We start from the raw sequence: 56,280 nt of genomic DNA, 5'->3' as shown, positions 1-56,280 counted from the left end.
CGGCCAGCGCGGCGCGCGCCAGGGCGGGGTCGGGCAGGTCGTCGGGGTCCACCCCGCCGACGAGGAGCGCCCCGAGGCGTCCCTCGGCCGCGGCGCGGAGGACCTCCGTGGCGTCGGCCCCGGGCGCGGTCGGCAGCGCGGGCACGTCCCACACCGCCGCCAGGCCCGCGCGCGCCGCCGCGTCGGCGACGGGACGGCCACCGGGCAGCAGGGACGGCAGCGCCCCGGCCTCGACGGCCCCGCGCTCCCCGGCGCGCCGCGGCACCCAGGCCAGCCGGGCACCGGTGCGCCCCGCCAGCCGCAGGGCCGCGGACAGCGCCCCGGGCGAGGTCGCCAGGCGCTCCCCGACGAGCACGACCGCACCGGGCTGCGCGAGCAGGTCCGCGGCCTCCGCCAGCACCGGGACGCCCGCCCCCGCGGCCACGCCGTCGAGCACCTCGGCCTCCGTGCCGGGCGCGGCGGGCAGCAGCGTCCCGGCCAGTCGCTGGAGGCCGCGCGAGGCGAACGCCGCGACGGACAGGACGCGCGTGCGCCGGGCGGTGACCGCCGACCGCAGGCGCAGGAACAGCACGCCGGCCTCGTCCTCGGCCTCGAGCCCGGCGAGCAGCACGGCCGGGGCCGCGACGACGTCGGCGAAGGTGACGGACACCGTCCGCCCGGCCACGGCGTGGCCGAGGAAGGCCTCCTCCTCCGCCGAGTGCGGCCGGGCCCGGCCGTCCACGCTGTTCGTGCGCAGGGCCGTGCGGGCGATCTTCGCCCAGGCGTAGGCGTCCTCGAGGGTGAGGCGGCCGCCGGGCAGCACGCCGACGTTCCCCTCGCCGGCGGAGGCCGCCGCGCCGAGCCCCGCGGCCGCGGCGTCGAACGCCTCGGCCCAGCTCACGGGCTCGAGGTCCCCCCGGGTGCCGTCCGCGCCGCGGGTGCGCACGAGCGGCGTCGCGAGGCGGTCCGCCGCGGCCTGCCAGCGGAACGCGAAGCGGTCCTTGTCGGTGATCCACTCCTGGTTGACGGCCGGGTCCTCCGCGGCCAGCCGCCGCAGCACCACGCCGCGACGGTGGTCGACGCGGATGGCGGAGCCCTGCGCGTCGTGCTCGGACACCCCCGGCGTCGAGACGAGGTCGAAGGGCCGCGAGCGGAACCGGTACGCGGCGCTCGTCAGCGCGCCGACGGGGCAGATCTGGATGGTGTTGCCCGAGAAGTAGGACGAGAACGGCCGGCCGCTGGTGTCCGGCAGCGCGACGCCGACGGGCCCCTCCGGCGAGACGAGCGCCGAGTCCACCCCGGGGGCCGTGCCGTCGGCGCCGCCGTCGGTCGTGCCCGGGTCGTCGGCGAAGTCCAGGACGCGGGTGTCGAAGGTGCCGATCTGCTGCGCGGCGCCGCGCTTCTGCAGGTCGATGAAGACGTCGCCGGCGATCTCCTCGGAGAACCGCGTGCAGCGCTGGCACAGCACGCAGCGCTCGCGGTCGAGCAGGATCTGGGTCGAGATCGCGATGGGCTTGGGGAAGGTGCGCTTGACGTCGACGAAGCGGCTCGTCGCCCGGCCGTTGCTCATCGCCTGGTTCTGCAGCGGGCACTCGCCGCCCTTGTCGCAGACGGGGCAGTCGAGCGGGTGGTTGATGAGCAGCAGCTCCATGACGCCGTGCTGCGCGCCGTCGGCCTCGGCCGAGGTGTGCTGGGTGCGCACCTTCATGCCCTCGGTCGCCTCGAGCGTGCAGGACGCCTGGGGCTTGGGCATCTTCGCGAGCGCTCCGTCGCGCCCCGGGGCCCACACCTCGACGAGGCACTGGCGGCAGGCGCCGGCCGGGGCGAGCAGCGGGTGGTCGCAGAACCGCGGGATCTGGATCCCGAGGCGCTCCGCGGCGCGGATGACGAGCGTGCCCTTCGGCACGGTCGTGCTCACGCCGTCGATGTCGAGGGTGACGGTGGCGGCCGGCGCGGGCTCGACGGGCGCGGGGACGGACGGCACGAGCGGCCGGCCGGGCTGCCCGACCGAGCGGCCCACCGCGCCCTCGGGGTGGGTGAGGGTCATCGGTGCGCTCCGACCAGCTCGGGGGCCCGCCGGGGCGTGTACGCGAAGCGCGACGAGCGCTCCGGCGGGAAGAGGACGTCGGCCGGCGTGTGCGTCCCGGCCTCGAACTCCTCGCGGAAGTACTGGATCGCGGAGGTGATCGGGCTCGTGGCGCCGTCGCCGAGGGCGCAGAACGCCCGGCCGAGGATGTTGCCGCACAGGTCGAGCAGGAGCTGGATGTCGTCGTCGGTGCCGCGCCCGGCCTCGAACCGCCGCAGCACCTGCACGAGCCAGTACGTGCCCTCGCGGCAGGGCGTGCACTTGCCGCAGGACTCGTGCTTGTAGAACTCCGTCCAGCGCGTCACGGCGCGCACGACGGACACGGTCTCGTCGAAGACCTGCAGCGCCCGCGTGCCCAGCATGGAGCCGGCCTTGCCCACCGACTCGTAGTCCAGGGGCACGTCGAGGTGCTCCGCGGTGAAGATCGGCGTCGAGGAGCCCCCCGGCGTCCAGAACTTCAGGGTGTGGCCCTCTCGCACGCCGCCGGCCATGTCGAGCAGCTCGCGCAGGGTGATGCCCAGGGGCGCCTCGTACTGCCCAGGCCGCGTCACGTGCCCGGACAGGGAGAACAGCCCGTGCCCGGCCGAGCGCTCCGTCCCCATGGAGGTGAACCACGAGGCCCCGCCGCGCAGGATGCCGGGCACGGACGCGATCGACTCGACGTTGTTGACGACCGTGGGCCGCGCGTACAGGCCCGCGACCGCGGGGAAGGGCGGCTTCAGGCGGGGCTGGCCGCGCAGGCCCTCGAGGGAGTCGAGCAGGGCCGTCTCCTCGCCGCAGATGTAGGCGCCGGCGCCGGCGTGCACCGTCACGTCGAGGGAGTACCCCGAGCCCATCACGTCCTCGCCGAGCAGCCCGGCGGCGTAGGCCTCCTCCACCGCGCGCAGGAGCCGGCGGTAGACGTGGAGCACCTCGCCCCGCACGTAGATGAAGGCGTGCCGGCACCCGATGGCGTAGGACGTGATGGCCACGCCCTCGACGAGCAGCTGCGGGCTCGCGAGCATCGTCGGGATGTCCTTGCAGGTGCCGGGCTCGGACTCGTCCGCGTTCACGACGAGGTACCGGGGGCCGCCGTCCGGCGCGGGCAGGAAGCCCCACTTCATGCCCGTGGGGAAGCCCGCGCCGCCGCGGCCGCGCAGGCCCGCGTCCTTCACGGCCGTCACGACGTCGGCGGGGTCCATCGCCAGGGCGCGGCGCATGCCCTCCCAGCCGCCGTGGCGGCGGTAGGACTCCAGCGTCCAGGCGCGCTCCTCGTCCCAGTGCGCGCTGATCACGGGCGTGAGGGTGGTGGGCATCAGGCGTCCCTCCCGGCGTCGCTGCCGTCGGTGGTGGTGCGGCTCGTGCGCTCGGACGTCTCGGCGCGCCGCTGCGGTGCCGACGACGCGTCCGTCGGCGTGGTGACGGGGCGCTCCGCGTCGTTGCGCGGCGCCCCCGTGGGGATCTGGGGCCCCGCGGCGGCGGCCGCGTCGCCGTCGGCCCCGCCCCGGTCCTGGCCCGCGGCGTCGCTCGCGTCCTCGTCCGGGAACGGGGGCGCGACCCAGCCGCGCTCGCGGGCCAGGCGCGTGCCCCGCAGGGTGGCCTCGCCCGCGGCCGGGCCCTCGTCGGCGCGGCCGTCGGGGAAGCCGGCGAGCACGCGGGACATGGCCCGGAAGTCGACGACGTCGTCGGCGCCGCGCGTGGGCCGCACGGGCCGGCCGGAGCGGAGGGTGTCGACCAGCGCGGTCACGGAGCCCGGCGTCTGCTCGTCGAAGAACTCCCAGTTCACCATCACGACGGGCGCGTAGTCGCAGGCCGCGTTGCACTCGACGCGCTCGAGCGTGACGGCGCCGTCGGGCGTCGTCTCGTCGTGCCCGATGCCCAGGTGGTCCGTGAGCGTCTCCCACAGCGCGTCGCCGCCCATGACGGCGCACAGCGTGTTCGTGCACACGCCGACCGTGTACCGGCCGTTGGGGTGCCGCTTGTACTGGCTGTAGAAGGTCGCCACGGCCGAGACCTCGGCCGTCGTCAGCGAGAGCGTCTGCGCGCAGAACGCGATGCCGCGGGGGCTGACGTAGCCGTCGACGGACTGCACGAGGTGCAGCAGCGGCAGCAGCGCCGAGCGCGGCTCGGGGTAGCGGGCGACCACCGCCGCCGCGTCCGCCGCGAGCGCGGTCAGCGTCGGCTCGTCGTAGCCCGTGCGGTGCGTCCTGCCCGACGCGCGCCGCGTGGCGGCGTCCGGCGACTGCAGGCCGGCGTCGTCGACGGTCATCGGTCCACCCCTCCCAGGACGGGGTCGAGCGAGGCCACCGCGACGACGACGTCGGCGATCTGCCCGCCCTCGCACATCACGGACACGGCCTGCAGGTTGTTGAAGGACGGGTCCCGGAAGTGCGCGCGGTACGGCCGGGTGCCGCCGTCGGAGACGAGGTGCACGCCGAGCTCGCCGCGGGGGTGCTCCACGGTCTGGAACACCTGCCCCACGGGGACGCGGAACCCCTCCGTCACCAGCTTGAAGTGGTGGATGAGGGCCTCCATCGAGGTGCCCATGATCTCGCGGATGTGGTCGAGGGAGTTGCCCATGCCGTCCGTGCCGAGGGCCAGCTGCGCCGGCCAGGCGATCTTCTTGTCGCCCACCATCACCGGCCCCGGCCCCTGCGCCTCGAGGCGCTCGCACGCCTGCTCGACGATCCGCATGGACTGGTAGCACTCCTCCAGGCGCAGCACGATCCGCGACCAGGCGTCGGCGTCCGTGGCGACGGGCACGTCGAAGTCGTAGGTCTCGTACCCGCAGTACGGCGCGGCCTTGCGCACGTCGTAGGGCAGGCCCGCCGAGCGCAGCACCGGGCCCGTGATCGCCAGCGCCATGCAGCCGGTGAGGTCGAGGACGCCGACGTCCTGCGTCCGGAGCTTGAGGATGGGGTTGGCGAGCATGAGGTCCTCGAGCTGGCGCAGGTAGACCCGCACCTGGGTGAGCGCCGAGCGCACCTCGTCGACCGCGCCCGGGGGCAGGTCCTGGACGACCCCGCCGGGCCGGATGAAGGCGTGGTTCATGCGCAGGCCCGTGACGAGCTCGAAGATCCGCAGGATCTCCTCGCGGGCGGTGAACCCCGCCGTCATGATCGTCGTCGCGCCGAGCTCGTTGCCGCCCGTGGCCAGGCACACGAGGTGCGAGGTGATGCGGTTGAGCTCCATGAGCAGCACGCGGATCGTCGTGGCGCGCTCGGGCACGTCGTCCGTGATCCCGAGCAGCTTCTCCACCGCCAGGCAGTAGGCCGCCTCCTGGAACAGGGGCGCCACGTAGTCCATGCGCGTGCAGAAGGTCACGCCCTGGGTCCACGTGCGGAACTCCATGTTCTTCTCGATGCCCGTGTGGAGGTAGCCGATGCCGGCCCGCGCCTCCGTGACGGTCTCGCCGTCGATCTCGAGCATGAGCCGGAGCACGCCGTGGGTCGACGGGTGCTGCGGCCCCATGTTGACGACGATGCGCTCCTCGCCCAGGCGTGCGGCCTCCTCGGCGATGTCGGACCAGTCGCCGCCGGACGCCTCGAAGGAGGGCACGCCGGTGGCGTCGTCGTCGACGACGTGGCCGGTCGCGGTCGTGGTGCTCATCAGGTGTAGGACCTCCGCTGGTCCGGGGGCGGCACGGTGGCGCCCTTGTACTCCACGGGGATGCCGCCCAGCGGGTAGTCCTTGCGCTGGGGGTGCCCCGGCCAGTCGTCGGGCATCTCGATGCGCGCGAGCGCCGGGTGCCCGTCGAAGACGATGCCGAAGAAGTCCCACGTCTCGCGCTCGTGCCAGTCCGCGCCGGGGTAGACCGTCGTCACCGAGGGGACGTGCGGGTCCTCCTCCGGGCAGGTGGTCTCCACGCGCAGCCGGCGGGAGTGCGTGACCGAGCAGAGGTGGTGGACCGCGTGCAGCTCGCGGCCGCGCTCGTGGGGGTAGTGCACCCCCGAGACGCCCAGGGACAGCTCGAACCGCAGGTCCGGGTCGTCGCGCAGGTGCCGGGAGACCTCGACGAGGTGCTCGCGCCGCACCTGGAGCGTGAGCTCCTCGCGGTCGACGACGACGGCCTCCACCGCGGCGTCGAAGCCCGTGCCGCTCTCCTCGAGCAGCTCGGCCAGCACGTCGACGGCCTCGTCGAACCAGCCGCCGTAGGGGCGCGCGGACGGGCCGGGCAGGACCACGGGCACGACGAGCCCGCCGTAGCCGGAGGTGTCCCCGCTGCCGTGGGCGCCGAACATCCCGCGGCGCACGTCCACGACGTCGAGCGGCGTGCGGGGGCCGGGATCGGGGGCCGCGCCGGCGGCCGCGGGCGTCCGCTCGACGTCCCCGCCGGGGGTCACGGTCATCGCAGCAGGCCCGTCATGCGGGAGGTGGGGGTGGCCTCGAGCGCGGCGGCCTCCGCGGCCGCGACGGCCTCGCGGCGGTTCGCCCCGAGGGGCTCGTTCTGGATCTGGTCGTGCAGCGCGAGGATCGCGTTGATGAGCATCTCCGGCCGCGGGGGGCAGCCGGGCAGGTAGATGTCGACGGGGACGACGTGGTCGACGCCCTGCACGATCGCGTAGTTGTTGAACATCCCGCCCGAGGACGCGCACACGCCCATGGACAGGACCCACTTGGGCTCGGACATCTGGTCGTAGACCTGGCGGACGATCGGCGCCATCTTCTGGCTGACCCTGCCGGCGACGATCATGAGGTCCGCCTGGCGCGGCGAGGCGCGGAAGACCTCCATGCCGAAGCGGGACAGGTCGTAGCGCGGCGCGCCCGAAGCCATCATCTCGATCGCGCAGCAGGCCAGCCCGAACGTCACCGGCCAGAGCGAGCCCTTGCGGAAGTACCCGACGAGGTCCTCGACCGTCGTCAGCAGGAAGCCCGAGGGCGCCTCCTCCAGCCCCATCAGCGTGCCCCCTCCGTGCGTGCGCGACCCTGCGCTGCGTCTGCTGCGTGTGCTGCCTGCCGTGGCGGCCCTGCCTGCTGCCGCCGCCCCCTCAGTCCCACTCGAAGCCCCCGCGGCGCCACTCGTAGACGAACGGCACGGTGATGAGGACGAGGAACGCGAGCATCGCGACGAGCCCGAACGTCGCCAGCTCGGCGAAGCTCACGGCCCACGGGTAGAGGAAGACGACCTCGATGTCGAAGACGATGAAGGTCATCGCGACGAGGTAGTACTTCACCGGGAACCGCCCGCCGCCGACCGCGTGCGGGGTGGGGTCGATGCCGCACTCGTACGCCTCGAGCTTCGCGCGGTTGTACCGCTTCGGCCCCAGGACGACGCTGGCCGCGAGCCCGCCGACGGCGAGCACGGCCGCGATGCCCATGAGCACCAGGAGCGGCACGAAGGGGTTCGTCACGGCTGTCCTCCGGCGGTGGCGGTCAGGTCGCGGGGTCGGGTCCGGCTGCGGGTGGTGGCGCGGGCGGTCATGCGGCCGGCGCCATCCGCGAGAGCGCGGCGATGGTGCGGTCCGCCCAGTCGCCGCCGCGCGGCTCCCAGCAGTCGGCGAGGAGCTTGAGCACGAACTTCATGAGCAGCGGCCGCGGCAGCCCGTAGCGCGTGCACACCCGCATGACCTCGGGCCGCTCGATGAGGGAGACGAAGACGCGCCCGAGCGTCCAGTAGCCGCCGAGGTCGTCCTTGAGACGGCTCTCGTAGGCGGCGAAGGCCCGCTCGCGCCCGGCCGCGGTGCCGCGCGCGAGCCCCTGCACGGCGGCGTCGGCGGCCTCCCGGCCCGCCTGGAGCGCGTAGGCGATGCCCTCCCCGTTGAAGGGGCTGACCATGCCGCCCGCGTCCCCGGCGAGCATGAGGCCGTCCGCGTAGAGCGGCCCGCGGTTGAAGGCCATGGGCAGCGCCGCGCCGCGCACGGGGCCCAGCTGGTTCTCCGGCGTGAAGCCCCACTCGGCCGGCACGTGCTCCATCCACCGCGCGAACAGGGCGCGGTAGTCCACGTCCGTGGCGGCGGCCGTCGAGCTCACGGACCCCAGGCCCACGTTCGCCGTGCCGTCGCCCAGCGCGAACACCCAGCCGTAGCCCGGCATGAGGTCCGACCGGCCCGGCTCGCCGTCCCAGAGCTCGAGGTGGCTCTCCATCCACGGGTCCTCGTGCCGCGGGGTGCGGAAGTAGGTCCGCACGGCCACGCCCATGGGGCGGTCGTCGCGCTTGGCCCGGCCGACGCCGGTCGCGACGCGGGCCGAGACCCCGTCCGCCGCCACGACGAGCGGCGCGCGCAGCTCCGTCTCCTCGTCGTCCAGCCGGCGGCCGCGCTCGTCCAGCGGCCGGGTGCGGACGCCGACGACGCGACCCGTGCGCTCGTCGGTGACGACGCGGGTCACCTGCGTGCGCTCGGCCACCTTCGCCCCCGCGGCGCGGGCGTGGTCGACGAGGAGGTGGTCCAGGCTCATCCGGGTGCGGGCCAGCCCGTAGGACGGGTAGGAGGACAGCTCCGGCCAGGGCAGCTCCACGACGTGCCCGCCGCCGAGGACGCGCAGGCCCACGTTGCGGATCCAGCCGTCCGACTCCCGCAGGCTCACACCCATCCGCACGAGCTCGGCGACGGCGCGGGGCGTGAGGCCGTCGCCGCAGATCTTGTCGCGCGGGAAGGAGGCCTTGTCGAGCAGCAGCACGGACAGGCCCGCGGCGGCGCAGTGGTACGCGGCGCTCGCGCCCGCGGGCCCGGCACCCACCACGATCACGTCAGCGGCTTCGCCCCTGAGGTCCTGCACGGCAGACCCACCTCGTCACGTCGTCGTCACGTCGTCGTCCGGGCGTCACTGTACGAGGCGAATCGCGGGATGTCTGCCAAGTCACACCTCACCACGCTCAGGAGATGTGCACGTCATGGGGCTGTGGGCGTGCCGACGGCCCGGCCGGCCGGGACGGAGGTCCCGACGCGCCGGCGGTCGACGGGGCGAGGGCGGGGCGACGGCAGGGCGACGACGGGGTGACGGCGGCGTGGCGGCGGGGTGGCGCCGGGGCCAGGACCGGGGCCAGGACGGGGCACCGGCGCTCAGGCCGGGCGCGTCCCCCGGTGCAGCGCGACGGCGCCGCCCGACAGGTTCCGGTACGCGACGGCGCCCCAGCCCGCGTCCTTGAGCATGCGCCCCAGGCCGTGCTGGTCCGGCCACCCGAGGATGGACTCGGACAGGTACGCGTAGGCCTCGGACTCCCCCGCGACCGCCCGGGCGATCCGCGGCAGGGCGAGGGTGAGGTACCGGTCGTACACGGCCCGGAACGGCGCCCAGGTGGGCCGGGAGAACTCGCACACGACGAGCCGCCCGCCCGGGCGCGTCACGCGGAGCATCTCGGCCAGGCCCGCGGCCGGGTCGACGACGTTGCGCAGGCCGAAGGAGATCGTCACGGCGTCGAACGAGGCGTCCGCGAAGGGCAGGGAGGTGGCGTCCCCGGCGACGAACGGCAGGTCGGGCCGGCGCCGGTGCCCGACGGCCAGCATCCCCGTCGACAGGTCGCAGGGGACGACGCGCACGCCGCGGTCCGCGAGGGGCTCGCTCGAGGTGCCCGTGCCCGCCGCGAGGTCGAGCACCGTCTCCCCGGGCCGGGCGTCGAGCGCCGCCAGCGTGGCGCGGCGCCAGAGGCGGTCCTGCCCGAGCGAGAGCACGTCGTTCGTGCGGTCGTACCGCCGGGCGACCGCGTCGAACATCGCGGCGACGTCGTGCGGGTCCTTGTCGAGGGAGGCGCGGGCCATGGCGCCATCGTGTCAGGTCGCCGGCGTCCGGCCGGCGCCGGGACCCCGCCCGCGGTGGACGGACGACCTGGGCGCGGGCACCGCGCGCTCCGGGAGGCGTGCCGGCCGGGCCGCCCGCTCAGCGCGCTGCCAGCCCGCCGCACGACCTCCACAGCGCCCGGGACCTAGGCTGGCGGGACGATGAGCGGCTCGACCTCCCCGATCCCGGCCCCCGACGGCGGCACCCCGGACCGCGGCACCCCCGAGGGGCCCGTCCGACGCGGCCGCCGCGAGCCCCTCCTCGTCCGCACCGTGGCGCTGGACCCCGACGCGCTCGGCGACCTCGTCGACCTCGTGCCGCGGGAGGCGCCCCTCGTGTGGGTCCGCCGCGGCGACGGGCTCGTCGCGTGGGGCGAGGCGCTGCGCGTGGAGGTGTCGGGCCCGGACCGGTTCGCCGACGCCGACGCGGCCTGGCGCGAGGCCCTGCGCCACGCCATCGTCCGTGACGAGGTGGGGCTGCCCGGCACGGGGCCCGTCGCGTTCGGCTCCTTCGCCTTCGACGACGCCTCGCCCCGCGGCGGCGTCGTCGTCGTCCCGCGGGTCGTCGTGGGGCGGCGTGGGCGGCACGCCTGGCTCACCACGGTGACCACGGGCGCCCGGATCGGCACGGCCCCCACGCTCGCGGACGTCACCGGGCACCGGCCGCCCGTCGAGGCGCCGGGGGCCGTCCTCGACGAGGGGCCCCCCGCCGACGCGTGGCGCGCGGTCGTCGGGCGCGGCATCGCCGCGGTGCGCGAGGGCGAGGTCGAGAAGGTGGTCCTCGCGCGGGACGTGCCGGTGCGCACGGAGCGGCCGCTGGACCCGCGCTGGCCGCTCGGGCGGCTGGCCGAGCGCTACCCCTCCTGCTGGACCTTCAGCGTCGACGGGCTGCTGGGCGCGACGCCGGAGCTGCTCGTGCGCTCGGAGAAGGGGCTGGTGACCTCGCGCGTGCTGGCCGGCACCATCCGGCGCACGGGCGACGAGGCCGCCGACCTCGCCCGCGCCGCGATCCTGGCGCACTCCTCGAAGGACCTCGAGGAGCACGAGTACGCGGTGCAGTCCCTCGTCGAGGCGATCACGCCGTTCCTCTCGTCGACGAACGTGCCCGACGCGCCCTTCGTCCTGCACCTGCCGAACGTGCTGCACCTGGCGTCCGACGTCACCGGCGTGCTCACGGACCAGCACGCGCACCCGTCCTCGCTCGCGCTGGCCGCGGCCCTGCACCCCACGGCGGCGGTCTGCGGCACGCCCACCGCCGCGGCGCGGGCCGTGATCCGCCGCGTCGAGGGGATGGACCGCGGGCGCTACGCCGGTCCCGTGGGCTGGTTCGGCGCCGACGGCGACGGCGAGTGGGCGCTGGCCCTGCGCTCGGCCGAGGTCGACCCGGACGACCCGCACCGGCTGCGGCTGTTCGCGGGCTGCGGCATCGTCGGCGCGTCGGACCCCGCGGCCGAGGTCGCCGAGTCCGAGGCGAAGCTCGAGCCCATGCGGACCGCGCTCGGCGCCTGACGCGCACCGGGCGGGGGCGCGTCGGACCCCCTCACGCCGCGAAGAGGTCGCCGGCCAGGTACTTCAGGCCCGTGTCGCAGGCGACGGTGACCACGGTGGACCCGGGCCCGAGCTCGGCCGCCACCGCGAGCGCGCCGAGGACGTTCACGGCCGTCGAGGTGCCCGCGAACAGGCCCTCCTCCCGCGCCAGGCGTCGCGCCAGCGCGCGGGCCTCGCCCTCGTCGACCGTCCGCGCCCCGTCGAGGTCGCCGGGCGCGAGCAGCGGCGGCACCGACCCCGTCGCGATGCCCTCGACGCGGTGCGCGCCCGTGCGGCCCCGCGTGAGCAGCGGCGCCGACGCGGGCTCGAGCGCCACGACGCGCAGGGGGCCCCGCGCGCGCAGGGCCCGGGCCGCCCCGACGAGCATCCCCGCGGTCCCCACCCCGGCGCAGAGGACGTCGACCCGCCCCCCGTCGGCCGCCACCTGCGCCGCGACCTCCTCGCCGAGCCCGGCGTAGCCGACGAGGGCGTCCGTGTTGTGGAACTGGTCCACCCACCACGCGCCCGTGGCGTCCCGCAGGCGCAGGGCCTCCTCGCGCATCCGCGCGAAGAGGTCCGGCGTGAGGCGGCCGCCGTCGCTGGGCACGACCCGGACGTCGGCCCCGAGGGCCGCCATCGTGCGCAGCTTCTCCGCGGCGAAGGCGTCCGACGAGACGAGCGTGAGCGGGTGGCCGGTCACGGCGCAGACGAGCGCCAACGAGGACCCCGTGCTGCCGCCCGTGTACTCGACGACGGGCTGCCCCGGGGCCAGCCGCCCGTCCGCCTCCGCGGCGAGGACCACCGCCCGCGCGAGGCGGTCCTTGTAGCTGCCCGTGGGGTTGCCGCCCTCGAGCTTGACGAGCAGGCGGGCGGCGCCGGGGGGCACCACCGCCGCCAGCGCCACGAGCGGCGTGCCGCCGATCGCGTCGAGCACCCCCGCCCCGACCCCGTCGCCGCCCATCCCGCAGTCGTACTCCTGCGCCCGGCGCGGCGGAAGGGGGGCGGCGCCCGCCGGCGCCGCCCCCCTTCGGTCCTGCCCGGCGCGCGCCGGGCCCGCTCAGCCCTGGCCCTCGCCGACCAGGCCCTGCTCCTGCAGCCACTCCCACAGGTCCTCGGGGATGTTGTCGGGGCGCACGTCGGAGGAGCCGTCGCCGCTGCCCTCGCCGCTGCCCTCGTCGCCCGGGGCGGTGCCGCCCTGGTCCGGGGTCGCCGCCGTCGTCTCCTCGCGGGTCGCCAGCGTGGCGGGCACCTCGAGGGACCGCCCGCCGCGGACGACCGTGAGCGTCACGGAGTCGCCGGCGGACCTCTCCCGCACGTACGCCGTGAGGGACTCGGCCCCGACGACGGGCTCGCCGTCGATCGCGACGACGACGTCGTCGGCCTGCAGGCCCGCGCTCTCCGCGGGGGAGCCGGCGGTGACCTCGCCGACGAGCGCCCCGCGCCGGGTGACGCCGTCCGCCGTCGCCGTGCCGTCGCCGAGGCTGACGCCGAGGAACGCGTGCTCGGCGGTGCCGTCGGCGATGAGCTGCTCGGCGATCGTCCGCGTGAGGTCGACCGGGATGGCGAAGCCCAGCCCGATGGAGCCCGACGCGCTCGACAGCGTCGCGATGGAGGAGTTGATGCCGATGACGCGGCCCTCGCCGTCGAACAGCGGGCCGCCCGAGTTGCCGGGGTTGATGGCGGCGTCGACCTGGAGGGCGTTCGTCACCGACCCCTGGTCCGTGCTGCCCTGCTCCGAGGCCGACACGGGGCGGTCGATCGCGGAGACGATGCCGGTCGTCACGGTGTTGGCCAGCCCCAGCGGGTTGCCGACGGCCATGACCGGCTGCCCGACGACGACGTCGTCCGACCGGCCGAAGGTCGCGGGCGTGAGGTCCTGCGGCGGGTCGGTGAGCCGGATGACGGCGAGGTCGGTGGTCGGGTCGGTGCCGACGACCTCCGCCTCGAAGAGGCGCCCGTCGCTCAGGGTGACCTGGACCGTCTCGGCACCGGACACGACGTGGTTGTTCGTGACGACGTGCCCCTCGGCGTCGACGACCACGCCGGAGCCCTCGGCGCCGCCGCCGGCGGTCGCCACCTGGATCGCCACGACGGAGTCCTTCACGGCCTCGGCGACGGCCTCCCAGTCGGGGCTCGTCGTCGCGGCGGTCTGCACGGGGCCGTCCTCGGCGGGGCGGTCGAGGTCGGCGATGGAGGTGCTGGCGGCGGGCGGCGCGTCGTCCGCGGCGCCGACGGCGAGCGCGGTGCCCGCGGAGGCGGCGCCGGCGGCCAGCAGCGCAGCGACCGTCACGGGGAGCCAGGTCGAGCGGCGGCGGGGGCGCGGGGCGGGCCGCTGCTCCCTCGGGGTGCCGTCGGGGCCGAAGGGGCCGAAGCCCCCGGGTCCGCCGGGTCCACCGGGTCCGCCGGGTCCGCCGGGCACCGCGAGCGGGGGCAGCGTCTGCGTCGGCGCGCCCTGGGGGTGCCCCTCGGACCCCCGTCCGCCCCCCTGGGCCACCGCCGGGTGCTGCCAGGTCGGGGCGTCGGCGCCCGGGGCGGCCCCGGCCGGCGTGCGGGGCTCGTAGCCGCTGCTGTTCGTGGTGGTCACGGTGCTGCCTCCCTCTCGTCGTGCTCATCAGACCCCCCGGGTCTGAGGGCACGCTCGGACCTCGCTGGACGGCGCCTGTGAGTCCGGCGCGCCGGCCCCAGCCGCACGGACCTGCCGACCGCGCCCGTCCCGCCCGGTGCCGTCCCTAGGACCAGGGTCCGTCCAGGGCCCGCAGGACCGCCACCCGGAGCCGCTCGCCCAGCCCCCGGCGGTCCGTCCGGTCGACCCGCACCTGCACCACGCTGCGACCGGTCCCCGGCGCGGCCAGGGCAGCCGCCAGGGCGTCGGGGTGGCTCACCCGGGTGTGCCGGACGCCCAGCCCGGCGCAGAGGGCGGCGAGGTCGGCCCCCTGGGGCGTGCCGAAGACGCGCTCGAAGCCGGCCGCGCGCTCGGGCTCCCCCGGCTCGAGCGTGTGGAAGATGGAGCCGCCGTCGTCGTCGGCCACGACGACCTGCAGGTCCACGTCGCGCTCCAGGGTCCCGACGAGGAGCCCGCCCACGTCGTGCAGGAAGGTGAGGTCCCCGACGAGGACCCGCACGCGGCGGCGGGGCAGCGCGAGCGCGACGCCGACCGCCGTCGAGAGCGTGCCGTCGATGCCGGCCAGCCCGCGGTTGGCGAGGACGAGCGGCGGCGCGTCCCACCGGGCGAGCAGGTCGAGGTCGCGCACGGGGTTGGAGGAGCCGACGACGAGCACGTCCTGCGGCGCCGACGCCGCGGCGACGGCCCGCGCCACCTCGGGGCCGGTCAGGGGCGGGAGGGCGCGGGTCGCGGGGGCGTCGGCGCCCCGGCCGGCGGCGAGGACCGCGTCGACCGCGGCGTCGGCCCGCCGCCCGGCCTCCGTCCACGCGGCGGACCACGGGGAGGTCGGCGGCTCGTCCCGGCCGGGCTCCAGCCAGGCGGGCGGCACGCCGGGCAGCACGAGGTCCGCCGCGCGGGCGGCGTCCGGCCACGGCGCCCCGCCGAGGGCGACGACGACCGTCTCGACGTCCGGACGGCCGAGGAGCCGCTGCACGGGGCGGCTCAGCGTCGGCCGGCCGAGGACGACGGCCCGGCGCACCCGGCCGCCGAGCGCGGGGTGCTCGAGGAGCAGCCGGTAGGCGGCCGGCCCCGCCGATGCCGTGCGGGCGCCCGAGGACGGCTCGGCGAGGACGGGCCAGCCGCGGGCCCGGCCCAGCGCGGCCGCGACGCCGCCCGCCCCGTCACCGGCGACGACGACCGTCGGCCGGTCGTCGGGCAGCGGCAGGTCCGGCCCGGCCCCGGGCGCGGCGGGCACCACGCGGGCGGCCGGGCGCGGCGGCGGCCACGGGCTGCCGACCACGGGCAGCAGCGGCTCGCGGTACGCGAGGTCGAGGTGGACCGGGCCGGGGGTGCCCGTGCGCGCCCCGGTCGCCGCCGTGACGGCCCGCACGGCGACGGCGCGCAGGTCCCCGTCCTCGCCGGGGCGGCCCGTCGGGGCGGGGACGTCGACGGCCAGCCGGACGGCGCCCGCGAAGAGCCCGACCTGCTCCGTCGTCTGGTTCGCCCCCGTCCCGCGCAGCTCGTGCGGCCGGTCGGCGGTGAGCAGCAGCAGCGGGACCCCGGCGTGGTGCGCCTCGAGCACGGCCGGGTGCAGGTTGGCCACGGCGGTGCCCGACGTCGTGACGACCGCCACCGGCGCCCCGCTCGCGCGGGCCAGCCCCAGCGCGAGGAAGCCGGCCACCCGCTCGTCGACCCGCACGTGGAGGTCGAGGGCGGGAGCGCCCTCCGGGCGGGCGTCGTCGGGCAGGCTCGCGTCCACGAGCGCGGCGGCCAGCGGCGCGCTGCGCGAGCCCGGGGCGAGCACCACGGCGCGGACGCCGAGGTCCGCGAGCGCGGCGAGCAGCACGCGGGCGGCGTGCGCGGCGGGACCGGCGGACCCCGACGGGTCGGCGCCGGACGGTGCGGCGCCGGACGTGTCGGCGCCGGTCACCGGACGCCCCCCGCCGCGAGCGCCGCCGCCTCGATCGCGGCCAGCCGGGTGCGCCAGCGCGCGTCGAGGTCGGCGTCGGCGCGCGCGGCGGCCAGGCGTGCGGCGTCCGGCTCGGGGCGGCGCACGGCGATGCTCCCGTCCTGCGGCAGCAGGGGCTCGGCGACGAGGTCCTGCGCGAGCAGCTGGGCCGTCGCCAGCCCGCACGCGTAGGGCAGCTCGGGCAGCGCGGCGGCCAGCGCGAGCCCGGCCGCGAGCCCTACGGAGGACTCGAGGGCGGAGGACACGACCACGGGCAGGCCCGTGCGCTCCGCCAGCCGCAGGCACGCACGCACGCCCCCGAGGGGCTGGACCTTGAGCACGAGGACGTCCGCGGCCCCGGCCCGCGCGACGGCCAGCGGGTCCTCGGCGCGGCGGACGGACTCGTCGGCCGCCAGCGGGACCGGGGTGCGGCGGCGCAGGGCCGCGAGGTCCGCCACGGACGGCACGGGCTGCTCCGCGTACTCCAGGCCCCCGGCCGCCCGGTCGAGCACGGCGAGCCGGGCCGCGGCGGTGTCGACGTCCCACGCCGCGTTGGCGTCCACCCGGATGCGGCCGTCGGGGCCCAGGGCGTCGCGGACGGCCTCGAGCCGGGCGACCTCCTCGTCGAGCCCCTGCCCCCGCTCGGCGACCTTGACCTTGGCCGTGCGGCACCCGCCGGAGGCGAGCACGATCGCGCGGGCGGTCGCGGCGTCGACCGCCGGCACGGTGACGTTGACGGGCACCCGGTCGCGCACGGGGTCCGGCCACCCGGTGTCGGCGGCCTCCCGCGCGGCGCGCAGCCAGGCGGCCGACTCCGCCGCGTCGTAGTCCCAGAAGGGGCTGAGCTCCGCCCAGCCGGCGTCGCCGCGCAGGAGGACCCCGTCGCGACGGTCCAGGCCGCGGAACCGGGTGCGCAGGGGCACGTCCCAGACGACCGGGGGCGGCGCGGCGGCAGGGGTCACAGCCGCCCAGGCTAGGCGCGCGCGCCCGCCTACGCTGACGGCCGTGACGACCGCCCCCGTGCCCCCCGCACAGCCGACGCCCTCCCCGCTGCCCGCGACCGTCTCCGAGACGTTCGACCCCCGCCGCTGGCGCACCGTGCCCGGCTTCGAGGGGCTGACGGACGTGACCTACCACCGCGGCGTCGCCCGGCCGACGGACGCGGAGGCCGCCGCGGGGGCGACGGAGCGGGACGTCCCGGTCGTCCGGGTGGCGTTCGACCGGCCCGAGGTCCGCAACGCCTTCCGTCCCCACACCGTGGACGAGCTCTACGCGGTGCTGGACCACGCCCGGCAGACCTCCGACGTCGGCACGGTGCTCCTCACGGGCAACGGGCCGAGCCCCAGGGACGGCGGCCGCGCCTTCTGCTCCGGCGGCGACCAGCGGATCCGCGGTCGCGACGGCTACCGGTACACCGGCGACGTGGCGCAGGAGACCGCCGCCGGCTGGGACCCGGCGCGCGCGGGCCGGCTGCACGTCCTGGAGGTGCAGCGCCTCGTCCGGACGATGCCCAAGGTCGTCGTCGCCCTCGTCAACGGCTGGGCGGCCGGCGGCGGGCACTCCCTGCACGTCGTCGCCGACCTCACGATCGCCAGCCGGGAGCACGCCCGCTTCATGCAGACGGACGCGAACGTCGGCTCCTTCGACGCCGGCTACGGCTCGGCGCTGCTCGCCCGCCAGGTGGGCCAGAAGGTCGCGCGCGAGATCTTCTTCCTCGCGCGCGAGTACGACGCGGAGCAGGCGCGCGCGTGGGGCGCCGTGAACGACGTGGTCCCGCACGCCGAGCTCGAGGCGGCGGGCTGGGAGTACGCGCGGGTCGTCGCGACGAAGTCCCCGCAGGCCATCCGCATGCTGAAGTTCGCCTTCAACCTCGCCGACGACGGGCTGGCCGGCCAGCAGGTCTTCGCCGGGGAGGCCACCCGGCTGGCGTACATGACGGACGAGGCCGTCGAGGGCCGCGACGCGTTCCTCGAGCGGCGCGCGCCGGACTGGTCCGGCTTCCCCTACGCCTACTGACCGCCCGGCGCCCTGCTGGACGCCCGGCGCCGCGCCCGCCTCAGCCCGTGGTGATCGCGCCCGTCGTCACCGGGACGAGCTCCACCCACGTGGTGCCGGGGGCGAGCGTGACCGCCGCCCCGGTGTCCGTCGTCACGGCGAGCGGCGACCCGGTCGCCCCCATCGACCAGCGCACGGGGAGCACCTTGCCGCCGGAGGCGAGGAGGCCGTCGCCGCCGCTGTTCGCGACGATCGTCTCGGGGATCGGGTTGCCCGCCGGGTCCCGGCCCACGTCCGGGTTCACCTGGACGCGGAGGGCGAGGACGTTCGTCGCCGCCAGCCGGGCGCCGGACGCCGACACCGACGCCGTCGGCCCCTCCGACCGCAGCCACGTGCCCGAGGCGCCGTCCCACGTCCAGCCCGGGGAGGCGGACCGCGAGAAGGTCGTCGTGAGCGACGCCGCCGGGGTGCCCAGCTGGGCGGCGGTGGCCGCGTCCGCGCGCAGCGCGACGGGCAGCAGGGGGGCCGGCGGGGACGTGCGGTCCGCCGCCGCCTGGCCCCAGAACGTCTCGGGCGTGCCGTAGACGTTGTGCGGGGCGGGGGCGACCCCGCGCTTGCGGTAGAACCCCGGCGCACCGGCGTCCATGCTCAGCACCTGCACGCCGGCGTCCTGGATGCGCTGGACGAACTGCGGCTGGCCGCCCGAGAACGCCAGCAGCCCGTGCAGGGGCGCCATGAGGTCCGCGTCCATGGGACGGATGGAGCGGATGGGGCCGACCTCGCCCGGCACCTGCGAGTGGTAGACGGCGATGAAGCGCGTGATGCCGCCCTCGACGACCTCCTCGACGACGACGTCCGCCTGCTCCAGGCCCGTCTGCGGCCGCGCCACGGCGGAGTTCTCGATCTTGACCGCCAGGGCGGGACGGGCGGCGACGGCGTCCGTCCCCACCCCCGTCAGGGGCCACACGACCGGCACGGCCGGCTCCGGCGGGGCGGCCTTCGTCGGCTCGACGACGCCGGGGACCCGCACCGTGGCCGTGGTGGTCGGCGCGGCCGCGCCGTCGTCCCCCGAGCAGGCCGCCGGGGCGAGCACGACGAGCGCGGCGAGGGCCGCGAGGGCGGTGCGCCGGGGGCGGCGCGGGGCGGCGGCGGGCGGCACGGCGGTGGGTCGCACGGCGACGGTCACGGGGGTCCTCCTCGAGCAGGGCCGGGTCAGCGTACGGCCGGGGCCCGGGCCCCCGGGCCTAGGCTGGGCCGGTGAGCCGTCCCCTCCTGCGCGTCCCCGCACGCGCGGAGGCCCTGCTCCCCCGGCTCGCCGCCGCCCTGGAGGGCACCGGCCCCGCCCTGCTGCCCGTGCCCCGGACGGGTCCCGACGAGGGGCGCGCGCCGGGGGCCGGCGCCGACGGGGACCCGGACGGCGTGGTGCCCGACGCCACGGCCCTCGCCCTGACGACCTCGGGCTCGACGGGCGAGCCGAAGACGGTCCTGCTCGGCCGCGACGCCCTGCGCGCCTCCGCGGCGGCGACGGCGGCGCGGCTCGCGACCGCCGGGACCGCCGCGGGGCCGGCGGCCGCCGACCGGTGGCTGCTCGCGCTCCCGGTCGACCACGTCGCGGGCGTGCAGGTCCTCGTCCGCTCGGTCCTGGCGGGCACGGCGCCGGCCGTCCTGCCGCCCGGGCCGTTCCGCGCCGACGCCTTCACCGCCGCCGCCGCGCCGCTCGTCGCCGCGGCCGCCCCCGCGCTCACGAGCCTCGTGCCCACGCAGCTGCGCCGCCTGCTGGCCGACCCCGCCGCCACGGAGGCGCTGCGCGGCTTCGCCGCCGTGCTCGTCGGCGGTGCGGCCGCCTCCGCGGAGCTCGTGGCGCGTGCCCGCGCGGCCGGCGTCCGCCTCGTCCTCACCTACGGCATGACGGAGACCTGCGGCGGCTGCGTCTACGACGGGGTGCCCCTCGACGGCGTGCGGGTGCAGCTCGACGGCGTCGACGCCTCGGGCGCCGGGCGCGTCCTGCTCGGCGGGCCCGTGCTGGCCCTCGGGCACCGCGACCGGCCCGACCTCGACGCGGCGGCGTTCGTGCCGGGCGCGGACGGCCTCCGGCTGCTGCGGACCTCGGACCTCGGCCGCCGCGACGCCGACGGGCGGCTCGCGGTGCTCGGCCGGCTCGACGACGTCGTGGTCACCGGCGGGGTCAACGTGGCCCCCGCCGCGGTCGAGGCGCTGCTCGCCGGCGTGCCGGGGGTGGCCGAGGCGCTCGTCGTCGGGGTCCCGGACCCCGAGTGGGGCCGTGCCCTCGTGGCCCTCGTCGTCCCCACCCCGGGAGCCGGCGGGACGGGGGCGCCCGACCTGCTCCCCGCCGCGCGCGCCGCGGTGGCCCCGCGCCTCGGGCCGGCCCACGCGCCCCGGGCCGTGCTCGTGGTCGACGCCCTGCCGGCGCGCGGCCCCGGCAAGCCCGACCGCCGCGCGGCCGCCGCCCTGGCCGCGGCGCTGCTCACCTCCTCTGCCCTCCCCGCTCCCGACGAGAGGACGCCCGTGGCGCCCACCGCCCCCGCCCCGCAGCCCGCGACCCCCGCGACCCGCCCCGGGACCCGCCCCGCCACCCACGGTGCGGGCCACGGCACGGGCCACGGCACGGGCCACGGCACGGGCCACGGCACGGCCCACGGCACGGGGGTGCCCCGGTGACGACGGCCGCCCAGTGGGTCGCGGGCGCGCGACCGCGGACCCTGCCCGCCGCGGTGGCGCCCGTCCTCGTCGGCAGCGCCGCGGCCGCGCAGACGGGGGGCGGGCACCTGGGTCGCGCGCTCCTCGCCGCGGGCGTGGCGCTCGCCCTGCAGGTCGGGGTGAACTACGCCAACGACTACTCCGACGGCGTGCGGGGCACCGACGCGGACCGGGTGGGCCCGATGCGGCTGACCGCCTCGCTCACGGCGCGCGCGCAGGACGTGCGCACGGCGGCGTTCCTGGCCTTCGGCGTCGCGGGGGTCCTCGGCACCGTGCTCGTGCTGCTCAGCGGCGACCCGTGGCTGCTGGCCGTCGGCGCCGTGTGCGTCGCCGCCGCCTGGGGCTACACCGGCGGGCGCCACCCCTACGGCTACCGCGGCCTCGGCGAGGTCGCCGTGTTCGTCTTCTTCGGCCTCGTCGCGGTGCTGGGCACCACGTGGACGCAGGCGCACGCGCTGCCGTGGCCGGCGTGGGTCGGCGCGGTGGCCATCGGGCTCGTCGCGTGCGCCCTGCTCATGGCCAACAACCTGCGCGACATCCCGACGGACGCCGTCACCGGCAAGCGCACGCTCGCCGTGCGGCTCGGGGACCGCCGCGCCCGCCGGGCGTACGCCGTCCTCGTGGTCCTCCCCGTGCTGCTCGCCGCGACGTGCGCCCTCGTGGCGCCGTGGTCGCTGCTCGTGCTGCTCGCGCTGGGGCCGGCCGTCGTGCTGGCGACCACCGTGCTGCTCGGGGCGCGGGGCGTCGCCCTCGTGCCCGTGCTGGCCGGGACGGGCCTCCTCGAGCTGGTGCTCGGCCTCCTGCTGGCGGTCGGCCTCGTCCTGTAGCCCGTCGCCCGGTCGTCCTCGGGCCCGGCCTCAGGCCGTCGGGTCGCCCGCGTCCTGGCCGGGGACCCGGCCGGGGCGGACGGCCTCGACGTCCGCGTCCTCCTCGTCGGCGTCCCGCTCCACGCCCCTGCGGGGGGCGGCGGCGCGGCGGGCGCGGCGCGCCTCGTCGCGCTCCTGCAGCCACACCGCCGCGGCGGCGCGGGGCCGCGCGAGCAGCAGGTAGGACAGGCAGGCGGCCAGCACCACCGCGACCACCACGCTCAGCCACGACCCCATGCCGACGAGCACGAGCGCGACCCAGCACACGGCGAACAGCGCGAGGCGCAGCAGGGAGTAGACGAGGAGCGGCACCCCCTCAGGGTACGGCGACGACCTGGCACCCCCCCGGCACCGGTGGTCGTCCGGGCGCGCACCCGTCCGGACCCGGTCGTGACCCTCTCGTGACCACGGGCTGACCGGCGGCGGGCGAGCGGCTCAGGTCGGCGGGCTACCGTGGAGCGGTGAGCCGCATCCTGCCCGCCCTCCTCCTGGTGGCCTTCACCGTGTACTGCATCGTCGACGTCGCGCAGAGCGACGCCCGCGACCGGCGCTCGGTGCCCACCTGGGCGTGGCTGCTCGTCGTCATCCTCCTCACCCCCTTCGGGGGCGCGGCGTGGTTCGTCTCGAGCCGCAGCGCCCGCCGTGCCCGGGCCGCCGGCGCGACCGCCGGGGAGGGTCCCGGCCGCGGGCCGCGGCCGGGCGGGGCGTCGGGCGGGCCCGTGCGGCGCGGGCCGGTGGCCCCCGACGACGACCCCGAGTTCCTCTGGCGCCTCGAGCAGGAGCAGCGCCGTCGTCGGGCCGCCGAGCCGGGGGCCGCCGCCCCGCAGGACGCGCCCCGCGACGAGGCACCCGACGCCGACGGCGGGCAGGGCGACGAGGGCACCGACGGCGCGGACGGCCCCGGGCCGGGACGGACCCCTCAGAGGCCCGAGTAGGAGTGCTTGCCGTCGACGACGAGGTTGACGAGCGTGAAGTTCGCGAGCACGACGGCGTAGCCGGCGACGACGAACCACGCGGCCCGGCGCCCGTTCCACCCGCGGGTCGTGCGCGCGTGCAGGTAGGCCGCGTAGACGACCCAGGCGACGAAGGTGCCGACCTCCTTGGGGTCCCACCCCCAGTACCGGCCCCAGGCGTGCTCCGCCCAGATGGCGCCGCCGATGAGCGTGAAGGTCCACAGCACGAAGCCGACCGCGTTGAGGCGGAAGGACAGGGCCTCCAGGCGCTGCGCGCTCGGCACCTGCGCCAGCCAGGCGAAGCGCGGGCCCGTCACGCGCCAGGCGGCCAGCCGGGTGCGGCTGCGCCCCTCCTCGCGCGCGTCGACGAGCATCTGGAGCACGGCCGCCCCGAAGCCGACCGTGAACACCCCGGTCGCGGAGATGGCGACGCCGACGTGGATGATGAGCCAGTAGCTGTCGAGCGCGGGCTGCACGGCGTCGGCCTGCACGAAGAAGACGAGCAGGCCCAGGGCGAGCGCCAGCACGACGATGCCGAGCACGAGCACCCCGAGGAACGCGACGGCACGGCGGCGCTGCACCACGGCGAGCACCGCCACGGCCACGAGGGACCCGACGAGCGTGAACTCGTACATGTTGGCGGTCGGCCAGCGGCCCGAGGCGACCCCGCGCAGGACGACGCCGAGCGCGAGCAGGACCAGTCCCAGCCACGTGGTGGAGCGGGCGATGCCCTCCGCGCGGGCGGACCGGCCCAGGGCGGGCGCGTCGTCGCCGGCCCGGCCGAGGCCGCTGCCGGTCGTCGTCGTGAGGCTGAAGCCGTCGGGGTCGTCCCCGGCCGCGTCGGCGCCGCCGGACCCGCCGCCGGACCCGCCGCCCGTCACGGGAGCGCCCACCGGGACGGCCGCGACCGCCACCGCGGGGGCCCCGACGCGCCCGCGCGCGGCGACGGCGCGCCGGCTCGCCTGCGTCGCCGCGTCGGCGATGCGGGCCAGGTCCACCGTCCAGGCCACGAGGGCGATGGTCAGGGCGGTCATCGCCGCCCAGACGAGGAGGGTGCTCAGGTCGCCGGTCGTCATGACCTCGCCCTTCCCGGGCGGGGTGCCCGATCCGTCGGTGGGGTGCTGCGTGCCGCCGTGCCGGCGGGAGGGGTCCGGGCCGGGTCCGCGAGGACCGAGCGCAGCAGCCGCCCCACCTCGCCGCCGAGCGCCAGGTCGTCGCCGCGCGCGAGCCCGGCCGCCGTCACCACTGTACGGCCGGCGGCGTCGCCCGTTCCGGGCGCTCCGCGCAGCCACAGGCGCCGCCGCGGCGCGAACAGGGAGACCGCGAGGCCGCCGAACGCCAGCAGGGCGAAGGCCAGGACGCCGGCGAGCGCCGGGTCGTGCCGCAGGTCGAACGCGGCGAAGCGCGGCAGGCCCTCGAAGGTGAAGGTGCCCAGCCCGCCGGGCAGCTCGACGGTCTCGCCGGGCCGCACGTACAGCGTGACGGGCCGGCCGTCGGCGTCGACCGCCTGCGTCATCCGGGCCGTGTCGAGCCGGTAGACGTTCTGCGGCACGCCCGTGTCGAGGCCGAGGTTGCCCGACCACACGGACAGGACGAGGACCGGGTCCTCCGGCTGCGGGTCGGTGGACCGCCAGAGGTCGGGGGCCGCCTCCTCGGCGGTGGGCAGCAGGAACCCGACGATGCCGATCTGCTCCCCCGTCGCCACCTCGGGCACCTTGACGACGCCGCGCGAGGTGTAGACCTCGTCCTGCGGCAGGAACGGCACGGGCCCGGCGAAGGCCACGGCGCCCGTCGCGTCCCGCACCGTCACGTCCGGCGCGTAGCCGTTGCCCTGGAGGTAGACGTTCGCGCCGCCCGCCTGCAGCGGCCGGTTGACCTCGATGGCGTGCGTGCGGGGCTCGTCCCCGGGCTCCGTGAGCGTGACGTCCGCGCGGAAGTAGCGGCTCTGGAGGGTGTCGGGGTCGAACCGGGACGTGAACTCGTCGAGCCGGAGGGTGAAGGGCACGAGCGACTCCGGCCGGAAGGCGGTGCCCTGCTCGAAGGAGTCGTAGGAGACGACCGCGTTGGCGAAGCCGCGCCCCTCGACCACGAGGACCTGGCCGCGGTAGTGCAGGAGCTGGCCCGTCGCCACGCAGACGAGCAGCCCGACGAGCGCGAGGTGGAACACGAGGTTGCCCGTCTCGCGCAGGTAACCGCGCTCGGCCGCGACCGACCACGTGCCGCCGCCCTCGTCGTGGACGTCGACCCGGTGCCGCCGCACGAGGGGCAGCAGCGGCCAGGGGCGGCGCAGCTCGGCCGCGGCGCGCTCGACGAGGGCGCGCGGGGCCTCGTCGGACAGCGCCCGGCCGTGCGCGGGGAACCGGTCGAAGCGGCGGGGGGTGCGGGGCGGGCGGCCGCGCAGCGCGGCGAGGTGCACGCGGCTGCGCGGCAGGATGCACCCGACGAGGGACACCGTCAGCAGCAGGTAGACCGCCGAGAACCAGACGGAGGAGTACACGTCGAAGAACCCGAGGCGGTCCAGCCACGGGCCGGCGGTCGGGTGGTCGGCGAGGTAGTCCTGCACGCGCGCCGGGTCCTGCGCGTTCTGCGGCCACACCGTGCCGGGCACGGCGGCGACCGCCAGCAGCATGAGGAGCAGCAGTGCCACACGCATGCTCGTCAGCTGGCGCCAGCCCCAGCGCAGCCAGCCGGCGACGCCGAGCTGCGGGAGCGCGACGGGGGCCTCGCCCGGGGTGCCCGCCGGCCCCGGCGCGGGCGGCGACGCGGCGGGGGCGGGCGCGTCGCTGCCCGTGGTGAAGGCGTCGTCGAGGCCCTCGGGACGGTAGGGGCGGGTCGGGGAGGCCATCAGACCACCGGCACGAACGGGTCGCCGCCGACGAGGACGCCCTGGAGCCAGCCCGCCCACGTCCCCCACACGCCCGTGACGAGCGCGAGGCCGAGCACGACGAGGAGCGCGCCGCCGAGCCGCGTCGTCGCGCGCCGGTGCCGACCGAGGAACCGGAGCACGGCCCCGACCCGGCCCACCCCGAGGGCGACGAGGAGGAACGGCAGGCCGAGCCCGACGCAGAAGGCGACGGCCAGGCCGGCGCCGCGCCCCGCGGAGCCCTCCTGGAGGCCGAGCGTGAGGATCGCGGCGAGCGTCGGGCCGATGCAGGGCACCCAGCCGATGCCGAAGGTCGCGCCGAGCAGGGGTGCGCCCCACAGCCCGGCGCGGGGTGCCAGGTGCAGACGCCGCTCCCGCTGGAGCGCGGGCACGGCGCCGAGGAAGACCAGGCCCATGACGAGCACGACGACGCCGAGCACGCGGGTCACCACGTCGTCCCAGCGCAGGAGCAGCGCGCCCAGGGACCCCGCCAGCGCCCCGTAGGCGACGAAGACGAGCGTGAAGCCGAGGACGAAGAGCGCGGTCGCGACGACGAGGGCGCGGCGGGCCCCGGCGGCGGGCGCGGCACCGGGGGCGGCACCGGGGGCGGCGGTCGCGGCGGCACCCGGGGCGGTGCCGACGGCGGGGACGGCCGCCGTGGCCCTGCCGACGGAGGACCGTCTCGCCGCGGGCGCGCCGAGCACCCCCGCGGCGACGGGCAGGGCCGCACCGCCCAGGCGCGGCCCGGGGGCCGCGCCGGCGGCGGCGCCCAGGCCGCCGAGCAGGCCGAGGTAGCCCGGGACGAGCGGGAGCACGCACGGGGAGGCGAAGGACACGAGCCCGGCGAGGACCGCCACGGGCACGGCGAGGAGCAGGGACCCGCCCGCGACGGCGCGGCCGAAGGCGTCGCCCACGTCGGCCGGCACGGCGAGCGCGAGCGACGCCGCGCCCACCGCGCCGGGCAGGCCGGTCGCAGCCGTCACGAGGGGGTCGGCACTCACGCCGGCTCCTCGGCCAGCAGCTCCTCGACGACGGCGCGCAGGGTCGAGCCCTCCACGAGCCCGAGCACGCGCGCGGCGACGCGTCCCTGGCGGTCGAGCACGACCGTCGTCGGGACCGCGTTGACGGGCACCGTGCCCTGGAGCGAGGCGACCGCGGAGCCGTCCGTGTCCTCCAGGCTCGGGTAGGGCACGCCGAACCGCTCCTGGAAGGGCTGCGCCGCGCCGGCCGCGTCCGTGCCGTTGATGCCGAGCACGTGCACGCCGCGGTCGGCGTACTCCTCCGCCACGGCGACGAGGTCCGGGGCCTCCGCGCGGCAGGGCGGGCAGGCCGCGTACCAGGTGTTGAGGACGACGACGTCCCCGCGCCACGCCGACACGTCCTGCGTCCCGCCCTCGTAGTCCGTCCCGACGAGCTCCACGGGCCCCGGGCGCTCGGCCGCCGGCCACTGGGTCGTGCTGCCGTCGCCGGACTGGTAGCCCTGGTCGACCACGTCGGCCGTGCCGCCGCCCCCGCCGCCCCCGCCCGCGGAGCAGCCGCCGGCCGCGAGGGCGACGAGGAGCGCCGCCGCGAGCGCCCTGCGCGCGCGGCCCCACCTGCCGCCCGCCAGGACCTGCACCGGGACCTGCACCGTGCTCACGCCCCCGGGACCGGGTTCGCGCCGGGCAGGAGAGCGGCCGCCGGCTCGCTGTAGCGGATGCCCACGAGGGTGTCGTCCTCGAAGCGGAACGACGTCAGCGAGGCCAGGGAGCACTGCCGGCGGCGCGGGTCGTGCCAGAGGGGACGCCCCTCGGCCGCCAGCCGGGCGATCCACACCGGCAGCTGGTGGCTCACGAGGACGGCCTCGTGCCCGCGGGCGCGCACGCGGGCGCTGTCGACCGCGGACAGCATGCGGTCCGCCTGCTGCCGGTACGGCTCGCCCCAGGACGGCCGGAAGGGGTTGCGCAGCAGCGGCCAGTGGCGCGGGTGGCGCAGGGAGCCGTCGCCGACGCCGAACGTCAGCCCCTGGAACGCGTTCTCCGCCTCGAGCAGCCGCTCGTCCGTGCCCACCTCGAGCCCGAAGGCGTCCGCGAGCGGGCCCGCGGTCTGCTGGGCGCGCTCGAGGGGCGAGGCCACGACGAGCGTGACGTCGTGCCGCTCGCCGCCGTCGACGCCCGCGAGGTGGTCGGCCACGGTCCGCGCCATGGCCTCGCCGCGCTCGGAGAGGCGGTACCCGGGCAGACGCCCGTAGAGGACGCCGGCGGGGTTGTGCACCTCGCCGTGCCGCAGCAGGTGCACGGTGGTGGGGAGCATGGCCCCCAGTCTCACAGACGTTCCTGGGTGCCCGGCACGCCCCCGGCCGGCCCGGGACGGGCCGCTCTCAGCCTCGCGCTACCCGCCCACGTGGGTCGCCCGGACGGGGCACCCGATGCGGTCGAGGTCGGCCCCGACCGCGCGCATCGCGTCGCCCAGGGCCCGGAACTGCTCGGGCGTGAGGACGTCGACGAGGTGCGCGCGCACCGAGGCGACGTGGCCGGGGGCCGCGGCGACGAGGGTGGCCCACCCCTGCTCGGTCATCACGCACTCGACGCCGCGGGCGTCGGAGGCGCAGGCCCGCCGCTCGACCATCCCGGCGGACTCCATGCGCCGGACCGTGTGCGTGAGCCGGCTGCGCGAGTGCGCGAGGCCCGCGGCGAGCTCGGACATGCGCAGCGTCCGGCCCGGCGCCTCCGACAGGCGCACGAGCAGCTCGTACTCGTGCAGGGACAGCCCGCTCCCCGCGTCCAGCTCGTGCGCGAGGACGTCCAGGAGCCGCGCGGTGCCGTCGCGGAAGGCGCGCCAGTGCCCCTGCTCCTCCTCCGTGAGCCAGCGCACCGGCGCGGCCCCCTGCTCCGGGCCCTGCTCGGGAGCCTGCCCCGGACCCTGCCCCTGCCCCTGCGTCTCGACGCCCTCGGTCACGGCCACGGGGGCCGGTGCGGTGCTGCTCATGTCGCCTCCACTCCGTGCGGACCATCGCCCGATGCTTGCGGGAACAAGAACAGTGTAGTAGAAAGTTCAACCATCGAGCGGTTGAGGTTTCAACCGTCGGCCCACCCCTCGCCCCGCACCAGGAGACACGCCATGACCACCACCGCCACCGCCCTGCCCATCGGTCTCGTCGCCGGCACCTACGCGCTCGACGCGTCGCACTCCGAGGCCGCCTTCACCGTCCGTCACGCCGGCATCTCCAAGGTCCGCGGCACCATCGGCATCGTCGAGGGCACCGTCGTCGTGGGCGAGGGCCTCGAGTCCTCCTCCGTCCAGGTCACGCTCGACCCGGCGACCGTCTCCACGAAGGACGCCAACCGCGACGGCCACCTCAAGAGCGCCGACTTCTTCGAGGTCGAGACCTACCCGACGTGGTCCTTCGTCTCCACCGAGGTCCGCGCCCAGGGCGACGCGCACGTCGTCATGGGCGACCTGACGATCCACGGCGTGACCCGCTCCGTCGAGCTCGCCACGGAGTTCAACGGCACGGCGACCGACCCCTTCGGCAACCGCCGCATCGGCTTCGAGGCCTCGACGACGATCTCCCGCAAGGACTTCGGCCTGACCTGGAACGCCGCGCTCGAGGCCGGCGGCGTGCTCGTCTCCGACAAGGTCGTCATCACCATCGACGCCTCGCTCATCGCCCAGGCCTGAGCACCCCCGCGCCCACCGGCGCACCGCAGCAGCACCGCCCGAGGGCCGGTGCCGGGACCGCCCGGCGCCGGCCCTCGGCCGTGCGACCGCCCCCGCCGGCGCGACGCGGCGGTCAGGGCGTCGCGAGCGCCCGGCGCAGCCGCGCCGGGTCGATGCGCCAGAACCCCCGGCGCACCCCGTCCACCTCGACGACGGGCACGAGCTCGGACAGCTCCTCGCGCAGTGCAGCGCCCACCCCGGGGTCCGTGTCGACGTCGACCTCCGCCCACCGGGCGCCCGCGTCGTCGCAGACCTGCGCGACGACCGCTCGGGCCTCGTCGCACAGGTGGCACCCCGCCCGCCCGTACAGCACCACGCGTGCGTCGTCCCGCCCGGCCCCGTGCCCCTCCTCGCCGCCCATCCGGCCAGCGTAGGCCGCGCACCTCGACACGGTCGCGGCCCTGGTTACAGTGGCCCCGTGCGCCAGGGCGAGAGGGCCGAGGAGCCCGGCACCGCCGGCGCGGGCACCGCCCCGCCCGACGCAGCCCTCGCCGCACCGCCCGCCCCACCGCCCGGCGCACCGTCCGTCGGGCCGCGCGCCGCGGCCGCCGTGGCCGCCGAGGTGGCCGGCGTGACGCCCGCGCCGTCCGGCTCGCCCCGGGTCGGGGCGTTCTTCGACGTCGACAACACGATCATCCGCGGCGCGTCGGCCTTCCACCTCGCCGTGGGCCTCTACCAGCGGGGGTTCTTCCGCAAGCGCGACATCTGGCGCTTCGCGGCGATCCAGGCCCGGTACCTCGCCTTCGGCGAGAGCCGCGAGCAGATCGACCAGGTGCGCTCGCGCGGGCTGTCGATCATGCGGGGCCACAGCGTCGCCGAGGTCACCGCGATCGCGGAGGACGTGTACGACGAGGTGCTCTCCCTGCGCATCTACCCCGGCACGCAGCGGCTGCTCGACGCCCACGTCGCCGCCGGGCACGAGGTCTGGCTCGTCACCGCGACGCCTGTGGAGATCGGGGCGCTCCTGGCCCACCGCCTCGGCGCCACCGGCGGCCTCGGCACCGTCGCCGAGCACCGGGACGGGTACTACACCGGAGCGCTCGTCGGGGACCTGCTGCACGGCGAGGCCAAGGCCGAGGCCGTGCGCGCGCTGGCCGAGCGCGAGGGCCTCGACCTGTCCGCGTCCTACGCCTACGGCGACTCGGCCAATGACCTGGCCATCCTCACCAGCGTCGGCCACCCCTGCGCCATCAACCCCGACCGCCGCCTGCGCCGCCACGCGGCCGACCGCGGCTGGCCCGTGCGCGAGTTCCGCGGCCGCGCCCGCACCGCCCGCCGGCGCGGCACCGCGGCCGCCGCCCTCGCCGGCGCGGCCTGGGTCCTCTCCGTCACGGGCCGCGCGCTGCACCGCTCCCTGCGCGGCTGACGCCCCGACCCGCGCGGCGGCGGGCACCCCCTGCCGCGGCCGTCCTCCGGCGCGCCCGGACCACCCCTCCGGTCGATCCCCGGGCAGCCGGGCGTGCCGTACCTTGAACACGTTCAGGCTGAACACGTTCAAGAACACGTTCGAGGAGCCCGATGACCGGCAGCACGCGCGACCTCGTCCGCGACACCGCCCTCCGCCTCTTCCGGGAGCACGGCTACGAGCGCACGACGATGCGCCGGGTCGCCACGGAGGCCGGGGTCGCCACCGGCATCGCGTACTACTACTTCCCCTCCAAGGGGCACCTCGTGCACGAGCTGTACCGGGAGGTCGTCGAGGACCACCACGCCCGGGCCGTCCCGCTGCTGGGCGACGGCGACGACGGCGACGACGGCGACGACGGCGGGGACCGTGCGGACCGTGGGGACCTGGCCGCCCGGCTGGGCGCGGTCCTGCACGCCGGCCTCGACGCCTTCGCGCCGTACCACGGCTTCGGCGCGGAGTTCGTGACGGTCGCCCTGCGGCCCGGCTCGGGCGCGAGCCCCTTCTCGGAGGCCTCGGGGCAGGCGCGCGAGCGGGCCCTCGACCTGCTCCGCCGGACGGTCGACGGCGCGCGGCCCGCGGTGCCGCGGCGGCTGCGGGCCGACCTGCCCGAGCTGCTCTGGCTCGCCGAGCTCGGGGTCCTCCTCCACTGGGTGCACGACGCCTCGCCCGGGCAGGCGCGCACGCGGGCCCTCGTCGACCGCGCGGTGCCCCTGCTGGCCCGGCTCGTCGGGCTGGCGCGGCTGCCCGTGCTGCGCGGGCCCGTGGACGACCTGCTCGCCCTCGTCGCGGCGGCCCGCCCGTGAGCCCGGCCGCCCGGGTGGTCGTGGACCTCGTCGTCGCGCTCGGGCTCGTCGTGCTCCTGCCGCTGGGCCTGCGGCTGCTCGGCGGCGTGCCGCGCCTGCGGTGGTGGCCGGTCGTCGGGGCCGCCGGGGCCGCCTCCCTCGCCCTCCCGCGCGGGCCGGTCGCCGTCGCCCTGGCCGCGCTGTACGCGGCGGCCACGCTCGTGCTGCTCGGCCTGGGCGTGCGGCGCGCGGCCCGGTGGTGCCGGACCCGGCGGGCGGGTCCCGCACCGACGACGGCGGTGCACGAGCTGGCCGCCCTCACCGCCCTGGGCACCCCGCTGGCCGGCGCCACGGCGCTCGTCGCGGAGCGGGCCGGCACGGAGCTGTTCGGCTTCTCCCTGGGGATCCTGGCGCTCACCGTGCCGCACCTGCACGTCGCCGGGTTCGCCGCCGCGCTCGTCGCGGGGCTCGTCGGACGCCTGGTGCAGGACGGGGCGGCCGGCCGACGGGCCCAGGTCGCCGCCGCGACGGTCCCCGCCGGCACGCTCCTCGTGCTCGTCGGGTACTTCCTCGGCGACGCCGCCGAGCTCGTGGGCGCCGTGGTCCTCACCGCCGGCATGTGGCTCGTCGCGCACCTCGTCTGGACGCGGGTGCTCCCCGCCGTGCGCACGGGCGGGCTCGGCGCGGGACGGGGCCGCGCGGTCGAGCGCCTGGCCGCACCCCTGCTGGGCACGAGCGCGCTCGTCCTCGTCGTCACGATGGCCCTGGCCCTCGTCTGGGCCGTCGGGGAGGCGACCGGGTGGCCGCACCCGTCGCTGTCGTGGATGGTGGCGACGCACGGCCTGGCGAACGCGCTGGGCTTCGGGCTCTGCGGGCTCGTCGGGTGGCGCCTCGTCGCCGGGGAGAGGGTGCTGTGAGCCTCACGTACGACGCCGTCGGAGCCACCCGCGCCGGCACCCCGCCCGCCGGGCACCGCCGCCTCGGCGTGCGGCACCGCCTCGGGCCCGGGACCGCGGCCGACCTCGCCCGCGTCGGCGAGGACCTGCTCGCCTGGCGGGTCCACGCAGCCGCGGGGGTCCGGCTGCGCACGGGCGCCCCGCGCGCAGCCCCGGGCGTGGACGTCGAGGCCCTGCTGGGCCTCGGCCGCGCCCGCGTCCCGGCGCCGTGCACGGTGGTGTGGACCGTGGCCGACGCGCGACGGGTCGGCTTCGCCTACGGCACCCGACCCGGGCACGTGTTCTCCGGCGAGGAGGCCTTCGTCGTCGAGCGCGACGCCGCGGGTGACCTGTGGTTCGTCGTGCGCGCCTTCAGCCGGCCGGTGCACCCGCTGACCCGGGCGCTCGGCCCCGCCGTGCCGGTCGGCCAGCGGGCGTTCGTCGCGCTCCTGGCGCTCGGCGCCCGGCGCCGGCTGCGGCGCGGGCGGGCGGCGTAGGGCCGGTCCGACCGCGCCGCCGCGGCGTCACGCGGGGTCGAGAGCCACCCAGCGCACCCCGTGCGGGGGCACGTGCGCCTCGAGCTCCCCGCCGACGAGCGCGAGCCCGCCCTCCGGCGCGTCCTGCGTCCCCGCCCACAGATCCGTGAGCGCCCACGGGCGCGCCCCGGCCCCGGTGCCGACGACCGTCGCCACGGGCACGCGCACCGTGCGGGCGGTCGGACCGGTCCAGACGAGCGCCCCGTAGGCCCGGTCGGTCGTCGCCGACCGCGCCGCCCAGACGACCAGCTCCCCGTCCTCGACCGGCTCGCGAACGACCTCGGCACCGTCGGTGCTGCCGTTCAGCACCTCCGGCACCGCCGGCGCGGTGAGCAGGCCGAACGTCGCCTCGTCGGTGGAGGGCAGGTCCGCGCCGAGCATGAGCGGCGAGCGCGCCATGCACCACAGGGTCAGCAGGGTGCGCTGCTCGTCCCACGTGAGGCTGCTGTCCCTCGGCTCCCCCCGCTCGGCCCGCAGCCCGATCCGGCCCAGCGGCAGCATGTCGGCGTCCGCCCAGCCCCCGGGCCGCTGGAACGGCGCCCACCGCGCGAGCCGGGCGAGCTGGGCGTGGACGTCCTCCCACCGGTCCCACAGGTCGTCGGAGATGCGCCACATCTGGGCGGTGACCCGCAGGTGGTCCACGTGCCGGGTCGACAGGTGCGTGCCCGGCGACAGCGACAGCACGATCGGGCGGCCGCTGCGCTCGATCGCCCGGCTGTAGGCGGCGATCTCCCGCTCGTAGAACGGCGCCTGCATGTCGTCCACCTTGAGCAGGTCCACGCCCCACGCGGCCAGCTGCGCGACCTGCGCGTCGTACCAGGCCTGGGCGCCGGGGTGGCCGTGGTCGAGGCCGAGGTTGTCGGGGTTCCACGCGCACACGTGGTCGGGGTCGGCGATCTGCGACGCCGTCCAGGACGTGCCCTCGACGGGCAGGTCCAGCTCCACCGCGCGGCGCGGGATGCCCCGCATGACGTGCACGCCGAACTTCAGCCCCAGCGCGTGGACCCGCTCCGCCAGCGGGGCGAAACCGGCGCCGCCGGCAGCCGAGGGGAAGCGGTTCGTCGCGGGGAGCTGACGGCCGAAGCCGTCGAGCTCGACCGGGGCGCCGTCGTTGTAGCCGTGGGCGCGGGCGGTCGGGTCGTACCAGGCGATGTCGACGACGACCGTGTCCCAGCCCTGCGGCAGGAGCCGCTCCGCCAGCACGCGCGCGTTGGCGAGCACCTCCTCCTCGGTGACCGTGGTGCCGTAGCAGTCCCAGCTGTTCCACCCCATGGGCGGCGTGCTCGCGAGCACCTCAGCCCCTCCCCTCGTCGTCGTCCTGCTCGTCCCGGTCGTCCTGCTGCTCCTCGGCCGTCGTCGCCACCGGCCAGCCCTCGTCGTCCCACGCCAGGACCCGCAGGCCCAGCGTCGCCGCGCCCGAGCGCGTCCCGTCGTAGACGTGGTGGGCCAGGACGCCGCCGCTGACGGACTGCCCGCCGGGGCCGATCGCGTCCCCGCGGGTGAGGAGCACGTCCTCGCTCGCCCCGTCCGCCATCCGCCGGCCCTCGCGGTCGACGTAGGGGCCGGTGACCTCGCGGGACCGGCCCACCCCGATGCTGTAGGTGGAGTCGACGCCGCGGCAGCACGTGTCGCGCGAGACGAAGAGGTGGAACCAGCCGTCGTGGGCGACGACCTGCGGCCCCTCGATCGAGTTCACGGCATCGCCCCGGATCGCCAGCCGGACGGGGTCCGCCGCCGGGTCGACCGGCTTCCCGTCGGGCCACGCGAGCTCGAGGAGGTGGATGCCGCCCCAGAAGGAGCCGAACGCCATCCACGGCGTGCCGTCCGCGTCCTCGACGAGGGAGGGGTCGATGGCATTCCAGTCGTCGACGGGTCCCGAGCTCCACACCTCGCCGCGGTCCGTCCAGGCGTAGGCGGGGTCGTCGGGGTCGAGGGTCGGGCTCGTCGCCAGGCCGATGACCGAGGTGTTCTTCCCGAAGGTGGACGCCGACCAGTACAGGTACCAGAGACCGTCGTGCTCCCAGACCGCCGGGGCCCAGAAGTTCGACACGGTCGGGATGCGCTCGTAGACCCAGCGCGGGCGCGTCTCCTCGTCCCAGACGGTGCCGACCGGCTCCCAGGTGAGGCCCGCGTCGAGCGAGCGGCGGACCTGCGGGGCGCCGTAGCCCACGCGCAGGTCCCCGGTGGAGAACACGTACCAGGGCTCGCCCTCCTCGCCGACGACGAGCGCCGGGTCGTGGACGGCCAGGTCGCCCGTCGCGGGGACCACGGTGGCCGCCGGCTCGCGGACCCCGCCGCCGTCCGACCCGCCGGAGGGCCCTGCGAAGGGGCCCGCGTCGGCGAGCGCGAGCCCCGCCACCGCGCCGCCGGCGACCACGAGCGCCAGGGCGGCCGCGGCGGTGGCGCGCACGGTCCGCCGCCGGGCCGCCCCCGTCACAGCGCGAGCCGCAGGACGCTCCACGACACGGGGGGCACCGTCCCGGAGAGGCGGCCGTCGGCCACCGCGACCGTGCCGTTGGGCTGCGGCCGGACGGAGGTGTCGTCGTCCGCGGACGCGGTCCACGTGTGGTCGGGGTTGCTCAGCGACGTCGCCTCGACCAGGCGCAGGCCCGGGACGGAGCGCAGGTCCACGTCGAGCGCGACGGGGTCCGTCGTCGAGCGGTTGACGACGAAGACCGCCAGGGCGCCGGCCTCCGCGTCCCAGGTGGCGACCGCGTCGACGAGCGGCACGTCGCCGAAGCGGGCCGTCTCGTACGTCGGCGCCTCGACGGCGACCCGCAGCACCTCGCCCGCCGCGTGCTGCGAGGCCTGGGCGAAGGGGTGGAAGGTCGTCTGGCGCCACAGCCGGCCGCCGGGCTCGGTCATCATCGGCGCGATGACGTTGACGAGCTGCGCCAGCGAGGCGGCGTGGACGCGGTCCGTGTTGCGCAGCAGGGAGATGAGCAGGTTCCCGACGACGACCGCGTCCGCCACGTTGTAGCGGTCCTCGAGCAGCACGGGCGCCACGGGCCAGTCCGCGCCCGTCGGCGGCCGGGACTCGGCGCGCTTCTGGTACCAGACGTTCCACTCGTCGAAGGAGATGTGGATGCGCTTGGACAGCTTCTTGTGCGCGCGCACCGTGTCGGCGGCGGACGACACGGAGGAGATGAAGTGGTCCATGTCCACCGCGGAGGCGAGGAAGGAGCCGAGGTCGCCGTCCTCCTCCGCGTAGTACGCGTGCGCGGAGATGTGGTCGACGAACTCGTAGGTCTCGTCGAGGACCTCGCGCTCCCAGGCGCCGAACGTCGGCATCGCGCTCGACGACGAGCCGCAGGCGACGAGCTCGAGGTCGGGGTCGATCATCCGCATGGCGCGCGCGGTCTCCGCGGCGAGGCGGCCGTACTCGTGGGCCGTCTTGTGGCCGATCTGCCACGGGCCGTCCATCTCGTTGCCCAGGCACCACATGCGGATGTCGTAGGGCTCGGGGGCGCCGTTGCGGCGGCGCAGGTCGGACCAGTAGGTGCCGCCGCGCACGTTGCAGTACTCGAGCAGGTCGAGGGCCTCCTGCACGCCGCGGGTGCCCAGGTTCACCGCCATCATCGGCTCCGTGCCGGACTTCGCCGTCCACCGCAGGAACTCGTCGACGCCGACGAGGTTCGGGTCCGTGGAGTGCCAGGCCAGGTCGAGGCGCGCCGGCCGCTCGTCGCGCGGGCCGATGCCGTCCTCCCAGCGGTAGCCCGAGACGAAGTTGCCGCCCGGGTAGCGCACCGTGGAGATGCCGAGCTCCTTCGTCAGCGCGATGACGTCGCCGCGGAAGCCGTCCGCGTCGGCCGTCGGGTGCTCCGGGTCGTGGATGCCCGTGTAGACGCAGCGGCCCAGGTGCTCGACGAAGGACCCGAACGTACGTCGGCGGACGGGCCCGACGCGGAACGCCGGGTCGATGGTCAGACGGACGGCGGCCATGGGTCCTCCAGGACGGGGTCGGTGCGGCCCGCGTGCACGAGGTACGGGGGCGGCGCGCGAGAGGGGACGAGGCGACCGCGCCGGTCGCTACATCGTTGTAACGCCACAGTCGCACGGTCCGCGCGAGGGCGTCAACCACCGCCCGTCGACCACCGCCGGCTGCGGGCGAGGTCGGCCGGCCCGGGCTCAGGCCCCGGCGCCGAGGGTCGAGGCGCGCGCCACCAGCGCGAAGTCCGCCACGACCCGCCGGGGCGGGCCGGGGTCCTCGCCCCCGGCCGCCACGCGGGCCAGCACGAGGTCCACCGCGGTCCGGGCGATCTGGTCACGCCCCGGAGCGATCGTGCTCAGGGTGGGCGAGGAGAAGGCCGTCTCCTCCACGTCGTCGAACCCGATGACCGCGATCCGCCCGGGCACGTCGACGCGGCGGTCGTGCAGCGCGTGCAGCGCCCCGAGCGCCAGGGCGTCGTTGAGCCCGAAGATCGCGTCGACCTCGACGCCCTCGTCGAGCAGGGCGGACGTCGCCTCGGCGCCCGTGGAGCGGTGCCACAGCCCCGCCTCGCGGACGAGCTCGGGACGCACGGGCAGGCCCGCCGCCGCCAGGGCCTCGCGGTAGCCCTGCACGCGCAGGGCCGCGCTGCCGACGCTCTCCCCGGGGTGGGCGCCGACCACGGCGATGCGCCGTCGGCCCAGGTCGAGCAGGTGCTGGGTCGCGGCCCGGGCGGCCGCCACGTTGTCCATCGTCACGTGGTCGGCCGGGGCGTCGAACACCCGCTCGCCGAGGAGCACGAGCGGGTAGTCGACCGCGAACGCCTCGAGGTCCCCGGGCCCGAGCTCCAGGGGCGAGAAGATGAGCCCGTCCGTGAACTGGCGCCGCGGCCCGCGCAGCACCTCGAGCTCGCGCTCGCGCACCGACCCCGTCTGCTCGACGACGACGGTGACGCCGCGGGCCTCCGCGGCGCGGATGACGGAGTCCGCGAGCTCGGCGAAGTACGGCAGGGACAGCTCGGGCACCGCGAGCCCGACGAGGTCCGTGCGGCCCCGGCGCAGGTTCCGGGCCGAGACGTTCATCTGGTAGCCCAGGTCGGCGATCGCCGCCTCGACCCGGTCCCGCGTGGCAGGGCGGATGTACGGGTACCCGTTGAGGACGTTCGAGACCGTCTTGATGGAGACGCCGGCGCGGGCCGCGACGTCGTGCATCGTCACGGCGGCGGCCCGGCGGCCTCCCGCCCGGGCGCCCGGCGCGGCGGCGGTCGTCACGGGGCGACCTTACGACGTCGTAGGACGCTCGGGCGACGAGCCCGTCGGGCCCCGGTCCGCCGGGGCCCGGGGGCCGTGCGTCGGACCCCGCCCACCCGGGGCGCCCGGGCAGCACGACGGGCCCGGCAGCGGTGCTGCCGGGCCCGTCGCGGGGGTCACTTCTTGTTGCGGCGCTGGTGGCGCGTCTTGCGCAGGAGCTTGCGGTGCTTCTTCTTGGCCATCCGCTTGCGGCGCTTCTTGATGACGGAGCCCATGGGCGTGTCCTCGCTCGATCCGGGGACGGTCGCGACGGGCCGTCCGGTTGCTGACGTGGCGGCCGGCGTGCGTGTCGTCGACGCGGGCGCGCCGGGCCGGCGCACGCCGACAGGTCCGAGGGGCCACCCTACGCGATGCGCGGGCCCCGGCGCGACGGCCTTACGACGAGAGGCGTCCGGCGGCCCGGGTCCCGCCGTCCTCGGGGCGCGCCGCGGGCGAGGTCGCGAGGAAGCGCTCGAGCGCGTCCTGGGGCACGCGGAACGAGCGGCCGACCCGCACGCCGGGCATCTCCCCCGCGTGCAGCAGGCGGTACACGGTCATCTTGGAGACCCGCATGGTCTCCGCGACCTCCTGCACCGTGAGGAACCGCGTGCGCGCCGGACCGTCCCCGGTGCGGGCGTCTGCGGGTTCGTCCATGGGGGCCATCCTCGTCCGGGCCGGGTCCACCGGCATCCGCGCGGCCCGCGTCCGGGTGCGCAGGCGACACAGTAGTGGGACGGGGCCTCCCGTGGGGGCGCGACCGGCGCGGCCGTCAGTCGAGGTCGACGTCGAGGCCGAGGGCGGGGAACACCGCGGTCCGGGTGGCCCGGACGGCCCGGTCGAGGTCGTCCGCGGGGTCCCAGCCGCGCGACCACGGCACGACCGCGACGAGGGGCCCGTCGCCCATGCGCGTCGGGGCGGCGTGGCCCGTGCGCTCCTCGACGCGCGTGCGCCACGGCTCGGGCACGGCGGCGGTCGTGCCGACGGGGTGGTGGGCCGCCACCCCGACGAGGTGCGCCCACACCCGCGGCACGGCGTCGAGCACCGCGTAGCCGCCGCCGCCCAGCGCCACCCACCGGCCGTCGCACAGCTCGTGCGCCAGGTCGTGCAGCCGCTCGGCGGCGGCCCGCAGGCCCTCGACCGTCAGGCGCAGGTGGCTCAGGGGGTCGGCGCGGTGGGCGTCGCAGCCGTGCTGCGTGACGAGCACCTGCGGGTCGAACGCGCGCAGGACGGCGGGGACCACGGCGTCGAAGGCGCGCAGCCACCCCGCGTCGTCCGTGCGCGCCGGCAGGGCCAGGTTCACCGCCGACCCCTCGGCCCCGGCGCCGCCGGTCTCGGTCGCGTGGCCCGTCCCCGGGAACAGGCCGACGCCCGTCTCGTGCACCGACACCGTGAGCACCCGCGGGTCGTCCCAGAAGACGGCCTGCACGCCGTCGCCGTGGTGGGCGTCGACGTCCACGTAGGCCACCCGCTCGGCGCCGGCGTCCAGCAGCTCCCGCACCGCCACCGCCGCGTCGTTGTAGACGCAGAAGCCCGACGCCGCGCCCGGCATCGCGTGGTGCAGCCCGCCCGCGACGTTGACCGCGTGCGCGACCTCGCCGTCCCAGACCGCGCGCGCGGCGACGAGCGAGGCGCCCACCGCCCGGGCGGACGCCTCGTGCATGCCGGGGAACACGGGGTTGTCCTCCGTGCCCAGGCCCCGGGCGAGGTCCGTGACGCCCTCGGCGTCCGCGCGCCGGACCGCCGCCACGTAGGCGGGCTCGTGGACGGTCGTGAGCACCGCGTCGTCGACGGGGTCGGCGCCGACGACCTCGACGCCGGGCGCCGTGAGCAGCCCCAGGGCGTCGACGAGGCGCAGGGTGAGGTCGAGCCGCTCGGGCGTCATGGGGTGCCCGTGCCCGAAGTCGTAGCCGAGCATCTCCGGCGACCACACGACGCGCACCGTCGCGCCCCGTCCGCCCTCGCCCGCTCGCACGAGCCACACCGTTGCACCCCGTCGCGCCGGTGTCGACCGAGCGGTGCGGCGGGCGGTGCGGCGGGCGGCGCGGACCAGCCGCCCGGGCGCGCCCCGGGGCGTCCCGGCGCGTCCCGGGCGCGGACGCGGCAGGATGGCGCGGGTCCCGCCCGGGGGCCGCGGGTCGAGGCAGGGAGGCGCACGCGTGGACACCGCCCAGCTCGCCATGCCCCGCCGCTCGCGCGACTTCCTCGACCGGGCGGCCCGCCACTCCCCCGCCCGGCTCGCGATCGGCGTCTTCGCCTCCGTCATCGGCCTGGTGACGCTCGGCCTGTGGGGGCCGTGGGCGACGGTGTCCGGGGAGCGGCCGCTCTTCGTCGACGCGCTGTTCACCGCCACCTCCGCGACCACGGTCACGGGGCTCGTCGTCGTCCCGACCGGCGAGTACTGGTCCGTGCTCGGCCTCGTCGTCATCCTCGTCGCGATCAAGATCGGCGGCCTCGGCGTCATGACGCTCGCCTCGATCCTCGGGGCCGCCGTGTCCCGGCGCATCGGGCTGACGCAGCGGCTGCTCGTGCAGTCCGAGACGAAGTTCACGCGGCTGGGCGAGGTCGGCTCGCTCGTGCGGACCGTCGTGCTCACGTCGACCGTGCTCGAGGCGTCCATCGCGCTCGTGCTGTTCCCCCGGTTCGTCATCGACGGCGAGGGCGTCGGGACCGCCGCCTGGCACGCCGTCTTCTACGGGGTCTCGGCCTTCAACAACGCCGGGTTCGTGCCCACGGCCGAGGGCCTGGTCCCCTACGGTTCGGACTGGTGGGTGCTGCTGCCCATCATCGTCGGGGTCTTCATCGGGTCCCTGGGCTTCCCCGTGCTGCTCGACGTGCTGCGCCGCCTGCGCGAGCCGCGGCGCTGGTCCCTGCACTCCAAGCTCACCATCACGACGAGCGCGGCCCTCGTGGTGGTCGGTGCGGTGCTCGTCGCGGCGTTCGAGTGGACGAACCCCGGGACCTTCAAGCCGCTCGACGCCGCGGGCACGTTCCTGGCCTCGCTCTTCGCCGGGGTCATGCCGCGCTCCGGCGGCTTCTCGACCGTCGACGTCGGCGAGATGCACGAGGGCACCTGGCTGCTCATGGACGCCCTCATGTTCGTCGGGGGCGGCTCGGCGTCGACGGCCGGCGGCATCAAGGTGACGACGCTGGCGGTCATGCTCCTGGCGATCGTCGCGGAGGCCCGCGGCGACCGGGACGTCGAGGCGTTCCGCCGGCGCATCCCGCGCACCGCCCTCCAGGTCGCCATCGCCGTCTCGCTCGTCTCGGCGACGATCGTGCTCGTCTCGTCGCTGCTGCTGCTGGCGATCACGGGCTACACGCTCGACATCGTGCTCTTCGAGGTCATCTCCGCCTTCGCCACCTGCGGCCTGTCGACGCAGGAGCCCGGCGGCTGGCCCGACCCCGCGAAGTACGTGCTCACCGTGCTGATGTTCGTCGGCCGGACGGGCACGATGACCCTCGCGGCGGCGCTCGCGCTGCGCAGCCGCCGCCGCGTCATCCGCTACCCCGAGGAGAGGCCGATCATTGGCTGACACCGACCGCCCCCGCGTCCGCGGTCTGCGCGGCCTGCGCGAGGCCCGGGAGGGCCGCGAGCCGGCCCGCCCCCGGGACCGCGGCACCGGACGCGAGGAGGCGCCCGCCGGCGGCGGCGTGCTCGTCATCGGCCTGGGCCGCTTCGGCTCCGCGATCGCCGAGACCCTCGAGGGCCTCGGCCGCGACGTCCTCGCGGTCGAGCGCCAGCCCGACCTCATCGCGCAGTGGTCGGGGCGCCTGCCCCTCGTCGAGGCCGACGCGACGAACCCCGACGCCCTCGAGCAGCTCGGCGCGCGGGACTTCCCCACCGCCGTCGTGGGGGTGGGCTCCTACCTCGAGGCGAGCGTGCTCATCACGGGCAACCTCGTCGACATCGGCGTCCCCCAGATCTGGGCGAAGGCGATCTCCAACGAGCACGCCCGGATCCTGCGGCGCATCGGCGCGCACCACGTGGTCCTGCCCGAGGCCGACGCCGGCGCGCGGGTGGCGCACCTCGTCTCGGGGCGGATGCTCGACTACATCGAGGTCGAGGACGGCTTCACCGTGGTGAAGATGCGCCCGCCGAAGGAGACGCAGGGCTTCACGATCGCCCAGTCGAAGATCCGCGAGCGGTACGGCGTCACGGTCATCGGCGTGAAGAGCCCGGGCGTCGACTTCGTGTACGCCGTGCCCGAGACCCGGATCTCCGCCAACGACCTGCTCATCGTCTCCGGCAACGCCGACCTCCTCGAGCGCTTCGCTGCCCGCCCGTAGCGGGCCGTCGCCGGCGTCACCACCCGCGGCCGCCCGCCGTCACCCCTGCGTCACCCGTCCGGCCCCTCATGCCGGTCGCCGGGGGGCCGATCGGCGGGAGGGGCACCCGTCCGGGGCGCCGACAGCCGAGGGGGTGCCGTGGTCGAGCTCGTCGACGTCGGCGTCCCCACCCCCGTCCGCACCACGCCGGCGGCGCTGCCCGCGCCGTCCGCGCCGGCCCAGCCGCCCGCGCCGCCGGTGGCGGACCCGCGCTGGCGCGCGGCGCTCGACGCCGTGCTGCGCGAGCCCGCCCGCCTGCGGCTGCACCCGCAGCCCCTCGTCGAGCTCACCACGGGCCTCGTGACCGGCTACGAGATGCTCTCCCGGTTCGAGGGGCCCTGGCGCGCCGCGCCCGACGTCTGGTTCGAGGCCGCCGAGCGCTGGGGCCACAACGCCACGCTCCAGGCGCACGTGCTGCGCACGGCGCTCGACGCCCGCGCGGACCTGCCGCCCGACACGTTCCTCACGGTGAACCTCGACCCGCACCTGCTCGGCGAGGGTCCCGTGCGGGAGGTGCTCGAGGGCACGGGCGACCTCGCCCGCACCGTGCTCGAGCTGACGGAGCACAGCCAGATGGTCGACCCCGTCGTCGCCGACCGCGTCCTGGAGCACGTGCGCGGCGCCGGCGGCCTCCTCGCGATCGACGACGTCGGCACGGGCTACGCCGGCCTGGAGCAGATGCTCCGGCTGCGCCCCGACATCCTCAAGCTCGACCGGGTGCTCATCACCGGCGTCGACGCCGACCCCGTCAAGCGCTCCCTCGTCGAGCTGCTCGGCGACCTCGCCGGCCGCATGGACGCCTGGATCCTCGGCGAGGGCATCGAGACGCGCGAGGAGCTCGAGACGCTCATCGGGCTCGGCGTGCCGCTCGGGCAGGGGTGGGTCCTCGCCCGGCCCCAGCCGACGATGCTGCGCGCGCTGCCCCTGGAGCTCATCGCCCACATCCGCCGCACCTCCGCCCGGCGGTCCCTGCGCGACCACGTCGTGAGCCTCCTGCGGCCCGCGCGGGTCGTGGCCGCCGGGCGCGAGGACGGCGACGTGCGCCTCGACGCCCGCGGCATGGTCGCGGACGTCCGCGGGATCGCCGGCACGTGGGCGCCCGCCACCACCGTCGCCCCGCGCGAGGGCGTCCCGGAGGTGCTCCGCCGGGCGCTCGCCCGGTCCGGCCCCCACCGGTACGACCCGCTCGTCTGCACCGACGACGAGGGCCGCGTGCTCGGCGTGCTGCCCCTCGACGTCCTCGTCGAGGCCCTGGCGGACCGCCGCGCGAGCGCCTGACCCCACGTCCGCACCACCGACGCACCACCGGCACCACCCCCCGGCGCTCCGCCACCACCCGAGAGAGAGGCACACCCCCATGAAGGCTTTCCGTTGCGGCGACGTCGTCCCCGGCTGCGGCCGCGCGTTCCGAGGCACCGAGGAGGAGATCCTCGGCGAGGTCGCCGCGCACGCCACGCACGACCACGGGCTCGTCGAGATCCCCGCGGAGCTCGTCGCGCAGGTGCGCCGCTCGCTCGTCGACGCCTGACGCCCCTCGTCCCACGACGACGCCCCCGGTCCCGCGCGTGCGGGGCCGGGGGCGTCGTCGGTGGGGGGGTCCTGCCCCGCCGGGTCAGAGCGCCTGGGCGATCCGGTGGTAGACGGAGTTCCAGCGCACGGCGTCGCGGAAGCCGCGGCGGGTCGTCGCCTCGTCGATGACGAGCAGCTCCACGCCCGACATGTCCGCGAACATCTCCCACGCCTCGATGCCGACGGCCGTGGACATCGCCGTGTGGTGCGCTCCGCCCGCGGTGAGCCAGCACTCCGCGGAGGTGGAGAAGTCGGGGCGGGGCTGCCAGACGGCGCGCGCGACGGGCAGGTGCGGCAGGTCGGCGGGCGGCACGACGACGTCGACGACGTTCGCCGTGAGGCGGAACCGGTCGCGCATGTCGGACAGCGCGACGACGACGCCGGTGCCCGCGTCCGCGTTGAACACCATGCGGACCGGGTCCTCCTTGCCGCCGATGCCGAGCGGGTGGATCTCCACGCGCGGCTTCGCGGTCGTCAGGGAGGGGCAGACCTCGAGCATGTGGGCGCCGAGGATGAGCTCCGCGCCGGGCGTGAGGTCGTAGGTGTAGTCCTCCATGAGGGAGGCGCCGCCGGGCAGGCCCGCGCCCATGACCTTCGCGGCGCGCACGAGGACGGCCGTCTTCCAGTCGCCCTCGGCGCCGAAGCCGTAGCCCTTCGCCATGAGTCGCTGGACGGCCAGGCCCGGGAGCTGGCGCAGGTCGCCGAGGTCCTCGAACGTCGTCGTGAACGCCTTCGCGCCCACCTGCGTGAGGAACCCCTCCAGCGCGATCTCCTGGCGGGCCGCGTAGCGCAGGCTCTCGTGACGGGCGCCGCCGGCCCGCAGCTCGTCGGCCACGTCGTAGAGGTCCTCGTACTCGGCGACGAGCGCGTCGACCGCCGCGTCCTCGACGGCCTCGACCGCCGCGACGAGCTCGTTGACGCCCCAGGTGTTCACCTGGACGCCGAAGCGGACCTCCGCCTCCGTCTTGTCGCCCTCCGTGACGGCGACGTAGCGCATGTTGTCGCCGAACCGGGCCAGGCGCAGGTTCCGGGTGGCGTCGACGCCGGCCGCGGCGCGGACCCAGGTGCCCACGCGCGCCTGGACGGCCGGGTGCGAGGCGTGCCCGACGACCGTGGTCCGGGAGACCCCGAGCCGCGACAGGATGTACCCGTACTCGCGGTCGCCGTGGGCGGCCTGGTTGAGGTTCATGAAGTCGAAGTCGATGGAGTCCCACGGCAGCTCGACGTTCGCCTGCGTGTGCAGGTGCAGCAGCGGCTTGCGGAGCTGGTCCACGCCCCGGATCCACATCTTGGCCGGGGAGAACGTGTGCATCCACGTGATCACCCCGAGCACGGCGTCGTCGGCGTTCGCGTCCAGCACCGCGCGGCGGATGGCCTCGGAGTCCTTGAGGACGGGCTTCCACACGATCCGCGCGTGGACGGCGTCGGAGCCGTCGAGCAGCGCCGCGACCGCCTGCGACTGCTCCGCGACCTGGCGGAGCGTCTCCTCCCCGTAGAGGTCCTGGCTCCCGGTGAGGAACCAGATCTCCTTCTCGGCGTAGGCCTTGCTCATCGTGCGTCCTCCGGGGTGGTGTCGGTGCTGCTCGAGGTGGTGCTGCTGGTGCTGCCGGGCGCGGCGACGGCCGTCAGCGGCGCGCGCGAGGCGCCGCCCTGGCCGTAGACGTACTGGTACCGCTCGTAGAGGGCGTCGACGTCGGCCTGCGGGATCGGGACGAGCTCGCCGAGCTGGCGGCTGACGTGCACCGTGCGGGCGACCTCCTCGACCATGACCGCGGCCTTGACGGCGTCCTTCGCGTCGCGGCCGATGGTGAACGGCCCGTGGTTCTGCATGAGGACGGCGCGCGAGCGGCCGCCGCCGAGCGTGGCGACGATGCCCTGCCCGATGGAGTCGTCGCCGATGAGGGCGAACGGGCCGATCGGGATCGGCCCGCCGAACTCGTCGGCCATCATCGTCAGCACGCAGGGGACGGGCTCGGCGCGCGCCGCCCACGCCGTGGCGTAGGTGGAGTGCGTGTGCACGACCCCGCCGACCTCGGGCATGTGCGCGTAGGTGTACGCGTGCGCGGCGGTGTCGCTGGAGGGCTGGCGGTCGCCCTCGACGAGGGTCCCCTCCAGGTCGCACACGACCATCGCCTCGGGCGTCAGCTCGTCGTACGTCACGCCCGAGGGCTTGATGACGAGGAGGTCGCCGCTGGCGTGCCGGATGCGCTGGGACACGTTGCCCGCCGTCCACACGACGAGCTCCCACCGCGGCAGCTCCGCGTGCAGGCGGGCGACGACCTCGCGGGTGCGCGCCACCTCGGCGCGGAACGTCCTGTCCCAGGTGGTGGGGTCCGTGCTGATCACGGTGCTGGTGCTCACGTGCCGGGCCTCGCTTCTCGTCGGGTGGTGCGGTCGTGCCGGGGAGGTCAGAGCGCCCGCGCGGCGGCGCGCTCGACCGCCAGGCCGGCGGTCCAGCGCTCGAGGTAGGCGGCGAACCCGGCCGCGTCGGCGGGGTCGGGCTCGACGACGACGGTCTCCGCCGTGGCGAACACCGTGCGCGCGAGCCAGTCGCCCAGGTCCGCGCCGCCGCCGTGCGCGCGGAAGGACGCGAGCAGGGCCATGCCCCACGGGCCGCCCTCCCCCGCGCCGCTGCCGACCGCCACGGGCGTGCCGACGGCCGCGGCGAGCAGCCGCTGGGCCACGCCCGCGGTGCGGAAGAGCCCGCCGTGCGCGAGCAGGGTGTCGAGCGCGACGCCCTCGTCGGCGAGCACGCGCATGCCGAGCGCGAGCGTGGCGAAGACGCCGTAGACCTGGGTGCGCGCGAAGTTCGCCAGCGTCAGCCGGCTGTCGGGCGTGCGCACGACGAGCGGGCGGCCCTCGGCGAGCCCCGTCACGGGCTCGCCCGAGAGGTAGTTGTAGGCGACGAGGCCACCGCCGTCGGCGTCGCCCTCCAGCGCGGCGCGCAGCAGCGCCCCGAAGACCTCGTCGGGAGGCGTCGCGAGCCCCAGCGCGCCGGCGAACTGGCCGAACAGCTCCGCCCAGGCGCCGAGCTCGCTCGCCCCGTTGTTGCAGTGCACCATCGCGACGAGGTCGCCCGCCGGGGTGGTCACGAGGTCGACCTCGCCGTGCACCTGCGACAGCGGCCGCTCGAGGACCGCCATCGCGAACACCGACGTGCCGACGCTGACGTTGCCCGTGCGGCGCGCGACCGCGTTCGTGGCCACCATGCCCGTGCCCGCGTCGCCCTCCGGCGGGGCGACGGAGGCACCCGGGGCCAGGGTGCCGCTCGGGTCGAGGAACGCCGCCCCCTCGGGCGTGAGCGTGCCCGCGTCCTGCCCGGCGACGAGCACCTGCGGCAGCAGCGCGGTGACGCTGAGCCCGGTGCGGGAGGCGACGAGGCTCTCCACGCGCGCCAGGCGGTCGGCGTCGTAGTCGCGCGTGGCCGGGTCGATCGGGAACATGCCGGACGCGTCGCCCACGCCGAGCACGTGGCGGCCGGTGAGCAGCCGGTGGACGTAGCCGGCCAGGGTCGTGACCGAGGCGATCCGGGCGAGGTGCGGCTCCTCGTCGAGGACCGCCTGGTACAGGTGCGCGATCGACCAGCGCAGCGGGATGTTGTACCCGAGCAGCTCGGTGAGCTCGGTCGCCGCGCGCTCCGTGCTGGTGTTGCGCCAGGTGCGGAAGGGCACCAGCAGCTCGCCGTCGGCGTCGAACGCCAGGTAGCCGTGCATCATCGCCGAGACGCCGAGGGCGGCGAACGTCGTGGGACGCACGCCGTGGCGCCCCTGGGCGTCGGCGAGCACGTCGGCGACGCACGCCCTCAGGCCGTCGCGCACCGCGTCGAGGGAGTAGGTCCAGACCCGGTCCACGTACTGGTTCTCCCAGTCGTGGCTGCCGCTCGCCAGCGGGGTGCCGTCGGGGGCCACGAGGCTGGCCTTGATGCGGGTGGACCCGAGCTCGATGCCGAGCACGGCGCCGCCGGAGGCGAGGAGGGCGGACGCGTCGGCGGCGTCGGGGCCGGCGGGGCGGGGGGCGGGGTCGGACGTGGTCATGCGGAGGCTCTCCATCGCGTCGTCGCGGCACGGCGGCCCGGCCGGGTCGCGACCATGTTAGCGCTCACACGGGCCGGGGTAAAGCCCGGCGGGCACGCCGCCCACCGCGCTCGGCGGCGTGGCCGCCGGGCGGCTCACACCTCGGCCGCGGTGCGCTCGAGGTGCGCGCGCACGGCCGCGTTGCGCTCCGCCGCCGCCGCCGCGAGCAGGGCGGCACGGGCCTGCGGGCCGCGGCCGGCCGACGCCAGGAGGTGGCCCCGCACCGCGAGCGCCTGACGCCGGGCGGCCCCCGCCAGCGGCGCGGCCGCCTCGAGCGCGTCGAGGTCCCGGAGCGCCCGCTCGGGCCCGGCGGCCGTCCGCGCGAGGGCGACGAGCCGGGCCAGCGCCGCGGCCGGGCTCGGCCACCGGGCCAGCAGGCCGTCGTAGAGCAGGACCACGCGGTCCCAGTCCGTGCGCTCCCACGAGGGCGCGACGGTGTGCAGGCCGGCGATGCCCGCCAGCAGCCCGTACCGGCCCCCGCCCTCCAGCCCCCGTGCCGCGAGGACGAGCCCGCGCGTCGTCAGCGCCCGGTCCCAGCGCCGGCGGTCGGCGTGCTCGAGCGTGACGAGGTCGCCGCCGTCGAGGACCCGCACCCCCGCCCGCGCCTCCGTCAGCAGCAGCACGCCGCGCAGGCCGGCGATCTCGGCCTCGTCGGGCCAGAGGCGGTGCACGGCGGCGGCGAGCTCGAGGGCCGCCCGCCGGGTGGCGGCGTCCCCGAGGGCGGTGCCGGAGGGCGCCGTGTGGCCCGTCGTGTAGAGCAGGTGGACCGTGTCGAGCAGGTCGGGCAGGCGCGCGTCCCGCTCGGCGGCGTCGGCGGGCGGCGCCAGGCGCAGGCCCGAGCGCTGGAGCCGCCGCTTCGCGCGGGTGAGCCGGGCGCTGAGCGCCGCGTGCTCGACGAGGAGCACGTCCGCGAGGTCCGCCGTGGGCACGCCCAGCACGAACCGCAGCGACAGCGCCAGCCGGTCCGCCGGCGGCAGGTCGGGGTGGCACGCCAGCAGCAGGAGGCCGAGGCGGTCGTCGCCGCCGGGGGCGACGAGCGCGGGGTCCTCGTCGTCCCCGGTGCCCGTCGCCCCCGCGGGGGTGCCGTCGCCGGCCGCCGCGGGGTTCCCGGGACCGGCCGCCTCGACGAGGTGGGCGCCGAGCACCGGCAGCCGACGGCGCAGGGAGGCGTCGCGGCGGACGGCGTCGACGACCACCCGGCGCGCGACCGTGAGCAGCCACGCCTCCGGGTGGTCGGGACGCTCCCCCGGGGGCAGGGCCGCCGCCCGGGCGAACGCCTCGGCGAGCGCGTCCTCCGCGAGCTCGACGCCGCCCGTCCACCGGATGAGCGTGGCCAGGAGCCGCGGCCACGCCTCGCGGTGCACCGTCGCCAGGTCGCGCGGCGCGGCCGGCCCCGGCGGCGGCCCTCCCCCGGCCGCCGCCGTCGTCGCCGCCGCCGTCGTCGGTCCGCTCGTCGTCAGGCGGGACCCCCCGCGGGGACCGCCGCGGGCTCCGCGACCGCACCGGCGCCCGCGTCCGTGCCGTCGCCCGCCAGGTCGAGGCAGGGCACGAGGAGCAGGTGGCCCCACGTCGGGCACAGGGCCGCGAGCTGGCGGGCCTGCGCCGCGTCCGTCACCTCGAGCTTGTAGTAGCCGGTGACGAACTCCTTCGTCTCCGCGAAGGGGCCGTCGGTGTGCACGGCGGGACGGTCCGCCGTGGCGGGGTCGATGCGGACGTGCCGCTTCGAGCCGTCCAGCGCCGCGCCGTCGAGGATCCGCGCGCCCGCCGCGACGACGGCCGCCTCGAACGCCTCGAACGCCTGCATCACCTCGGTCCACTCCTGCGGCCCCACGTCCGCCGGGTCCCAGTCGGGCTCGACGATGAGGATCATGTAGGTCTCGGCCATGGTGCTGTCCCTCCGTGGGGCCGCCGCGGCGGCGCTGGTGTGATCGTGCACCAGGGGGACGGACGGCGGGAGGGGTTTTCGACACCTCGGACCGACGGACCACCCGCGGGTCGGGGCCGCCGGCAGCAGGGCCCGTCCGGGCCGGGCGTGCGGCCTCAGGACGGGCGGTGCGAGGACGCGCGCACGACGAGCTGCGGCGTGAGCACCACGTCCGCGGGGTCGCCACCGGCGAGGGCCGCGGTCAGCGTCTCCAGCGCCGCGCGCCCGAGCGCCGCGAAGTCCTGGCGCACGGTCGTCAGCGGCGGCGAGTAGAAGGCGGCGCCGGGCTCGTCGTCGAACCCCACGACCGCCACGTCCTCGGGCACGCGCACCCCGGCCTCGGCGAGGGCCCGCAGCAGCCCGAGGGCGAGCTGGTCGTTCGCGGCGAACACGGCGCTCGGCACGCCCTCGTCGAGGAGGCGGCGCCCCGCGGCGTACCCGTCGGCGGCGTCCCAGCCGCTCGTGATCGGCGCCCGTGTGCGCACGCCCGCCACGGCGCAGGCCTCGCGCCACCCGGCGACGCGGTCCTGGGCGTCGAACCAGTCCTGCGGGCCGGCGAGGTGGACGACCTCACGGTGACCGGCGGCCAGCAGGTGCTCCGTGGCCAGCCGCGCGCCCTCCTGCTGCCCCACGGCCACCGCGTGCACCCCGACCGGCCGCGGGCCGCCCTGCAGCCCCGCCACCCACGACGAGACGAGGAGCACCGGCACCGACGCCCGCACGTGCTCGAGGACGGCCGCGACGCCGACGGTGGGCGCCACGACGACGACCGCCTCGACCCCGACGTCGAGCAGGCGGTCCAGGGCGTGCCCGATCGAGGCCTCGTCGCCCCGGCGCAGCGTGGCGACGGTGACCACGTAGCCCGCGGCCCGGGCGGCGTCCTCCAGCTCGAGCAGCGTGCTCGTCGGCCCGTAGTCCGTGCCGCCGACGGTGATGGCGCCGAGCACGCCGCTGCGCCGGGTGACGAGGGCGCGCGCGGCGCTGTTGCGGCGGTAGCCCAGCGCGTCGATCGCCGCCAGCACCCGCTCGCGCGTGCCGGGCAGGACGCTGGGGTGGGCGTTGACGACGCGGCTGACGGTCTGGTGCGAGACGCCGGCGCGGGCGGCGACGTCCGCCATGGAGGGCGGGCGCGGCTCGGCGGGCGGCCGGGGCGGGGCGCCGTCGTCGCGGTCGTCACGCACGGGCGCCCCCGCGTCGGGCCGGTCCACCACGGTACCGCTCAGGCGCCCGCGGCGAGCTCGCGCGAGCGGTCGCGCGCGGCCTCCGCGGCCGCGAGGACGGCGGCGCGCACGCCGTGGGCGTCGAGCTGCCGGACGGCCGCGACCGTCGTGCCGCCCGGGGAGGAGACGCGCTCGCGCAGGACGACGGGGTGCTCGCCGCTCTCCCGCGCCAGCGCCGCGGAGCCCTCGACCGTCGCCACGGCGAGCGTGCGCGCGAGGTCGCGGGGCAGGCCGAGCAGCACGCCCGCCTCCGCCATGGCGTCGATGAGGTAGAACGCGTACGCCGGGCCGGAGCCGGAGATCGCCGTGACCGCGTCGAGGTCCTTCTCCCGCACCCGGACGACGAGCCCCGTCGCCGCCAGGACCCGCTCCGTGAGGGCCAGGTGCGCCTCGTCGGCGGACGTCCCCGGGGCGATGGCGCTCGCGCCGTGGCCGACGACCGCCGGCGTGTTCGGCATGACCCGGACCACGGGCGTCCCCGGCGGCAGCCGGCGCTCGTACGCCGCGACCGGCACGCCCGCCGCGACGCTGACGACGAGCGCCCCCGGGGCCAGCACGGGCGCCACCCCGTCGAGGACCGCGGCCACCACGTCGGGCTTCACCGCGACGAGGACCACGTCCGCGCCGGTGACGGCCTCGGCGTTCCCGGCCGTCGTCGCGACGCCGTGCTGCCGGGCCAGCTCCTCGCGGCGCCCCGGCGCGCGCTCGGCGACGACGACGTCCGCGGCCGCCCAGCCCCCGCGCAGGAGCGCCGCGACGAGCGTGCCGCCCATGACGCCGCCGCCCACCACCGCGACCCGGGGGGTCGTGCCGTCCTGCGCGCCCATGGTCGTCCGTCCCCTCGGGGCCCCGTCGGCCCGTCCGGCCGGAGCCTACCGGCGGGCCAGGCGGCGCCGGGTGCCCGTCCGAGCGGACGCCTGAGGGGACGCTGCAGCGGCGGGGCGACCCGCCGGACGGCGGGCCGGCCGCCACGGCGCGCCGCCGCGCCGGTGCAGCGTCCCTTCGTGCCGAGGGCTGCACCGGCGCGGTGGGCCGGGGTCGGGGGGGGCGGTGCTCAGCGGGCGATGGTGCGGCCCAGCTCCTGGGCCGTCGCGACGAGCTCCCGGGCCGCGGCGCGCACGCCCTCGAGCTCGGCCGTCGTGCGACGGCTGGCGTCGCCGACCTCGTCGATCGTCGCGGCGATCTCGCGACCGCCGTCGGCGGCGCGGGCGACGCTGGCCGCCATGGCGCTCGTCGTGGCGGTCTGCTCCTCGACGGCCCCCGCGATGGTCACCTGGTAGTCGTTGATGGACGTGATGATCGCGCCGATGTGCGTGATCTCCTGCGCGGCCTGCGAGGCGGCGGTCTGGATCGCGTCGACGCGCACGGCGATGTCGCCGGTCGCCCGGGCGGTCTCGCTCGCCAGCTCCTTGACCTCGCCGGCGACGACCGCGAAGCCCTTGCCGGCCTCCCCGGCCCGCGCGGCCTCGATCGTCGCGTTGAGCGCCAGCAGGTTCGTCTGCTCCGCGATGGCCGTGATGACCTTGACGACGCTGCCGATCTCCGCGGAGGACTCGGCGAGCAGGGCGACGGTGCGGTTCGTCGCCTCCGCCACGCTCACGGCCTCGCCGGCGACCCGTGCGGCGGACTGCGCGTTCTGCGCGATCTCGGTGATGGAGGCGCCCATCTCGTCGGTGCCGGTCGCGACGGTGTCGATGCCGCTGCTGACGTCGCGGGCCGCCGAGACGACCTGCGCGGTGCGCTGCTCGGCGCGCTCGGCCTCTCCCGTGACGACGTCGCTCGTCGCGACGAGCCGCTCCGCCGCCTGCTGGAGCCGCCCGACCGCGCCCTGGACGCCGTCGACGACCTCGGCGGACCGGTCGAGGTTCGCGTTGAGGGCGACCGCGAGCCGCTCGAGCTCCGTGCGGCCCTCGCCCTCGGGCAGGCGGGTGCGGCGGTCGCCGGACTCGAGCAGGGCCGTGGCGCCGCGCACCGGGCGGACGACGGACCGCGCGACGCCGAGCGCGACCGCGCCGACGCCGACGACCACGAGGAGGCCGACCAGGAGCAGCCGGACGACCTCGGCGGTCGCGGCGGTGCGCACGTCGTCGACGTAGGTCCCCGAGCCGACGACCCACCCCCACGGCTCGTACCCGGCGACGTAGGAGACCTTCGGCTGCGGGGCCTCCTCGCCCGGCTTGGGCCACTGGTAGGCGACGAAGCCGGAGCCGTCCGCCTCGACGACGCGGACGAACTCCTCGAAGAGGTGCAGCCCGTCGGGGTCCTCGATGCCCGACAGGTCGGTGCCGTCGAGCTCGGGCTTGACGGGGTGCACGACCATCGTCGGGCCGAGGTCGTTGATCCAGAAGTACTCCTCGCCGGAGTAGCGCAGGGTGCGGACGGTGTCGACGGCTGCCGCCTGGGCCTCCGCCTCCGTCAGGGCGCCGGAGGCGGCGAGGTCGCCGTAGCGGGCGACGACGCCGAGCGCGGTCTCGACGACCTGGCGCGTGGCGGCCTTCCGGTCCTCGAGGGCCGACGTGTACGCCTGGCGGGCGGCCACGCCGGTGACGGCCAGGACGCCGACGGCGACGGCGACGACGAGCAGGGCGAGCCGGGCGGTGAGGGACCGCAGGGCGGGTCGGGGCACGGTGGTCTCCGGTGACGTGGGTGTGCGGGTACGGCTGGTGCCGCCTCCTATCGGCCGCCCGGCGGGTCCTGTGAGCGGTCGACGGCCGGGTCGGCCTGCCGGTCGGCTCGGCCCGCCGGGACCCGTCCCGTCCCCCCTCGCCGCGCGTCGCGCAGCGCGCGACCACTCGCAAGGATCCTTTCGCAACACCTCTTGCGCAACGGTCGTTGCACTTCCTACGCTCGTGCCATGCCCCCCGCCCCCCGCGACCGGCTCGTCGTCTCCGACCCGGCCCGGGTCCGCGCCCTCGCGCACCCCGTCCGCCTCGACCTGCTCGCGCTCCTCGACGAGCGGGGCCGGGCGACCGCCACGGAGTGCGCGCAGGCGCTCGGCGAGACCGTGGCCAACTGCTCGTTCCACCTGCGCACGCTGGCGAAGGCCGGCTTCATCGAGCCCGACGCGGCCCAGGGGCGCGAGAAGCCGTGGCGGCCCGTCGCGAAGGAGCGGACGCTCGAGCCGGACGACGCCGACCCCGCCTCGACCCGCGCCCTCACGGAGGTCGCCGCCCTGGCGATGCTGCGCGAGGTCGAGCGCGTCCGGACGTTCCTCGACACCCACCCCGTCCGGCCGCCGGGGTGGCACGACACCATCACCGTGAACACGTCGGCCTTCTGGGCCACCGCGGACGAGATGCGCGCCCTCGTGCTCGAGATCCGCCACCTCACCGACCGCTTCGACGGCCGCGCCGCCGACCCGTCGACGCGACCCGAGGGAGCCCGGCTCGGCCGCCTCTTCGCCACCGTCAACCCCGACGACCTCTCCGACCTCCTCGACGGGGCCGCCCCCGCCCCGCGCCCCGACCCCTCCGCCGCTCCGGACCCGAGGTGAGCACGATGACCGCGCTGCCCGTCCCGCCCCGCACCCTCCGCCTGCCCGTCCTGCACCTGGGCCGCCTGCGCGGCGCCCTGGTCCTCGAGGTCGGCACCGTCCCGGCCGCCGCCGCCCGCCGGCGCGACCGCTCCGGCCTCCCGCGCTCCCCACGCCGCGGTGCCGACGCCGCCGCGCGGTACCGGACCGCCGCCGCCCGGATCGACGACGCGCGCACCGCCGCCCTCGCCGCCCGGCTCGGCGCCGGGGTGTGAGGGCCTCCGGCCCGCCGCTCAGACGCCGCCGGCGCTGACGAGCAGGGGGGCGAGCGCGTCCCAGCGCGCGATCTCGCAGCCGTCCGTGCGGGCGAACGTCACGTCGACGGCCCGGCCGCCCACCGTCCCCGTCACGGTGGCCCGCTGGGGGCCGTCGTACTGCTGGGTGCACACCGCGCCGCGTGGCGGCGGCTCCAGGGCCCCGGCACCCGCCGCGGCCAGGGCGGCGCACGCGCCCGCCGGGTCGGGGTGGTCCCCGCCGGCCGGGTCGCACGTGAGCGTCCACGTCCTTGGGGCGGTGCCCGCCCCCGTCTCGTCGAGCGCGACGACGAGGAGGGTGCCGGCGGCGCCCGGCGGGCTCGTGGGAGCCGGGGTCGGCGGCGCAGGGGTCGGTCGAGCAGGCGTCGGTGGGGCAAGGGTCGGTGGGGCCGGGACGCCGGGGCTCGGGTCCGGCGTGGGCGTGGCGCCGTCCGAGGCCCCGGGCGAGGGGACGGGCGCCGCGGACCGGCCCGCCGGCTCCGACGGCGGGGGCGCCCCCGGGCCGCCCGAGGCGCACGCCGCCACGAGCAGGAGCACCGCCGCGCCCACCAGCGGCACCGCGCGCCCCGTCCTGAGCCCCGTCCTGAGCCCCGTCCTGAGCCCCGTCCTGAGCCCCGTCCTGAGCCGCGTCCTGCCCCTCCGCCCCGCCATTTTGTCCCCCTGCCGTCGCGCGCCGGTCCCGCCGTCCGCCGCGGGCCCCACTCTCCTCTGTCGCGGCGGGGCCCACGCCTGCACCCGGCCGGCTACGGGAGGGCGACCTGCACCCGCCGCACCCGCCCCGCCTCCACGAGCAGCCCCCGCCCGACGGGCAGCTCGGCCCGCGCCGTGCGCGGCACCGGGGTGCGGAAGAGCGCCTCGCCGTCGCCGGGGTCGGGCTGCAGCACGAGCCCGCGGCGGCCCGAGCGGACCTCGGCCAGCAGCGGCCACGCCGACCCCCACGCCGCGGTCTCCGCCTCGGCGACGAGGAGGTGCCCCGCCCGACGCAGAGCCCGGACGAGGTCCGTGACGGGGTGCTCCGCCGCGGTGCCGAGGAGGTCTCCCACGTGCTCGACGACCACCGCCAGCCGCACGGGCGGACCGGCCGGCCCGCCCTCCCCCGGCGGGGCGAGCAGCACGCCGAGGTCCGCGAGCGCCGCGACGACGCCCCCGCCCGGGCCACCCGCGCCGTCCGTGCCCGTCACGAGCGCGCGGGCGACCGCTGCCACCGTCACCGGGTCCGTCGCGGACAGCGCCCAGGGGCCGGCCGCCGCGAGGGCCGTCGGCCGCGGCGCGAGGTGCACCAGCACCGTCGTGGGCGCCGCCCGGCGGAGGGCGCCGGCGAGCGCGAGCAGCGCCGTGCTGCGGCCGCTGCGCGCCGGCCCGGCGACGAGGAACGTGCCCGAGGCCTCGACACCCACCGCCTCGAGGGTGTCGTCGGCCACCCCGAGCACCGGGCGGCCCTCGACCTCGGCCGGCAGGTCCGCCGCCCGCACGAGGGTCGGCAGCCGCCGGACGGGCGGGGCCGGCGGGGCACCGGCGGCGCGCAGGGCCGCGGCCGCCGCGTCCACCGCGGCGGCCTGGGCGGCGGGGTCGGC

Annotated in this window: 54 protein-coding genes and 1 pseudogene (1 of these 55 only partly in view); 16 read left to right on the top strand and 39 right to left on the bottom strand. The window is 77.3% G+C overall.

Annotation, left to right across the window (positions count from 1 at the left end):
- From EJA20_RS08035 to EJA20_RS07995, 9 genes are all read right to left on the bottom strand, one after another.
- On the bottom strand, positions 1-2,026 hold the 5' portion of the coding sequence (locus tag EJA20_RS08035; protein WP_129337625.1) for an NADH-quinone oxidoreductase subunit G. 761 nt of this gene lie to the left of the window's left edge; only the first 2,026 of its 2,787 coding nucleotides appear in the window; it begins with the start codon at positions 2,024-2,026; its stop codon lies off the left edge, out of view.
- Positions 2,023-3,360, bottom strand: a complete 1,338-nt coding sequence (gene nuoF / locus EJA20_RS08030) for an NADH-quinone oxidoreductase subunit NuoF (RefSeq protein WP_129337624.1) — start codon at positions 3,358-3,360, stop codon at positions 2,023-2,025. Before nuoF ends, EJA20_RS08035 begins: the two co-directional genes overlap by 4 nt.
- On the bottom strand, positions 3,360-4,313 hold the full coding sequence (gene nuoE / locus EJA20_RS08025) for an NADH-quinone oxidoreductase subunit NuoE (protein ID WP_129337623.1): 954 nt from the start codon (positions 4,311-4,313) through the stop codon (positions 3,360-3,362). Before nuoE ends, nuoF begins: the two co-directional genes overlap by 1 nt.
- Positions 4,310-5,653: an NADH-quinone oxidoreductase subunit D gene (locus tag EJA20_RS08020; protein ID WP_129337622.1), complete on the bottom strand. Its 1,344-nt coding sequence runs from the start codon at positions 5,651-5,653 to the stop codon at positions 4,310-4,312. The genes nuoE and EJA20_RS08020 overlap by 4 nt, the downstream gene beginning before the upstream one ends.
- Positions 5,653-6,393 (bottom strand): NADH-quinone oxidoreductase subunit C, encoded by a 741-nt coding sequence (locus tag EJA20_RS08015; protein ID WP_129337621.1) that lies wholly within the window; start codon positions 6,391-6,393, stop codon positions 5,653-5,655. The genes EJA20_RS08020 and EJA20_RS08015 overlap by 1 nt, the downstream gene beginning before the upstream one ends.
- Positions 6,390-6,941, bottom strand: a complete 552-nt coding sequence (locus EJA20_RS08010) for a NuoB/complex I 20 kDa subunit family protein (RefSeq protein ID WP_129337620.1) — start codon at positions 6,939-6,941, stop codon at positions 6,390-6,392. Before EJA20_RS08010 ends, EJA20_RS08015 begins: the two co-directional genes overlap by 4 nt.
- 91 nt (positions 6,942-7,032) lie before the next feature.
- A complete protein-coding gene (locus tag EJA20_RS08005) occupies positions 7,033-7,395 on the bottom strand; it encodes an NADH-quinone oxidoreductase subunit A (protein WP_129337619.1) in 363 nt (120 codons plus the stop codon).
- A 67-nt stretch (positions 7,396-7,462) separates the two neighbouring features.
- Complete coding sequence (locus EJA20_RS08000) at positions 7,463-8,761, bottom strand: geranylgeranyl reductase family protein (RefSeq protein WP_164983885.1); 1,299 nt, start codon at positions 8,759-8,761, stop codon at positions 7,463-7,465.
- Positions 8,762-9,045: 284 nt separating this feature from the next.
- Positions 9,046-9,741, bottom strand: a complete 696-nt coding sequence (locus EJA20_RS07995; protein WP_129337618.1) for a demethylmenaquinone methyltransferase — start codon at positions 9,739-9,741, stop codon at positions 9,046-9,048.
- A gap of 180 nt (positions 9,742-9,921) precedes the next feature.
- Between EJA20_RS07995 and EJA20_RS07990 the strand changes: the two genes are divergently transcribed.
- Positions 9,922-11,268, top strand: a complete 1,347-nt coding sequence (locus EJA20_RS07990; RefSeq protein WP_129337617.1) for an isochorismate synthase — start codon at positions 9,922-9,924, stop codon at positions 11,266-11,268.
- A gap of 31 nt (positions 11,269-11,299) precedes the next feature.
- Here the strand turns inward: EJA20_RS07990 and EJA20_RS07985 are convergent, their stop codons facing one another.
- From EJA20_RS07985 to EJA20_RS07970, 4 genes are all read right to left on the bottom strand, one after another.
- A complete protein-coding gene (locus tag EJA20_RS07985; protein ID WP_129337616.1) occupies positions 11,300-12,247 on the bottom strand; it encodes a PLP-dependent cysteine synthase family protein in 948 nt (315 codons plus the stop codon).
- A gap of 96 nt (positions 12,248-12,343) precedes the next feature.
- Positions 12,344-13,870, bottom strand: a complete 1,527-nt coding sequence (locus EJA20_RS07980; protein ID WP_129337615.1) for a S1C family serine protease — start codon at positions 13,868-13,870, stop codon at positions 12,344-12,346.
- A 145-nt stretch (positions 13,871-14,015) separates the two neighbouring features.
- A complete protein-coding gene (gene menD, locus EJA20_RS07975; protein WP_129337614.1) occupies positions 14,016-15,818 on the bottom strand; it encodes a 2-succinyl-5-enolpyruvyl-6-hydroxy-3-cyclohexene-1-carboxylic-acid synthase in 1,803 nt (600 codons plus the stop codon).
- A complete protein-coding gene (locus EJA20_RS07970) occupies positions 15,815-16,798 on the bottom strand; it encodes an o-succinylbenzoate synthase (protein WP_129337613.1) in 984 nt (327 codons plus the stop codon). Before EJA20_RS07970 ends, menD begins: the two co-directional genes overlap by 4 nt.
- Before the next feature lie 43 nt (positions 16,799-16,841).
- On the opposite strand from EJA20_RS07970, the gene EJA20_RS07965 reads away from it, so the two are divergent.
- Positions 16,842-17,852 carry a 1,4-dihydroxy-2-naphthoyl-CoA synthase gene (locus tag EJA20_RS07965; protein WP_240675201.1) on the top strand — a complete coding sequence of 337 codons (1,011 nt, stop codon included), beginning with the start codon at positions 16,842-16,844 and terminating at the stop codon, positions 17,850-17,852.
- A 40-nt stretch (positions 17,853-17,892) separates the two neighbouring features.
- On the opposite strand, the gene EJA20_RS07960 is transcribed toward EJA20_RS07965, so the two are convergent.
- Complete coding sequence (locus tag EJA20_RS07960) at positions 17,893-19,017, bottom strand: DUF3048 domain-containing protein (protein ID WP_240675199.1); 1,125 nt, start codon at positions 19,015-19,017, stop codon at positions 17,893-17,895.
- A 71-nt stretch (positions 19,018-19,088) separates the two neighbouring features.
- Here EJA20_RS07960 and EJA20_RS07955 point away from each other — a divergent pair, with 71 nt between their 5' ends.
- Both EJA20_RS07955 and EJA20_RS07950 read left to right on the top strand, forming a co-directional pair.
- The gene (locus tag EJA20_RS07955) at positions 19,089-20,510 is read left to right on the top strand and encodes an AMP-binding protein (protein ID WP_129337612.1); all 1,422 of its coding nucleotides are present in this window, start codon (positions 19,089-19,091) and stop codon (positions 20,508-20,510) included.
- Entirely contained in the window at positions 20,507-21,376 is an 870-nt protein-coding gene (locus EJA20_RS07950) for a 1,4-dihydroxy-2-naphthoate polyprenyltransferase (protein WP_129337611.1), read from the top strand. Before EJA20_RS07955 ends, EJA20_RS07950 begins: the two co-directional genes overlap by 4 nt.
- Before the next feature lie 30 nt (positions 21,377-21,406).
- Here the strand turns inward: EJA20_RS07950 and EJA20_RS07945 are convergent, their stop codons facing one another.
- A complete protein-coding gene (locus tag EJA20_RS07945) occupies positions 21,407-21,727 on the bottom strand; it encodes a DUF4229 domain-containing protein (RefSeq protein ID WP_129337610.1) in 321 nt (106 codons plus the stop codon).
- Positions 21,728-21,876: 149 nt separating this feature from the next.
- Here EJA20_RS07945 and EJA20_RS07940 point away from each other — a divergent pair, with 149 nt between their 5' ends.
- On the top strand, positions 21,877-22,350 hold the full coding sequence (locus EJA20_RS07940; RefSeq protein ID WP_240675198.1) for a PLD nuclease N-terminal domain-containing protein: 474 nt from the start codon (positions 21,877-21,879) through the stop codon (positions 22,348-22,350).
- Here the strand turns inward: EJA20_RS07940 and ccsB are convergent.
- The 6 genes from ccsB to EJA20_RS07910 form a co-directional block, all read right to left on the bottom strand.
- On the bottom strand, positions 22,335-23,444 hold the full coding sequence (gene ccsB / locus EJA20_RS07935; RefSeq protein ID WP_129337609.1) for a c-type cytochrome biogenesis protein CcsB: 1,110 nt from the start codon (positions 23,442-23,444) through the stop codon (positions 22,335-22,337). The two genes, EJA20_RS07940 and ccsB, sit on opposite strands and share 16 nt — an antisense overlap.
- A complete protein-coding gene (gene resB, locus EJA20_RS07930; protein WP_129337608.1) occupies positions 23,441-25,213 on the bottom strand; it encodes a cytochrome c biogenesis protein ResB in 1,773 nt (590 codons plus the stop codon). The genes ccsB and resB overlap by 4 nt, the downstream gene beginning before the upstream one ends.
- Positions 25,213-26,145, bottom strand: coding sequence for a cytochrome c biogenesis CcdA family protein (locus EJA20_RS07925; protein ID WP_420836417.1), 933 nt, complete (start codon positions 26,143-26,145; stop codon positions 25,213-25,215). Before EJA20_RS07925 ends, resB begins: the two co-directional genes overlap by 1 nt.
- A gap of 83 nt (positions 26,146-26,228) precedes the next feature.
- Positions 26,229-26,861: a TlpA family protein disulfide reductase gene (locus EJA20_RS07920; RefSeq protein WP_240675204.1), complete on the bottom strand. Its 633-nt coding sequence runs from the start codon at positions 26,859-26,861 to the stop codon at positions 26,229-26,231.
- Between the two features lie 5 nt (positions 26,862-26,866).
- The gene (locus EJA20_RS07915; RefSeq protein WP_129337607.1) at positions 26,867-27,523 is read right to left on the bottom strand and encodes a histidine phosphatase family protein; all 657 of its coding nucleotides are present in this window, start codon (positions 27,521-27,523) and stop codon (positions 26,867-26,869) included.
- Between the two features lie 78 nt (positions 27,524-27,601).
- Entirely contained in the window at positions 27,602-28,198 is a 597-nt protein-coding gene (locus EJA20_RS07910; protein WP_129337606.1) for a MarR family winged helix-turn-helix transcriptional regulator, read from the bottom strand.
- Positions 28,199-28,330: 132 nt separating this feature from the next.
- Between EJA20_RS07910 and EJA20_RS07905 the strand changes: the two genes are divergently transcribed.
- A complete protein-coding gene (locus EJA20_RS07905) occupies positions 28,331-28,891 on the top strand; it encodes a YceI family protein (RefSeq protein WP_129337605.1) in 561 nt (186 codons plus the stop codon).
- 112 nt (positions 28,892-29,003) lie between these two features.
- Here the strand turns inward: EJA20_RS07905 and EJA20_RS07900 are convergent, their stop codons facing one another.
- Complete coding sequence (locus EJA20_RS07900; RefSeq protein ID WP_129337604.1) at positions 29,004-29,291, bottom strand: glutaredoxin family protein; 288 nt, start codon at positions 29,289-29,291, stop codon at positions 29,004-29,006.
- A gap of 189 nt (positions 29,292-29,480) precedes the next feature.
- On the opposite strand from EJA20_RS07900, the gene EJA20_RS07895 reads away from it, so the two are divergent.
- From EJA20_RS07895 to EJA20_RS07880, 4 genes are all read left to right on the top strand, one after another.
- Positions 29,481-30,296 (top strand): HAD family hydrolase, encoded by an 816-nt coding sequence (locus EJA20_RS07895; protein ID WP_129337640.1) that lies wholly within the window; start codon positions 29,481-29,483, stop codon positions 30,294-30,296.
- Between the two features lie 152 nt (positions 30,297-30,448).
- The gene (locus EJA20_RS07890; protein ID WP_129337603.1) at positions 30,449-31,141 is read left to right on the top strand and encodes a TetR family transcriptional regulator; all 693 of its coding nucleotides are present in this window, start codon (positions 30,449-30,451) and stop codon (positions 31,139-31,141) included.
- The gene (locus EJA20_RS07885; RefSeq protein WP_240675197.1) at positions 31,138-32,037 is read left to right on the top strand and encodes a YndJ family protein; all 900 of its coding nucleotides are present in this window, start codon (positions 31,138-31,140) and stop codon (positions 32,035-32,037) included. The genes EJA20_RS07890 and EJA20_RS07885 overlap by 4 nt, the downstream gene beginning before the upstream one ends.
- The gene (locus EJA20_RS07880) at positions 32,034-32,552 is read left to right on the top strand and encodes a DUF1990 family protein (RefSeq protein ID WP_129337602.1); all 519 of its coding nucleotides are present in this window, start codon (positions 32,034-32,036) and stop codon (positions 32,550-32,552) included. The genes EJA20_RS07885 and EJA20_RS07880 overlap by 4 nt, the downstream gene beginning before the upstream one ends.
- Before the next feature lie 27 nt (positions 32,553-32,579).
- On the opposite strand, the gene EJA20_RS07875 is transcribed toward EJA20_RS07880, so the two are convergent.
- From EJA20_RS07875 to EJA20_RS07845, 7 genes are all read right to left on the bottom strand, one after another.
- The gene (locus tag EJA20_RS07875) at positions 32,580-33,884 is read right to left on the bottom strand and encodes an alpha-galactosidase (RefSeq protein ID WP_420836416.1); all 1,305 of its coding nucleotides are present in this window, start codon (positions 33,882-33,884) and stop codon (positions 32,580-32,582) included.
- Between the two features lies 1 nt (position 33,885).
- Complete coding sequence (locus tag EJA20_RS07870; protein ID WP_240675196.1) at positions 33,886-35,028, bottom strand: arabinan endo-1,5-alpha-L-arabinosidase; 1,143 nt, start codon at positions 35,026-35,028, stop codon at positions 33,886-33,888.
- A complete protein-coding gene (arfA, locus tag EJA20_RS07865; RefSeq protein ID WP_129337601.1) occupies positions 35,025-36,533 on the bottom strand; it encodes an arabinosylfuranosidase ArfA in 1,509 nt (502 codons plus the stop codon). Before arfA ends, EJA20_RS07870 begins: the two co-directional genes overlap by 4 nt.
- A 186-nt stretch (positions 36,534-36,719) precedes the next feature.
- Positions 36,720-37,730, bottom strand: coding sequence for a LacI family DNA-binding transcriptional regulator (locus tag EJA20_RS07860; protein WP_129337636.1), 1,011 nt, complete (start codon positions 37,728-37,730; stop codon positions 36,720-36,722).
- 215 nt (positions 37,731-37,945) lie between these two features.
- Complete coding sequence (locus EJA20_RS07855; protein WP_003792170.1) at positions 37,946-38,044, bottom strand: 30S ribosomal protein bS22; 99 nt, start codon at positions 38,042-38,044, stop codon at positions 37,946-37,948.
- A gap of 160 nt (positions 38,045-38,204) precedes the next feature.
- A complete protein-coding gene (locus EJA20_RS07850; RefSeq protein ID WP_129337600.1) occupies positions 38,205-38,462 on the bottom strand; it encodes a helix-turn-helix domain-containing protein in 258 nt (85 codons plus the stop codon).
- A 115-nt stretch (positions 38,463-38,577) separates the two neighbouring features.
- Positions 38,578-39,723 carry an acetoin utilization protein AcuC gene (locus EJA20_RS07845; protein WP_205687416.1) on the bottom strand — a complete coding sequence of 382 codons (1,146 nt, stop codon included), beginning with the start codon at positions 39,721-39,723 and terminating at the stop codon, positions 38,578-38,580.
- Positions 39,724-39,985: 262 nt separating this feature from the next.
- On the opposite strand from EJA20_RS07845, the gene EJA20_RS07840 reads away from it, so the two are divergent.
- The 4 genes from EJA20_RS07840 (at position 39,986) to EJA20_RS07825 (ending at position 43,662) form a co-directional block, all read left to right on the top strand.
- The gene (locus EJA20_RS07840; protein WP_129337635.1) at positions 39,986-41,341 is read left to right on the top strand and encodes a TrkH family potassium uptake protein; all 1,356 of its coding nucleotides are present in this window, start codon (positions 39,986-39,988) and stop codon (positions 41,339-41,341) included.
- Positions 41,342-41,459: 118 nt separating this feature from the next.
- Positions 41,460-42,095 carry a potassium channel family protein gene (locus EJA20_RS07835; protein ID WP_240675202.1) on the top strand — a complete coding sequence of 212 codons (636 nt, stop codon included), beginning with the start codon at positions 41,460-41,462 and terminating at the stop codon, positions 42,093-42,095.
- Between the two features lie 138 nt (positions 42,096-42,233).
- Positions 42,234-43,412, top strand: coding sequence for an EAL domain-containing protein (locus tag EJA20_RS07830; protein WP_129337598.1), 1,179 nt, complete (start codon positions 42,234-42,236; stop codon positions 43,410-43,412).
- Between the two features lie 79 nt (positions 43,413-43,491).
- Positions 43,492-43,662, top strand: coding sequence for a DUF1059 domain-containing protein (locus tag EJA20_RS07825; RefSeq protein ID WP_129337597.1), 171 nt, complete (start codon positions 43,492-43,494; stop codon positions 43,660-43,662).
- A gap of 84 nt (positions 43,663-43,746) precedes the next feature.
- Here the strand turns inward: EJA20_RS07825 and araA are convergent, their stop codons facing one another.
- From araA to EJA20_RS07785, 8 genes are all read right to left on the bottom strand, one after another.
- Positions 43,747-45,255, bottom strand: coding sequence for an L-arabinose isomerase (araA, locus tag EJA20_RS07820; RefSeq protein WP_129337596.1), 1,509 nt, complete (start codon positions 45,253-45,255; stop codon positions 43,747-43,749).
- Positions 45,252-46,046: an L-ribulose-5-phosphate 4-epimerase gene (locus tag EJA20_RS07815; RefSeq protein ID WP_129337633.1), complete on the bottom strand. Its 795-nt coding sequence runs from the start codon at positions 46,044-46,046 to the stop codon at positions 45,252-45,254. Before EJA20_RS07815 ends, araA begins: the two co-directional genes overlap by 4 nt.
- A gap of 65 nt (positions 46,047-46,111) precedes the next feature.
- On the bottom strand, positions 46,112-47,737 hold the full coding sequence (locus tag EJA20_RS07810) for a xylulokinase (RefSeq protein ID WP_129337595.1): 1,626 nt from the start codon (positions 47,735-47,737) through the stop codon (positions 46,112-46,114).
- Between the two features lie 134 nt (positions 47,738-47,871).
- A complete protein-coding gene (locus tag EJA20_RS07805; RefSeq protein WP_164983883.1) occupies positions 47,872-49,140 on the bottom strand; it encodes a DUF6596 domain-containing protein in 1,269 nt (422 codons plus the stop codon).
- Between the two features lie 92 nt (positions 49,141-49,232).
- On the bottom strand, positions 49,233-49,661 hold the full coding sequence (locus EJA20_RS07800; RefSeq protein WP_129337593.1) for a YciI family protein: 429 nt from the start codon (positions 49,659-49,661) through the stop codon (positions 49,233-49,235).
- Positions 49,662-49,816: 155 nt separating this feature from the next.
- On the bottom strand, positions 49,817-50,881 hold the full coding sequence (locus tag EJA20_RS07795) for a LacI family DNA-binding transcriptional regulator (protein ID WP_338068811.1): 1,065 nt from the start codon (positions 50,879-50,881) through the stop codon (positions 49,817-49,819).
- Positions 50,882-50,919: 38 nt separating this feature from the next.
- Positions 50,920-51,747, bottom strand: a complete 828-nt coding sequence (proC, locus tag EJA20_RS07790; protein ID WP_129337592.1) for a pyrroline-5-carboxylate reductase — start codon at positions 51,745-51,747, stop codon at positions 50,920-50,922.
- Positions 51,748-51,974: 227 nt separating this feature from the next.
- Positions 51,975-53,546: a methyl-accepting chemotaxis protein gene (locus EJA20_RS07785; RefSeq protein ID WP_129337591.1), complete on the bottom strand. Its 1,572-nt coding sequence runs from the start codon at positions 53,544-53,546 to the stop codon at positions 51,975-51,977.
- Between the two features lie 228 nt (positions 53,547-53,774).
- Between EJA20_RS07785 and EJA20_RS07780 the strand changes: the two genes are divergently transcribed.
- Positions 53,775-54,413 carry an ArsR/SmtB family transcription factor gene (locus tag EJA20_RS07780; protein WP_129337590.1) on the top strand — a complete coding sequence of 213 codons (639 nt, stop codon included), beginning with the start codon at positions 53,775-53,777 and terminating at the stop codon, positions 54,411-54,413.
- Between the two features lie 5 nt (positions 54,414-54,418).
- A complete protein-coding gene (locus EJA20_RS07775; protein WP_129337589.1) occupies positions 54,419-54,667 on the top strand; it encodes a hypothetical protein in 249 nt (82 codons plus the stop codon).
- 18 nt (positions 54,668-54,685) lie between these two features.
- On the opposite strand, the gene EJA20_RS19080 is transcribed toward EJA20_RS07775, so the two are convergent.
- Positions 54,686-55,264 carry an SSI family serine proteinase inhibitor gene (locus tag EJA20_RS19080; protein ID WP_240675195.1) on the bottom strand — a complete coding sequence of 193 codons (579 nt, stop codon included), beginning with the start codon at positions 55,262-55,264 and terminating at the stop codon, positions 54,686-54,688.
- 185 nt (positions 55,265-55,449) lie between these two features.
- Positions 55,450-56,280 (bottom strand): annotated as a pseudogene (locus EJA20_RS18640) (hypothetical protein); the annotation flags it as partial.

This window comes from Cellulomonas endophytica (assembly GCF_004123805.1).
Lineage (GTDB): Bacteria > Actinomycetota > Actinomycetes > Actinomycetales > Cellulomonadaceae > Cellulomonas > Cellulomonas endophytica.
This window is presented reverse-complemented; position numbering and strand designations above follow the sequence as displayed.

Coding starts and splice junctions, on each gene's coding strand:
- EJA20_RS07910 (WP_129337606.1), bottom strand. CDS start 28,198: ATGAGCAGCACCGCACCGGCCCCCGTGGCCGTGACCGAGGGCGTCGAG.
- EJA20_RS07985 (WP_129337616.1), bottom strand. CDS start 12,247: ATGGGCGGCGACGGGGTCGGGGCGGGGGTGCTCGACGCGATCGGCGGC.
- nuoE (WP_129337623.1), bottom strand. CDS start 4,313: ATGACCGTCGACGACGCCGGCCTGCAGTCGCCGGACGCCGCCACGCGG.
- EJA20_RS08010 (WP_129337620.1), bottom strand. CDS start 6,941: ATGGGGCTGGAGGAGGCGCCCTCGGGCTTCCTGCTGACGACGGTCGAG.
- arfA (WP_129337601.1), bottom strand. CDS start 36,533: ATGGCCGCCGTCCGTCTGACCATCGACCCGGCGTTCCGCGTCGGGCCC.
- EJA20_RS07845 (WP_205687416.1), bottom strand. CDS start 39,723: ATGCTCGGCTACGACTTCGGGCACGGGCACCCCATGACGCCCGAGCGG.
- EJA20_RS07905 (WP_129337605.1), top strand. CDS start 28,331: ATGACCACCACCGCCACCGCCCTGCCCATCGGTCTCGTCGCCGGCACC.
- proC (WP_129337592.1), bottom strand. CDS start 51,747: ATGGGCGCGCAGGACGGCACGACCCCCCGGGTCGCGGTGGTGGGCGGC.
- EJA20_RS07850 (WP_129337600.1), bottom strand. CDS start 38,462: ATGGACGAACCCGCAGACGCCCGCACCGGGGACGGTCCGGCGCGCACG.
- resB (WP_129337608.1), bottom strand. CDS start 25,213: ATGGCCTCCCCGACCCGCCCCTACCGTCCCGAGGGCCTCGACGACGCC.
- EJA20_RS07810 (WP_129337595.1), bottom strand. CDS start 47,737: ATGACCACGTCCGACCCCGCCCCCCGCCCCGCCGGCCCCGACGCCGCC.
- EJA20_RS07840 (WP_129337635.1), top strand. CDS start 39,986: ATGCCCCGCCGCTCGCGCGACTTCCTCGACCGGGCGGCCCGCCACTCC.
- araA (WP_129337596.1), bottom strand. CDS start 45,255: ATGAGCAAGGCCTACGCCGAGAAGGAGATCTGGTTCCTCACCGGGAGC.
- EJA20_RS07825 (WP_129337597.1), top strand. CDS start 43,492: ATGAAGGCTTTCCGTTGCGGCGACGTCGTCCCCGGCTGCGGCCGCGCG.
- EJA20_RS07890 (WP_129337603.1), top strand. CDS start 30,449: ATGACCGGCAGCACGCGCGACCTCGTCCGCGACACCGCCCTCCGCCTC.
- EJA20_RS07855 (WP_003792170.1), bottom strand. CDS start 38,044: ATGGGCTCCGTCATCAAGAAGCGCCGCAAGCGGATGGCCAAGAAGAAG.
- EJA20_RS08020 (WP_129337622.1), bottom strand. CDS start 5,653: ATGAGCACCACGACCGCGACCGGCCACGTCGTCGACGACGACGCCACC.
- EJA20_RS07900 (WP_129337604.1), bottom strand. CDS start 29,291: ATGGGCGGCGAGGAGGGGCACGGGGCCGGGCGGGACGACGCACGCGTG.
- EJA20_RS07995 (WP_129337618.1), bottom strand. CDS start 9,741: ATGGCCCGCGCCTCCCTCGACAAGGACCCGCACGACGTCGCCGCGATG.
- EJA20_RS08015 (WP_129337621.1), bottom strand. CDS start 6,393: ATGACCGTGACCCCCGGCGGGGACGTCGAGCGGACGCCCGCGGCCGCC.
- EJA20_RS07915 (WP_129337607.1), bottom strand. CDS start 27,523: ATGCTCCCCACCACCGTGCACCTGCTGCGGCACGGCGAGGTGCACAAC.
- EJA20_RS07780 (WP_129337590.1), top strand. CDS start 53,775: ATGCCCCCCGCCCCCCGCGACCGGCTCGTCGTCTCCGACCCGGCCCGG.
- EJA20_RS07860 (WP_129337636.1), bottom strand. CDS start 37,730: ATGCACGACGTCGCGGCCCGCGCCGGCGTCTCCATCAAGACGGTCTCG.
- nuoF (WP_129337624.1), bottom strand. CDS start 3,360: ATGCCCACCACCCTCACGCCCGTGATCAGCGCGCACTGGGACGAGGAG.
- EJA20_RS07800 (WP_129337593.1), bottom strand. CDS start 49,661: ATGGCCGAGACCTACATGATCCTCATCGTCGAGCCCGACTGGGACCCG.
- EJA20_RS07990 (WP_129337617.1), top strand. CDS start 9,922: ATGAGCGGCTCGACCTCCCCGATCCCGGCCCCCGACGGCGGCACCCCG.
- EJA20_RS07775 (WP_129337589.1), top strand. CDS start 54,419: ATGACCGCGCTGCCCGTCCCGCCCCGCACCCTCCGCCTGCCCGTCCTG.
- ccsB (WP_129337609.1), bottom strand. CDS start 23,444: ATGACGACCGGCGACCTGAGCACCCTCCTCGTCTGGGCGGCGATGACC.